This window comes from Pseudomonas sp. 2822-15 (assembly GCF_002742515.1).
GTDB lineage: Bacteria > Pseudomonadota > Gammaproteobacteria > Pseudomonadales > Pseudomonadaceae > Aquipseudomonas > Aquipseudomonas salomonii.
Genome location: NZ_LJRY01000187.1, coordinates 228,820 through 286,490, shown reverse-complemented (window position 1 = coordinate 286,490; position 57,671 = coordinate 228,820). Strand labels below are relative to the sequence as shown.

The window sequence follows — 57,671 nt, the reverse complement described above, 5'->3', positions numbered from 1 at the left end:
CTGAAATAAACATGAGATCGACCCCCTCTCGATATGATTTTTCAATGCAAGAAAAGCGAACAATAGTTTTATATTCTAAACACGCGCCTCACCGTAACAACTTGAAGTTAATATATGCAGCAACATATAACGTTGAACTGATCGCCCCTTCCGACCCACATAGCGAATGTGCCCAATCCATACCTGGAGTTTCTTATGAACGTCACTTCGCCCTTTTCATTTACGCCTTCTCCTCCACTATCTCAACAGCCCAAACCCCCGCAAGAAAATTTTGTAAAAATCGTACATGATCGAGATTCAAGCGGTCACATCGTCTCTATTAGCGTCACTGAAAACCAGGCCGACATCAGAATTAAAAAAGAACTCGACGGAAGACTGGTTGCCTTTATAAATGGAAGACCACATGCGCTGGACGTTCCAAACTCTGGCAGCAGCACCCTCAACATCACCACAGGCCACTACAAAGATCGTATAACGATCGACGACGACGTTAGGGTCACCGCTAACGTAAAATCCGGAGCCGGCGACGACTTTGTACAAACAGGTGGTGGCTTTGCCAGCGTGGACACAGCAGACGGCGATGATCACGTACAACTCAGCACCGGGGGAGGTTATGTAAAGGGCGGAAACGGCAATGATAGACTGTTTGCGGGCAGTGGCAAAAGCGAACTTCACGGTGAAGGCGGAGAAAACTTTTTTACCACCGATATACCCACGCACAACGCAGGAATCACTCACATACGCTCATCGGGACTCCGTGACACGATATTCGCTCGCGCAGGCGAAGTAGACATTGAGGTTCGGGCAGGAAACGCTAAAATCCAAGTAAACAAAGAAGCAAGTGTTAAGATCAATCTTTATTCAGATAGTATCGGTAGCGAGATTACCCTCAAGGGTCGAGATACTATAGCGCAAATTTCCAAGCGAACTAAAACAAAACTTATTCGTGAATAAAAATACTTTTCCTGGAAAACAAGCGTTCGGGGCAATCGCTGCCCTGAACACCGACAAGAACTAACGTATTGTCTTTTTACGCGGCTTCAAATACTTGGTCAGCCCCTGGAACCAAATCACCAGCGCCGGGTTGCCCTTGATCTGGATCGACTTGTCCTGAATCCCCGTCATGAACGCCAGTTGCTTGTTTTTCGCCTGCATCGTGGCGAAGCCGTAGGCGGCATCTTTAAAGGCAATGGCAAACGCGGGCGACGGGTGAACACCTGAACGGCTGGTGATGCGCTGGTCTTTGACGATGAAGTGACGGGCAACCTTGCCGTCGAGGGTCTGCAACTGGAACGCCAGGTCTTTGTCACCCAGCTGTTGCTGAAAGGCAGGATTGGTGCGGCTGGCTTTGCCCATCATCAGGCCCAGCACCCACAGCAGAAGACGAAATTTCATGCACACAGCCTCAGTGTATTTATTAAGTGGCCGCAGCAGTGTAACGATTTACCGGCAGAACGCCACCGATCTCGCGCTTTAGCAGGAGATCGGCAGGCGTTTAACGCTTATAGCAACAATATTACTTAAACGTTAGGGCACGGCACTGGCGCCCAGTCGGCCAGGTTCGGATCGCGGCAGGTGCCTTCGATCTGCGCCTTACCGGCGCTGGCGACCTGCTTGCTTTCAGCCTGCTTGGTTTGCACGGTCTGAATGCTCTTCTCGGTGGTCACCGCTTCTTTCGGCACGGTTGGCAGCACCGGTTTTTTGGCGACTTTGGCAGGGGTCTTGCCCTTCTTCGCCGGCACCACCTGCGGCGTCGTGTCGGCCTGGGCCACGGTCACCACGTCAGCACGCTGCACACCCACTTGTTTCAGGTCTTGCTCGTAAGCCTGGGTGTAGTTGTTCAAGTCTTCGCTGGCCTTGCCGTTCACGGCAACGATCAGGTCATTGGACTCTTTCAAGCCCGCCACGATTTCCGCCAGGCGTTTGCGGCCTTCAGTGTCGTTGACGGTCTTGGCCTTGCGATCATTCACCAGCTTGGTGAACGCGCTCTGGTAGCACTGCTGGGATGCCTTGGCATACGCGGTGCTGCGGTCGATGTCAGAGGCGCTCTTGTTGAAGTCGGTGGAGTACGACGCGATGCGCTGGTTGTCATCGGTGATCTGCTTCTGACGCTCGGTGTAATAACCTGCTGCGCCACCCGCCAGGGCACCGCCCGCTGCACCGATGGCGGCATTACGGCCGCGCTTTTCGGAGTCGCCGGTCAATGCCCCCAGCAATGCACCGCCGGCTGCGCCCAGGGCGGCACCCGTCACGACCGACTTGGTCATGTTCGAATCGGTTGCACGCAGGTGCTGCACCGGCTCGTAGCAGTTAGGGTAGTACTCGACCTTGGTGCTCGACGCGACCTTGGAGGCCGGCGACGTGGCGCAACCGGTCAACACGGTGCTGAAACCGGCTGCGATCAGCAGCAGGTGACGCTTGGAAACCGCCTTACGGGAAAAAAGCATAGGTATGTTCTCTGTTAAGTTTGACTTGCCCAGCACGGCCCACCGCCGACTGAGTCCCTTCCAAGCTCGCCGCACAACCAACGGTCAAGACCTCTGACCGCTCGCTGCGAGCAGTTCCTTCAAGATCGTTGCCGGGTCGGCCCGCTGTTGCTTGCGGTAGTTGCCGACATGGCGAACGAACAGTGTCGCGCGCGTCACCAGGCTCTTGCCGAGCACTGGCTTGCGATCCAACTCTTCCTTGATCCTTTGAAACTGGGCCTGGATCACCGCATCGGTGTAACGCGTGCCGGTGGCCAGGTTGTCGATGTAAATCGCCACCGCGCCGTCGAGGGCGCTGCGGCCATTGGTGATGGCCATGTCGAACAGTTGCGCGCTGGCCTCATCCTTATTGTCTTTGGCCTGTTGGCGGCTCTTCTGCAGGTTGGCCAGGCGGATGTTGTAATTGCTGATGGTCTCGGCCACCAACGCGGCCGACTGGATCAGGTTGCCCGCGGCTTCTTCGCGCTGCTGGGCGATCAACGAGACGTTGCGTTTGAGCTCTTCGTTGACCAGGCCGAGTTCGGCTTGCAGTTTTGGGTCGACACTGGCGGCGATGATGCTGTCCAGGCGCTTGGTCGGGTCTTGGGCGTCATCGATGGCGTCAGTCAGCGAAGCCAGGCGGCCTTCTTTCTGCCACTGGGCGAACAGCTCCTTGTAGCGCGAACGCGGCGCCGACAGCGCGCCGATCGCTACGCGAAAACCGGTGGTTTCGTTGCTTTGCTCGGTGCCGTCAGCGGCGAATAACGGGTACTCGCGGCGCATACCGGTAAACAGCGTGCCCTCGCCTTCCAGGTAGTTGCCGCCCTTGACCACGAAGCCACCGTAGGTGCCCTGACGACGCCCGGCGTGCACGAGTTGGAAGGATTCCTGGACCATTTCCGCCGCGTTGCCGATCACATCGAACAGGCCGATAGGGTTGGGCAATTTGGTGCCGATGGGCATCAAGCGCGCTGCCTGGCCAGTGCCGCCAGCGACCTGGTTGAACACTGCGTAGTCACCCAGCGGGCCATCGCTTTCGCTGCCTTCGACGCGGCGCGGGAACAACCGCCCTTCCAGTTCCTGACGGCTCACCGCCTGGCCACCGCGTGCGGCGTATTCCCATTCCACTTCGGTAGGCAGGCGCACAAAACCCAGGCCGCCGTCGTCGGCCGAAGAGCCGCGGCCACTCACCGGCAGCAGCTCACGGTGGTACTTCATCAGCCAGGCGCTGTACACCGCCGAAAAACGCTCCGCTTCAAAGCGCGACAACTTCACCTTGGGCAGGCGCGCAGCCATGCCAGTCGGTGCATCACACGCAGGTGCCGGCTCGCCGCTGGCCAGCGACTGTGCCTGGGACATCACCTGCGCATACTGGCGGGCGGTCACTTCGTACTTACCGATGAAATACAGCATCGGCTTGAGCGGCGTCTTGGCGTCGGTTTTCGGCATCAACGGCGCAATGACTGTGTTCCAGCCCTTGGGCAAATCCTTGAGCGTGAACTGGCCGTTGATAAAGTCGCGACGGTAGCCGGAAATAAACGACTGCTGATAACCCGCTTCGCCTTCGGCAAAGGGATAGCCGAGGCTGATTTCGCGGTCATCCAGCGTGCCTTGGGCCAACACGTAGGCGTAGCGGAACACCATGTTGCCTTCGCAGGGCAGCGGCAGGCTCACGTCATCCGGCAAAGGTTTAGGGTTATCGAGTTTGTCACTCGCTTCATCGGCCCAGGCCAACGAGGCCAGGCTCAGCGCCACACAGGCGCCCAGTAACTTATACATCTCTGATTCCTTCAGAAGCCTGGATACGCGCCACTCGCCAACCGCCGCAGGCCGCCGCCACGGCGCTGACGCCGAGGATTGCGACCAGGGCCAGGGCGTAGTGACGCGCCAACAGGTGACTGGCGTACTCGCCCGCCCCCTGCACAAATAGTTTATTCAAAGCTACCTCGGCCAGGCCATACAGCCCGGCGCTCAGCACGGCGGCATACCCTGCGCTGTACAGCGCCTGCAACACCACAAACAACAACAGTGCGCCGGTGGAAAACCCCAACAGGCGCAGCACCGACAATTCCCGCCGCTTGCGTGCAACCGCCGCCAACGCCCCGGCGAAGATCGCTGCAAACGCCCCAACCAAGGCCAGCCCGGCAATAATCCAGAATACCAACGACAGGTTGCGGCTCAACGACTGCACCTGGGCGATGGTCTGTGCCTGGGTCGACACCAACAGATTCTGCCCGGCGAAATACACCCGCAGCGGCTCCACATCAGTCAGGGTGCGCGCGTATAGACGAAACGCCGGGTACACACGCTGCTCGCTCACCCCGACCGCATTCCCGTCCCAGCCCAACGCCGGTACGGCACGGCCATCGCGGTAATCTTCCGCTGCCTCCAGCAAACCCAAATCAGCAAACAAACCGTCACGGGCGAAGGCTTCCAACGGCAACACCGCCAGCACTTGCAAGCGGGTGCGCTGGGCCTCGACACGCCCCGCCACTTGCCGCGCAAAGCGGGTTTCCAGCCAATCCCCAGGCCGCGCCGCAAGCTTTTCGGCTGCGGTGTGGCTCAGCACGATCTGGTCCAGGCCCTTGGGCATCGGCAAACCACTGAGCAACGGGTCACCCGCCGCCGTCGGCAGCATTTCCAACGCCAGTGTGCCCACCTGCGCGGTCGCCGCAATTTGCCGGGTACGCGGCACGGCAAAGGCCACATCGCTGCGCCGACCCAGCTGCCGAATAAATTCGCTGCTGAATCGCCCACCGCCCAATGGGATAATTTCACGGGTGGCCGGATCGGTCTCCAAGCGTTCGGTCAAACTGCCAACCAGTCCAAATTTCAGGCCGAATAACACCAGCAGCGGCGCGATCACCGCCACCAGCGCCAGCACCGAACAGGCCGACAGCCAGGCATCATTGCGGAAATCCCGCCAGGCCAGCGAGGCCACCACGCCGATGCGCATCAGCACACCTCCCCGAGCGTGGCCGTGACGCCGCCGTCAGGGTCGCGGCGGCAACCGATGCGCCGTACCTGCAAGCCGCTGGCGCGGGCCAGGGGTTCGTCATGGGTGGCGATCACGCAGGCGGCACGGTGTTCGCGGGCCTGGGCCAGCAGCGCCTGCATCACGCGCTCGGCATTCAGCGGGTCCAGCGACGCGGTCGGCTCATCCGCCAGCACCAGCTGCGGCGCATGGGCCAGGGCACGGGCGCAACTCACGCGCTGGCGCTGGCCTACCGACAGGTCTGCCGGTTTCTTCGCCAACTGGTCACTGATCTCCAACTGCCCCGCCAGGCGCGTCACGCTGCCGTCATCTTTCAAACCCAGCAATTGCCGCGACAAGGCGATATTGCTGCGCACATCGAGAAAACCCAGCAGGCCACCGGTTTGCAGCACATAACCCAAGTGCCGGCTGCGCAGCGCAGCCAGGGTAGATTGCTGATCGGCACGCCATAGCCCGCCGATATCGGTGTTGTCGAATTCAAACTGACCGGCCTGATCCGGCGCCAACACCAGCGCGAGCAAATCCAGCAACGTGCTTTTGCCGCAGCCACTGGGCCCGACAATCGCCAATTGCTCACCGGCACGCAGCTGCAAAGCCGGAATCACCAGGCTGTAACGCTGGCTCCCCGTGCCCCGGCTTTTGTGTACCGCGCTCAAGTTCAGCATTACGGCAGCGTCGACAACGGCACGCGGTACAACGCATCGCCCGGCTCGGCATCGCCGAAACGGACCCAGTTGGCCACATCATTGTGAAAGGTTTCATACAGGCGGATTTTCGAATCCAGTTCGTCGATAAAGTCTTCCTGCTCGGCCACACTCAGCGACAACCACAAGTCCTGGGTCATGTTCAGCGACTTGCTGCGGTACGGCAGGCCTTCCAGGTACTCACCGAGCAGGCCGCCATCGGCCAGGTTACCGCCCTTGCGCAGAGCCTGTGGGTCGCGACTCATATAGGCCGAAGCGCTGGCAATTTCCTGGAAGAAATCCTTGGGCGAGGTTTGGGTTTTGCGCGCGGCATCCACGATCAGTTTCAGCGATTGCTGCAGGTCGTTGAGCTGCAATTTGGTGAGCATCACGCACACCTGGAACGCCGGCAGCGCCGGGTTGGTCAGGTCGCGATCGGCGGTCCAGGCGCTGACCAGTTGCGGCGCCTGGCTCGCGGTTTTACGGCCAAGGAAGTCCATGTGCATGGCGTAGCCGACTGCTGCGGATTTGTCCGCCAGGCTCGGCGCGCTGCTCAGCAGCGGCACCGGTTGCGGTGTGTCGCTGCGAACCTGGTGCACCAGGTTGGCGAACACTGTACCAATCTCATCAACCCGCTCGCCCAGCTTGTGTACATCACCACCGGGTACCGGCGTGTAAAGGTCGCCGATCTGCGGGTTGGCGTCGGCGGTGAGCACGCGGTACTGGGTTTCGGCACCGGCGTGGGTTTTCTTGCCGGCATCGGTGCGCAGGTGCAGGGCGTAAATCTTGATCTGCTTGCCGAGTGCCGCCTGACGCACTTCGGCTTCGTTCATCTGGGTGGCGGCAAAGGGGTCGTTCTTGCGCAGCGCGCCGGCATCGGTGACCAGAAAAATGATGCCCCCGCCGTAACCGGACCAGTCCATGCCATCGACCGCCTGCATCACCCCGGCAAATGCATCTTCGTTGAACGAATGGCTGGACACCGTTGACGCTTTGACCTGGCGCGCCATGTCGAGGAAACGTTGCGGGTCGCGCCCCTGATCAAGGGTAATAAGCGTCTTGGCGACGTATTCCAAACCGGGGGTTTTCTTGATGCTGTTGCGAAACCCCACCAGCCCGAAGCTCACGCTATCAAGCTCGCCGCGCTCGGCAATGCGGGTTTGCAACTCATGCACCACATCGCGAACCTGGTCGATGTAAGGCTGCATCGAAACCGTCGTGTCGACCACCAACACCACCGCCGTGCGGAAAGCGTCTGCAGCGATCGCTTTGGTAGCCGGCTTGGCCGCCGCGCTGCCCGGGTCGATGGACGCCACATTGAGCAACTGCACCGGCTGGCCGTTTTCGTCGAAGCTCTCTTTGGAGTCAAAAATCGGCAGCAGGTAAAACTGGTTTTGCGGCACGGCGCTGGCCATCGGCTCAAGCGCCAGCACCTGTTGATTGTCTTCGCGGTTCTTCTGCGCCTTGGCCAACACGTTTTTGGCGGCGGCGGGATCAGCCAACAGCTTTTCCACCTCAGCCGGTTGGCGCAGGAACATCACCGGCGCGCGGCCCGAGCGCTCGGTGAACTTGAGCACCAGGCTTTGCTTCCAGTCGCTGACTTGAGCGGCGGGCAACCACCCATCGCTGCGCCCATCGGTAGCCGCGCCGACGCGAACCCACGGGCTGCCGTCGATGTCTTTGCGCTGGTAAACATAGAGCACCGAAAACGCCGGCAGAGCTTCGCCTGCTGCACCACCGGCATCATGGGAAAGCTTGGCGCCCGGCTTGCTGAGCACGCGCTGGAACAAGGTCTTTTTGCCCGCCATCAGCAACGGCCGCTGGCCGCCATCCGCCTCAGCCACTGCCGGCTTTACCTGCGGCGGTGGTGAGGTTTTGGGCACCACGGCAACAGGCGGTTTGGCAGGTTCATCGCTGCCGCTCAGCCACCAGTAACTGGCGCCACCAATTGCCAGTGCCACCGCCACGGCCACGGCGGCCAGGGCCAGCACCGGGCCACGGCGCTGTTCGGACACGGCGCGGTGTTGCGTCGGCGTCACCACCGGCTGACGCACCGGTTGCGGCTGGGGTTTGTCGGTCGGAATGTCGATGGACACCGGCGTCATTCCGGCCAAGTCAAAACTCAGCGGAATCGGTAACGGCCGTACCAACGTGGCTTCCGGCGAGTCTGCGGGCAGTTGGTCCAGCGCACGCAGCAACGCCGCCGCATCCGGAAAACGCTCGGCGGGGTCTTTGGCCAACAGCTTGCGCAGCACGTCCTGATAACGGCCATGGTGCACCGGCAGTTCCGGCAGCGGCTCGGTCAGATGTGCCAGCGCAGTGGACAGCGCATCAGTGCCGTTATACGGCAGCTTGCCGACGAGAATTTCGTAGAGCACCACGCCCAACGCATACAGGTCGGCGCGGCCATCAATTTCCTGGCCTCGCGCCTGCTCCGGGCTCATGTAGCTCGGCGTGCCCACGGCAAAGCCGGCTTGAGTGAACTGGGTGCGATCGTCCAGGGACTTGGCGATGCCGAAGTCCGACAGTACGGCGGTGCCGTCAGCGCGAAACAGAATGTTCGCCGGTTTGACGTCGCGGTGCACCAAACCCTGCGCATGCGCATAGCCCAACGCCGAAGCGATCTGGCGAATCAGCGTCACGCCCTGCTCCGGCGTCAGGCCGGCGGCGATGCGCTCTTTGAGTGTGCCGTTGGGCAGGTATTCCATGGCCATGTAGTACAGCTCACCGACGTTGCCGATGTCATGGATGGTCACCGTGTGCGGATGCGACAGGCGCGCCAGGGTCTTGCCCTCGCGCAGGAAGCGCTCGCAGAAGCTCGGGTCGGCCGCCAGCGCCGCGGCCATCACCTTCAAGGCCACCTTGCGCTCCAGCGAGCGCTGGGTCGCCAGGTACACGCTGGCCATGGCGCCTTCGCCGATCTCGCCTTCGATGTCGTAGCCCGGGATCACAATGTTCATGGCGAGACCTTCACGACAATGGCAGTGATATTGTCCGGCGCGCCGCGATTGAGCCCCAGGTGCACCAGGCTGCGCACGATTTCATCCGGCGCATCATGGCCCAGCACTTCGCGGATCTCATGGTCTTCAACGGTCTTGTTAAGGCCATCGCTGCACAGCAGGTAGCTGTCGCCGGGGGAAATCAACAGGTCAGCCACCGCCACTTCCAGCTGGGCCTCCACGCCCACCGCGCGGGTGACAATATTGGCACGGGGATGCACGCGCGCGTCGGCTTCGCTGAGCAGGCCGCTGTCTTGCAGGTCCTGCACGTAGCTGTGGTCACGGGAAATGCTCTCCAGCTGCCCCTCGCGCAGGCGGTACAGGCGACTGTCGCCGGCCCATAAACACACGCCACGCAGGCCACGTGCGGCAAGCACCACCACAGTGCTGCCCATCATGCTCACGCCACGGTTAGCGGTTTCTTCGCGCACCGTGGCGTTGATGCGAATCAGGTCATTGCGCAAGGCAGCCGAGTATTCATCCAGTGAGCGCCCCACCGACACATTGCGCAGGCTGTCGACGATCAGGCTGCTGACGTAATCACCGGCCGCATGCCCGCCCATGCCATCGGCCACGACCCACAGGCGGTTTTCCGGCAGGTCCAGGCACGCGTCTTCATTAACCTGACGCACCATGCCCACATGGCTTTTGCTCGCGGATTTAAACGTCGCCCCCATCTACACCACACCTTCTTGTCCGAGCAAAAACTGCGCAAAATCGCCGGCAGCCGGCAAACCCTGGCACCGCAATAAACCGGGTGAAATACGTTGTGAGCCACGGCCCCACCACAGGCTGGCACCTTCACAGGCCTGCTCGGCCAGTGCGGTCATGCGGCTGTGGGGCACAGTGGCGGCGACCCGTTGCAGGCCCGCGAAGCGACTGTCGACCGCGCGTTGCTCACTGGCCGGAAGGCCCAGGCTGTCGACACCATCGTTGAAACGTTCGAACGTGGCGCCAGTATCCAGGGTGCTGAGCAACAGCTCTTCAGCCTGCTCAAACCACGTATCCGGACCGCCCACCAATGACGCCGGGTTAGTGTCGTGATCAAGCAACGCCACCACGGCCAACGGGAAATAGCGCCCGACCCGATCAATGCTCGGCATCACCACGCCTGTCGCAGCGTCCGGCCCGCACACGCCCGGTGCCAGCACAAAACGCCACAACGGGCTGACCAGATAGACGTTGAGCCAATCGCCGCCCAGGCTGTTCTGGCTGGCGAGCAAACCGGCGGCCAGCCAGCTGTCCCACGGGCCGATAAAACTCTGGGGCAAGGCACGGCTGACAAAGTCGCCGCGGCTGGCCAACTTGCCGTAGAAGCCCAGCGTGGTCATAGCCGCTCCGGCAGGCTGAAGCCACTGAGTACGCGGCTTTTGAACGGGTTGAAGGCGCTGTTGGCGCGCAACTCGTAGGCGATGCTCGCGCCATCAACCCGCAAACGCAGGTTGAAACGGTCCGGTGAGTTGCCGGCACTCAGGTCCGATTGTTCCAGCAGGCGGAACCACGCCCACGGGCCGTCCAGGGTCACGCCGGAACGGCCACTGGCTGACGGAGGCATGATCGAAATACGCACCACGCCAATGCTGCCGGGGTTGGGCCATTGCATCGCCACCGGGCGGCTTGGGCCGTGGTCGTAGCTCAGTTGCTGGCCGTCGAGGTCGAGCAGGAACTGGGTGATGGTCGGGTCCATCGACACCGGCTTGAGCTCGAAACGCACGATCGGCTGGGTGCCCCCCGATCTGAAGAACGCGTCACGAATAGCCGCCGCACGCTGGAAGGTTTGCAGCACGCCCGGTGCAATCCCGAGCTTTTGCGCCGCGCCCGGCTGCCAGCGCCAGGTCTGCGTGGATGTATCCACGTAAGGCTGCAGGTATTTGCGGAAGTAGTTATCCATCACCCCGCCCACGCCGAAGAACTGGCCGAAGTCATCCAGCGTGGCGTCCCGCGCGCTGCCCGGCGACATCGGATAACGGCCCGCCAGAGACTGGCGATACACGTTGACCACTTCACTCACCCACGCCGCATTCAGCTGGTTACGCACCCCGCCCATCATGCTGTTGGTGGTGGAGTTGACCACCGACTTGACCATGCCCTGCACCAGCGGGGGCTGGCGTTCGGCATTCAAGCTGACCCGCGTGGCCGCAGCCGCCGCCTGGTTCTTGGCCTCGCCGAGCAGGGCGTCGCCACTGGCGCCGACCATGGCGCTGACTTGCACATACAGCGCATTCATGTCCGCCAGCAGGCCGTCGATGGCCGCCGGTTCGCCTTCGTTTTTGCTGACGATGCTATTGAGTTCGGCAAAGTGCGCGGTCACCGGATCGTCCGCCGCTTGCGGTGCATTAGCGCTTGGTTGCTCCTGGCCGAGCAGGCTGCCGAGGCGCTCCTTGAGCTTGTCGACGCCGCCTTCCACCGGCACGCCTTTGGCGGCCAATTGGCGCTCTTCAGCTTGCAGGTCGGTCTCTTTGGCCACGGCCACCAGCAGCTTTTTCAGCGGCGAAGTGGGGCCGGAAATCACCCGCAGCACATCGGCCGCCTGGGCCACGCTGGTGATCGGCACAAAGTCGATATCCACGAGCAAAGCGTCCCATTGGCGCTGGTAGTCCTGGAAGTACAGGCGGCGCACGTCGGCGGCCAGGCTCACCACGTTCTGTTGATCGGCCTGTTCACGGCCCAGTACCCATTGCTCTTCGGCCAGGGTGCCGGTCTGGTTCAGGCTGCTGAGCAGGAAGGCCTGACGATAGCCTTTGGCAGTAAAGAACCCACTCAACGGCTCGCCCAACGGCTTGCCGCTTTTACGGCTGAACACCAGCGCGGCATCGCGGCCGGCGGCTTCGTTGAGGCGAAAGTCGGGGATGCCCTCGGGCAGCTTCTGGCGCTTGACCCGGTCGTACACACGTTGCGCCACCGGCAGCTGTTGCAGTTGGCGACGCAGGTCATCGATCAGGCGTGGGTCCAGCCGCGCATTCGGCGGGTGGCGGTCGAATAGCGCCTGCAAGTGCCCGGTCAACGCCTGGCGCTGATCGGCCGGCAGGTCACGCGGCAGGTTGCGGTCCCAATCCAGGGCGACCCAGGCTTTGATGAAGTCCGGGTCGTAGTGCTCGTTGTCGGCGAGCATCAGGTAGGCCTTGAGGCCTTCATAAAGGAAGTCGGAATTGCCGCCGCCATGCAGTTGCTCTTCGATGCGCGTGACCAGGCGTGGCGCGAATACCGCGATCAACAGCTTGCGGTAGACGCTGGCAGATTCGGCTTCAAGCATATCGCCCTGATACAGGCCCAGGCCTTCGGACCAGCTCGGCGAATCGCCCGCGAGGTTCTTCACCGCATTGAGCAGCGGCAACACTGCCAGCACTTCACGCTGCGCCGGGCTGAGGTTCTGTACCGTCTGGCCCAGCGGCGCGACCTTCTGGTCAACCTGGGCGATATACGCCTGATTGGCGCGATAACTTACCCACCACAGGCCACTGACCACCACCACCAAGGCGACGGTAGCTGCCAGCACACCGCGTGCAATCCACTTGCGGCGGCGCTCGACTTTCGGGTTTACACCCACCAACCCACGCTCGGCAAACGCCACGGCGGTGAATAATTTTTCGATAAAATAACTGCGCCCGGTGCCGCTCTGTCGCGCCAGGTGCTGGCGGTCCAAGTTCATGCTCTGGGCCATGGCGCCGATCAGGCGATCAATCGGGCTGCCTTCCTGGGTGCCGCTGGTGAAGTACACACCGCGCAGCAACACACGCTCTTCGAAGGCGTTGGGTTTGAACACGCCTTCGAGGAAGCTTTGCAGGCAATCTTTCAACGCGCCGAACTGCTGCGGGAAACCGTAGATCAGGTCACGCCGCGCCGGGTCACGCTCCTGTTGCAGGCGCTCCACCAGCCGTTCATTCAGGCGCTGCTCAAGACCGGCAAACTCGCTTTGCAGATGGGCCAGTGGGCTGTCACTGTTTTTGCCGTCGTCCAGGGCGAAGGTCATGCCCCACACCTGGGCGCGGTCTTCCTTGCTCAGGTTGTCGAAGAACTCCATAAAGCCCGGCACCAGGTCGAGCTTGGTCAGCATCAGGTAGATCGGGAATCGCACGCCCAGTTGGGTGTAAAGCTCCTGGATCCGCAGGCGAATTGCGGCCGCATGGGCGGCGCGTTCGGCATCCGTACCGAGCAGCAGATCCGAGAGGCTGATGGCGATAAACGCACCATCAATCGGGCGACGCGAACGCTGCTTTTTCAGCAGATCGAGAAAGCCCAACCACGCAGCTTTATCCACTGTGGAGTTACTGTCCTGGGTGGTGTAGCGGCCGGCGGTATCGAGCAAAACGGCCTGGTCGGTAAACCACCAATCACAGTTACGCGTGCCGCCAACACCGCGCACCGCACCGGCGCCCAACTGTGCAGCGAGTGGAAAGTGCAGGCCCGAATTGACCAGCGCGGTGGTCTTGCCCGAACCCGGCGGGCCGATGATCACGTACCACGGCAGCTCATAGAGATTGCGGCGCTCATCACCACCGAGCTTGGCCTTTTTCAGCAATGCCAGGGCTTCGTCCATGCGCTGGCGCAAGGTCGACAACTCTTCGGCGGTGGCGACGCTGTTGGGGTCGGCCGGGGTTTCGGCGGCGAGGCTGCGCATCACTTCGGCGGCCTGGCGGCGCGCCTGAATAATGCGCACTACGCGGTAGGCGATCCACAGCGCAAACACCAGGATGATCAGCGCCCAGCGCCGCCCTTCCGGCATCAGCACATCGAGCAACGGCCCCACAAACCAGATGATCAGGCTCAAGGCGATCAGGCCCAGCACGGGGATCACCCAGCGAATCATAAAACTGAAAAACGCCTTCACTCGACGCCCTCCGCCAATACGGTGATTTCAACCCGACGATTACGGGCACGGCCTTCGGCAGTAGCGTTGGTCGCCACCGGCTCGGTGTCGCTGCGGCCTTCGGCACTGAAGCGATCCGCCTGGCCGGTTTTGGCCGCCAGAATCTCCAGCACCGATTTGGCACGTGCTTCGGACAAAGCCCAGTTGGACGGGAAGCGCAACGTGGCAATCGGGCGGTTGTCGCTGTGGCCGGTCACGCGGACCTGGCCCTTGACCTTGCGGATGGCGTCAGCGATGCGCAGCATCAGCGGCTCGAAGTCATCGCGGATGCTGGAGCTGGCAGATGCGAACAGCTCATCGCCGCGAATCGTCACCACGGAACGGTCGACCTTGTCTTCCACCGCCACGCGGCCCGCCTTGATGTCTTCCACCAGGAAGCCGGCCAGGCGCGGCCGTTCGATGACTTTAGGTTGCGCCACCGGGCGGTCGATGGCCTGCACGGGAATCTCGCCCAGGGCATGGATATTCTTGAACACCGGTTCCGCATCCGACGCCAGCTTCATGCGCAACCCAAACAGTAACGCCAGCAGCAACGCCAGGCCGATGGCCACGGCGATCCACGGCGGCATGAATTGCGCCAGGCGATCACGCGCCACGGTTACGCCGCGCCAATGCGGCGAGAGTTCGCGTTCGTGCTCGCCACGCGCACTGCGAATCGCTGCGGCGGTGCGTTCACGCAAGGCTTCCAACTGGCTGCGACCGTCATTCATCACGCGGTAGCGGCCTTCAAAACCCAGGCACATGCACAGGTACAACAGCTCCAGCAGGTACAACCGCTCGCGTGGGCTTTGCAGGCAATGGTCGAGCAACTGGAAGACCTTTTCGCCGCCCCAGGCTTCGTTGTGCACGGTGATCAACAAACTCTGCTTGCCCCAGTCACTGGTACTGCCCCAGGGCGTGCTGAGCACGGCTTCATCGAGCGCCGTACACAGCGCGTAACGCGCCAGCAGCACTTCGTTGCGCGCCACACCGGCGGCTTCGGCGCGTTCTTCGAACTGGCGCAGGTAGGCCAGCAACTGCGCACGCAGGCTGGCCGGCGCTGGGTGGGCGATGGTGTTGCGCAGGCGCGTCAACAACGCCAGCAGCGGCCCGGCCGCGCTTTCCAACGGGTTCAGGCCCTGGCTTTTACCGGTGAGGATCGGCGCGGCCGGCATCGACAAAGGCGCAGGTTCAGCACGTGCAGGTTCCGGTGCACGACCACCTGGGCGAGGCATGAACTGCGTGCGGTCATCATCATTGGGATGCATCGCCAATTATCCTCGGATCGCCCAGAAGGCCAGGTTCAAGCCCGGGAACTGCCCGGCGATATGGAAGGCAAACCCGCCGGAGTTGTTCAGTTGCTGCCAGTGCTCGCTGCCACGGTCCAACTCGTAATAGGTGGAGCCTGCGTGGTAGGGGATCTGGCGTGGCGCCACCGGCAACGGCAACAGGCCGATGCCCGGCAGTTGCAGGTTGACCATGTCGCGGATGTGCTCCACCGAGCCGACTTTGCTCTGCTGGCCGAAGCGTGCGCGCAGGGTTTCGCCGGGCACGTCGGCGCGGACCACGAGGATGAAACTGGCACTGTCGAGCAGGGTTTTGTCGGCGAGCATGGCCACGTGGATGCCGTAGGCTTTTTCCACAATAGGGATCGGCGTGGCTTTGCTGTCGATCAGCATCGACAAGGCTTCACGCAATGCTGCCATCACCGGGGCAAAGCTCAGGGCCAGGTCATCATGTTGGTATTGCGGGTATTCCTGCGGGCGCCGGCCCGTGGTGGAAAACGTGGCGAACTCACCCGCCAGGCTCACCAACTCGCTGAAAAGCCGCTCAGGGTGCAGCGGGCTCAACTGGCTCAAATGCTGGATCAGCGGCTGCGCCCGGTTGACCAATTGCAGCAGCATGAAGTCGGCAATTTCCGAAGCACCACCCGCACCCGAGGCGACCACGCGGCCCGCCAGGGCTTCGCCGCGCTGGTGCAGCAGGCCGAGCAGTTCGCTGCGAAAGGCAGTCAGTGGTTTGCTCGCGGCCACGTCCAAAACCGGTGGGATATACGTGTCGTCGAGCACCAATGCACGATCGGCGCGCTTTTCCTTGATGCGCACCAGGCCAATGGCGGCGTAGTCACTGATGCCATCCTGCGCGGTCAACAGGCGCAGCGCTCGGGAGCCCACGGCCACTGGTGCGCGGTTTTCAAACGGCGCGTTATCGTCGCGCACTTCGCGCACCTGGCTTACGTAGCGCGCCGCTTCCAGCGCTTCACCTTCATCCACCGTGTCTCGCGCACCGGCGCGCTTGAGCGGCAAGGCCAGGTACACCAGGCCGTCGCGCAGGTTGTCGTCGATATTCAGCGGGCTCGGCGCCAAGTCGTCCTGGGGAATATTGAACGGCGTGCCGTCGGGCAACAGCCCACGCGCCGACACGATCGCCAGCTTGCCCTGGGCCAGCAGGCCCTGGTCAATAAGCAACTCGGAAAAGCCCCAGGCACCGGCGGACAACGGGCGGCTGCGCGCGTCGATGAGGTTTTCCAGGTAACGGTCATGCTGCTGGAAGTGCTGCGTTCCGATGAACATGCCTTCCGACCAGACCACGCGATTGTTCCAGGACATGGGGGCTCCGAGGGTTTCTTATTGGGCAGGGCTGGATGGGGGAACCACGACGTCGGCGCGTACGGCACGCACATCGAGGCTGATCTGATATTCGGTGTATTGGCGCGCCGGTACAGTGAGCACCGTGCGCCATTGCGCGCGGTCCAGCTCGCGATAGCCCACCAACAAGCCGATCTGGCGTGTGGCGGGGTCAAGGTCGCGCTGTATGCTCAGTTGCTGGCCGGGCTGGATCATCACTTCATCCTGGTCCAGCAGGTCCAGGCCAAGGGTGGATTGCGCGCGATCGGCCAAGGCGAAGTAGTCGGAGCGACTGAAGGTGGCGGCGTTTTTCAGTTCGAAAATGCGCACCCGTACCGGAGCGGCCTGGCCGTTGGCGCCGGGGTTTAGCCCGGCAATGGCGTGAAAGTGCAGCTCGACGGCGGCAGTGCCCGCCTCGGCTTCAGTGGCAGCCTCGGGTTTGACCGCGTCCTTGGCACACGCCGTCAGCAGCAGTGCGGTGGCGGCTGCGAGTAAAAACCTGGGAATCATCCTGCGTCCTCAATGACGTACTTAGCTATCCGTTTTATCCATTATTGCGGCGCGTTTTAGCGTCGCTGTCGTGCGCTGTGTTCTTCATATGCACGGCTGAATTCGCGACCGAACAGGACCTGGAAATCTTCCTGGGCCTCACGGGAAATATTGCTGTAGAGCTCGGTGAACTGCTGCCAGTACTGCGCCTGGCGCGAACCGTTGAACAGGCTCGACAGCCCGGCGGGCTTGCCCATGCGCTCTTCCAGCTGTGCCGGTTCAAAACGCGTGAGCAGGTGTTTGATCGCCGCTTCCACACCGGCCATCACCGCCAGTTGGTGGGCGCGCAGGTCGTCGAAACTGTCGCGCACGGCAACGTCCGGCGCCATAAACGCTTGGTTGCCATGACGAAGCAGCAGCAACAAGGCTTCGTCAGCATTCGGCGCAAATTTCAACGGGTTGTTTTCAGCCGGCTGGATCATCGTCTGCTGCATGCGGAACTCGCCCTTGAGGCTGGCGCGGGCACGCAACACGTCGATCAGGCCTTCGACCATCAGGCGGTAGCTGCGGCCGATGCTTTCCATTTGTGCTTCGGCTTGAGCCTTGTCGAGACGCAATTGGTCCAGCCCGGCGCCGCGCAGGAAAGCCTGGAGCAGGTCGGGCGGCGAGGAAATGTCCGGGGCGGCCGCGGCCGGCTGCATGATTGACGCGGGGGATGGTTCAACGGGTGCAACCGGCTGGGGAGTTGCTACGACGGGCGCTGGCGTGTCGCCGAACAAGTCCCAATCTTCGGGAATCACCGAGCCTGACACTGCGGGCTTTTCGACCACAGGCACCGCGACCGGCGTTGGCGGACGAAAATCGTGCTGCTCGCTGGGTACGTGGTCCGCCACAGTTGGCGGCGGCACGGTGGTCGGGGTGAGGAAGTCGAACAGGTCCGGCAGCGTGTCCATCGACGAGGCGCCCTGGAACTGCGGCGCGATCACAGGCGCAGGTACAGGTGCAGGCTTGTTCGCCACCGCGCCCATCAGCGCTTCAAAACTGTTCGCCGAATCGCCGCTGAACGGCTGGCTATCAAGCGCCTGCACGTTGAAGTCGATACGCGCCTGGATCTCGTAATCGCCGATGCGGATCAACTCGCCATCTTGCAACGGCTCGCTGTTCCCTCTACGCATCCGGATGCCGGCGTTAACCAGCTCGACTCCGTTTGTGCTGTTATCGGTCAGATAGTAACGGCCATCTTTGTATTGAATAACGCAATGTTGCGAGGAGACTAACCGCTCTGGATCAGGCAATACCCAGTCATTGTCGGAATTGCGGCCAATAGCCATCACGCCCTGATCCATGGACTTTTCAGAGCATTGCCCAGGGGTAATCTTGTGATAACTAGTGATAGTCAAACACAGCGACATCTTGCCTCCTTGCTGATACATCGCGCGCGGTCTATTCCAAGGGAGGGCGTTTCCCGTAAACGCCCTGCCAAGTCGTGCAACCGACCGTAAAATCTGCTTTTGTCAGCATGATCGCTGATCTTAACCGGCTTCCGTGACAAAAATCCTGTCTTGGGCCGCCGTCAGACCCATCAGTCGCGCAGTGTGTTAAACACCGCACATCTGTCACAGAGGGCGAGTAGCTTACCTTGACAACGCGTAACTACTACACCAAAAATGCACAACTTCTTGAACATAAGTGATGGCACTATAGTGGCACGCTGACTATATGACCAAGAAAACATGCAAAGTTCATAGCGTAACTAATGCATGCATTGCCCGCCGTCTAACGGGCTGATAAGGAGATCGAATCAAGTGGATGTGCCGTTGCTGCTCGCCGCCGTTTCCGCGACTTCGCCCTGTGGTGAAGACCTGGAATATGACGCGCAATTCCTTCAACTGGAACGTGACGCCAAGGGCCAACCCGAGCGCAGCATGGGCGACTCGATCCTGCCCGCCGAACCACCGCAATGGCGCAGCATCCAGCAGCAAAGCCTCGATTTGTTGCAACGCAGCAAAGACCTGCGCATCACCCATTTCCTGTTGCAAAGCTCCCTCGCCCTCCAGGGTGTGGCCGGGCTTGCCGAAGTCCTTACGTTGATCAACGCGCTGCTGCGCGAATACTGGGCCGACCTGTACCCGCGCCTGGATGCCGACGACGATAACGACCCCACCGTACGCATCAACGCCCTGTCCGGCTTGACCAGCGACGCGACCATTCGCCTGCTGCGCGAGAGCATCCTCACGCGCTCGCGCACGTTCGGGCCGGTGAGCCTGCGCGCGGCGCTCAACGCCAGCGGCCTGTCGAACTTCCCGGATGAGCAACTCGGCGCGCAGCAACTCAATGCCGCGTTCCTCGACAGCGACGCCGAACACCTGCAAGCCACGCGCGACGCCTTGAGTGCCGCGCGTGCCGCCTGCGAGGCCATCGAACAACAGGTCAGCGACCAGGTCGGCTCGGCCCAGGGCGTAGACCTGAGTCTGTTGAAGCAGCCGCTCAAGCAGGCGCTGCAGATCCTCAATCAAGCCGTACCCGACCCTGCAGGCAGCAGCGAACCCGAGGCCGTCAGTGAAGACAATGCCCCCTCGGTCGATTTCGCCGCCGCCCCCGCAGCACCGCGCCCCACGGGCGACATCGCCACCCGCGATGACGTGCTGCGCAGCCTCGACAAGATCCTTGCGTACTACACCCGGCACGAGCCTTCGAGCCCGCTGCCGGTGTTGTTGAACCGGGCGAAGCATCTGGTGCACGCCGACTTTGCGGCCATCGTGCGCAATCTGATCCCCGACGGCATGTCCCAATTTGAAAACCTGCGCGGCCCGGAAAGCGAGTAAGCCGCCGGACTGTGCAGTAACAACACCGTCGCTCAAGCGACCAGGAGCAGCAACGTGGCGAAGCAAAGTTCTCAGAAATTCATCGCGCGCAACCGTGCGCCTCGAGTGCAGATCGAGTACGACGTCGAGCTTTACGGCGCCGAGAAAAAGGTCCAGCTGCCCTTCGTAATGGGCGTGATGGCCGACCTCGCCGGCAAGCCTGCCGAGCCGCTGGCGCCTGTGGCTGATCGCAAGTTCCTTGAGGTAGACGTCGACAACTTCGACTCGCGCCTCAAGGCCATGCAGCCACGCGTAGCCTTCCACGTACCGAATGAGCTGACCGGCGAAGGCAACCTGAGCCTGGACATCACCTTCGAAAGCATGGACGACTTCAGCCCGGCCGCCGTGGCCCGCAAGGTCGATTCGCTCAAGCAGTTGCTCGAAGCCCGCACCCAACTGGCCAACCTGCTGACCTACATGGACGGCAAGACTGGCGCTGAAGAAATCATCATGAAGGCGATCAAGGACCCGGCACTGCTTCAGGCACTTGCCAGCGCGCCTAAGCCAGCAGGGGATCAGTAATCATGACCGACAATACCGCCCGCGAAGGCTCCCAGATTCTGGGGGCTACCGAAGAAGCCAGCGAGTTCGCCAACCTGCTGCTGCAAGAATTCAAGCCCAAGACCGAGCGTGCCCGCGAAGCCGTGGAAACCGCCGTGCGCACCCTGGCCGAGCAGGCTCTGGCGCAGACGGACCTGGTTTCCAATGACGCGATCAAGTCGATTGAATCGATTATCGCGGCCATCGACGCCAAGCTCACCGCCCAGGTCAACCAGATCATCCACCACCCGGATTTCCAGCAGCTCGAAAGCGCCTGGCGCGGCCTGCACTACCTGGTCAACAACACCGAGAGCGATGAGCAGCTGAAGATTCGCGTGCTCAATATCGCCAAACCTGAACTGCACAAGACCCTGAAAAAATTCAAGGGCACGGCGTGGGACCAGAGCCCGCTCTTCAAGAAGATGTACGAAGAAGAATACGGCCAGTTCGGCGGCGAACCGTACGGTTGCCTGGTGGGCGACTACTACTTTGACCAGTCGCCTCCGGATGTCGAATTGCTGGGCGAGTTGTCGAAAGTCTGCGCCGCCATGCACGCGCCATTCATCGCGGCCGCTTCGCCGACCGTGATGGGCATGGGCTCGTGGCAGGAACTGTCGAACCCGCGCGACCTGACCAAGATCTTCACCACGCCGGAATACGCCGGCTGGCGCTCGCTGCGTGAATCGGAAGACTCGCGCTACATCGGCCTGACCATGCCGCGCTTCCTGGCGCGCCTGCCGTATGGTGCCAAGACCGACCCGGTGGAAGCCTTCGCCTTCGAAGAAAACACCGACGGCGCCGACAGTTCCAAGTACACCTGGGCCAACGCCGCTTACGCGATGGCGGTGAACATCAACCGTTCGTTCAAACACTACGGCTGGTGCTCGCGCATCCGTGGCGTGGAGTCCGGCGGTGAAGTGGAAAACCTCCCGGCCCACACGTTCCCTACCGATGACGGTGGCGTGGACATGAAGTGCCCGACCGAAATCGCCATCAGCGACCGCCGTGAAGCGGAGCTGGCCAAAAACGGTTTCATGCCGCTGCTGCACAAGAAAAACACCGACTTCGCCGCGTTCATCGGCGCCCAGTCGTTGCAGAAACCGGCCGAATACGACGACCCGGACGCCACCGCCAACGCCAACCTGGCTGCGCGCCTGCCGTACCTGTTCGCCACCTGCCGCTTCGCCCACTACTTGAAGTGCATCGTGCGCGACAAGATCGGTTCCTTCAAAGAGAAGGACGAGATGCAGCGTTGGTTGCAGGACTGGATCCTCAACTACGTCGACGGCGACCCTGCACACTCCACCGAAACCACCAAGGCCCAGCACCCGTTGGCCGCCGCCGAAGTGATCGTGGAAGACGTCGAAGGCAACCCGGGTTACTACAACTCCAAGTTCTACCTGCGCCCGCACTACCAGCTCGAAGGGCTGACGGTGTCGTTGCGCCTGGTATCGAAACTGCCATCGGCAAAAAGCGCGTAACTAACGGTTGAACCGGCTCTTCTGTGGGAGCCGGGCTTGCCCGCGATGCAGGCACCTCGGTTTGTCAGTCAGGCCGCGGTGATGCAATCGCAGGCAAGCCAGCTCCCACAGAACAGCATTGCCCCTTTGGGCATCACCAAATTCAGTGGCCCGTGCCACACAGGGAGAAAACATGGCTGTTGATATTTTCATCAAAATCGGCGACATCAAGGGCGAGTCCATGGACAAGGCCCACAAGGACGAAATCGACGTGCTGAACTGGAGCTGGGGCATGGCCCAGTCCGGCAACATGCATGTGGGCGGTGGCGGCGGCGCGGGCAAGGTGAATATCCAGGACCTGTCGCTGACCAAGTACGTCGACAAGGCTTCACCTAACCTGATGATGCACTGCGCCAGCGGCAAGCACATCGACAAGGTCAAGCTGACCGTGCGCAAGGCCGGTGGCGAAAGCCAGGTCGAGTACATGGTGATCAACCTGGAAGAAGTGCTGGTCACGTCCCTGAGCACCGGCGGCTCGGGCACCGATGATCGCCTGACCGAAAACGTCACCCTGAACTTCGCTCAAGTGATGGTCGACTACCAGCCGCAGAAAGCCGACGGCACCAAAGACGGCGGCGCAATCAAGTTTGGCTGGAACATCCGTTCCAACACCAAGCGCTGATAGCCCTGGCGGCCGCAGCACCTCGCTGCGGCCCCTGGCACCTTGTCCCTCTCTTAGCCCGTCCGTGGAGCTGCTTTGGTGGTAACTGAAATCGCTTCCCGCGACCGTCTGCAACCGTCCCTGCTGGACCGGCTGACCGACGACGACCCGACCAACCCCAAGGAAAGCGCCGATAAACGCGTGCTGTCCCTGACCCAATTGAAAGCCTCGGTGCTGCGCGACCTGGCGTGGCTGCTTAATACCACGTCGCTCCTCGACGCCGATGCCACGTTGCACACCCCGGCTGGCACATCGGTGGTCAATTACGGCCTGCCGGCGCTGGCGGGCAATAGTGTTTCCAGTGTGGATATCAAAGCCCTGGAAGCCCTGATCTATCAGGCGATTGCCACCTTTGAACCCCGAATTCTGCGCCACACGTTGCGCGTCAAAGCCCGCGTGGGCCATGGCGAGATGAACCACAACGCATTGAGTTTCGAGATCGAAGGCGACCTGTGGGCGCAGCCGGTGCCGTTGCGCCTGCTGCTGCAAACCGACCTGGACCTGGAATCCGGGCATGTGCGTGTCGTCAATGCCGACCAACGGAGGCGCCCATGAACCCGCGCCTGCTGGAGTTGTACAACCAGGAACTGCACCACGTGCGCGAAAGCGCCGCCGAGTTCGCCAAGGAATACCCGAAGATCGCCAGTCGGCTGACGTTGTCCGGCATGGACTGCGCCGACCCGTACGTCGAACGCTTGCTCGAAGGCTTTGCCTACCTCACGGCCCGGGTGCAGCTCAAGCTCGACGCCGAGTACCCGACCTTCACCCATAACCTGCTGGAAATCGCCTACCCGCACTACCTCGCGCCCACGCCGTCGATGACCGTGGTGCAATTGCAGACCGACCCCGACGAAGGCTCGCTGGCCAGTGGTTTCCCGCTGCCACGCGACACCGTGTTGCGCGCAGCACTGGGCCGCGAAACCCAGACTTGCTGCGAGTACCGCACCGCGCACCCGGTGACGCTGTGGCCGTTGCAGGTCAGTGGCGCCGAGTACTTCGGCAACCCCGCTGCCGTACTGGGTCGCCTGGCGGCCAGCGAACCCAAGGCCAAAGCCGGCCTGCGCCTGACTCTGCGCACCGGCGCCGAATTACCCTTCAACAGCCTCGACCTCGATAGCCTGCCGCTGTACCTCAGTGGCGCCGATGAGCAGCCGTTCCGCCTTTACGAACAACTGCTGGGCAATGCGTGCGCGGTGTTCGCCCGCAAACCCGGTGGCGATTGGGTCGAGCGCCTGCCGCCAGACGCGCTGCGCTCCCGGGGTTTTGACGACGCCGATGCGGCCATGCCGGTGGTGGCGCGGGCGTTTCAGGGCTACCGGCTATTGCAGGAATACTTCGCCCTGCCCCACCGTTTCCTGTTCGTCGAATTTGCGCAGCTGAGCCGTGCGGTCAAACGCTGCGACGGCCAGGAGCTGGAGCTGATCGTGCTGTTCGACCGTCACGAGCCGAGCCTGGAAGGCAGTGTCGGCGCCGCGCAGTTCCTGCCGTTCTGCACCCCGGCGATCAACTTGTTTCCCAAACGCGTCGACCGTATCCACCTGTCGGACCGTGTTAACGAACACCATGTGATCGCCGATCGCACGCGGCCGATGGATTTCGAGATTCACTCACTGAGTGGCATCACCGGCCATGGCACTGGGCCGGAGCAGCCGTTCCTGCCGTTCTATGCGGTGCGCGATCCGTCCCGCTACGGCCGCGATCAGGCTTACTACACGCTGCGCCGCGAGCCACGCGTGTTGTCCAGTGACCAACGCCGTAACGGCCCGCGCTCCACCTATGTGGGCAGCGAAACCTTTGTCAGCCTGGTCGACAGTCAGCAAGCGCCCTACCGCCATGACCTGCGCCAGCTCGGCGTGACCGCGCTGTGTACCAACCGCGATCTGCCGCTGTTCATGAGCGTGGGCAACGGCAAGACCGACTTCACCCTGGCCGACAGCGCGCCCGTGTTGTCTGTGCGCTGCGTCGCCGGGCCAAGTCGCCCGCGTGCCAGCCATGCCCATGACGCCAAAGCGTGGCGCCTGATCAGCCAGCTGTCGCTCAACTACCTGTCGCTGAGCGAACAAGGCCAGGGCGCCGGCGCCTTGCGTGAACTGCTGCGCCTGTACGGCGACAGCAATGACGCGGCCCTGCAATTGCAGATCGAAGGCTTGCGCGAAGTCAGCAGCAAAGCCGTGACCCGGCGCCTGCCAATGCCCGGCCCGATCGTGTTTGGGCGCGGCCTGGAAATCACCCTGGAATTCGATGAAAACGCGTTTCGCGGCACCGGCGTGTTCCTGCTCGGTGCGGTGCTGGAGCGCTTCCTGGCACGTTATGTGTCGATCAACAGCTTTACCGAGACGGTGATCCGTACCACCGAACGCGGCGAGATCATGCGATGGAAAGCCAAGCCCGGGCGACGTCCGACCCTGTGAACACACTGGATGCGATGCATCAGGAGCCCTGGGAATACGATTTCTTTCAGGCGTTGCGGCGTATCGAGTGCGAATCGCCCGAGCTGCCGCGCCTGGGCCATTCCCTGCGCCTGGCCGATGACCCACTGCGCCTCGGGCAACAAGCCGATTGCACCTTCGCACCGGCCACATTGGCCTCGGTCGACCCCGCCGGCAATGGCAAACCGGCACGGCTGGAGCAGTTCTTTTTCGGCCTCGGCGGCCCCAACGGCCCCTTGCCGCTGCATATCACCGAGTACGTGCGCGAACGCCAGCGCAACAACGCCGACAGCACCAGCAAACAGTTTTTGGATGTGTTCCACCATCGCCTGCTCAGCCTGTTTTACCGAGCCTGGGCCGAGGCACGGCCGACCGTCAGCCACGACCGCCCGGATGATGACTACTGGTCCGCACGCCTCGCGGCGCTGAGTGGTCGAGGCATGCCGAGCCTGCTGAATCAGGGGCTGATTCCGGATACCGCGAAGCTGCACTACAGCGGCCACCTGTCGGCGCAAACCCGCTACCCGGACGGTTTGAAAGCCATTCTCAGCGAGTACTTCGGCCTGCCGGTAACCATCGAAGAATACGTCGGCCAATGGCTGGAACTGCCGGAGCGCAGCCGCGTGAGTGTCAGCGCCAACCAGTTGGGCGTGGACTTTTGCCTGGGCAGCCATGTGTGGGATCTCCAGCATAAATTCCGCATCCGCTTGGGCCCGCTCAAGCTGGACGATTACATGGGCATGCTGCCCGGCAGCCAGCCGTTCAACGAGCTGGTGGCGTGGGTGGCCGAGTACCTGGGCCATGAACTGGACTGGGACTTGAACCTGGTTTTGCAACAACCTGAAGTCCCGAAGCTGCAACTCAATGGCCAATTCCGCCTGGGCTTCAACACCTGGCTCGGCCAACCCGAGCATGACGCCAACGACCTAATCCTGGCCCGGCATTACGCCGATCACGCCACCACCTCAAGGAATCCAGAGCATGGGTGAAATCAGTCGCGCCGCACTGTTCGGCAAACTCAACAGCGTGGCCTACAAGGCCATCGAAGCCGCCACCGTGTTCTGCAAATTGCGGGGCAACCCGTATGTGGAACTGGCCCACTGGTTTCACCAGATGCTGCAACTGCAGGACTCGGACCTGCACCGCATCATCCGTCAGTTCAACGTGGAGCCGGCACGCCTGGCCCGTGACCTGACCGAAGCGCTGGACCGCCTGCCGCGTGGTTCGACGTCGATCACCGACTTGTCCTCCCACGTGGAAGAAGCCGTAGAGCGCGGTTGGGTCTACGGCAGCCTGATGTTCGGCGAAAGCCAGGTGCGTACCGGCTACCTGGTGCTGGGCATTCTGAAGACACCGAGCCTGCGCCATGCGCTGCTGGGCTTGTCATCTGAGTTCGACAAGATCAAGGCCGAGGCCCTGAGCGAGCGGTTTGACGAATACGTCGGCGATTCGCCGGAGAATGCGCTGAGTGCCAGCGATGGCTTCAGTGCCGGTGCCGTACCGGGCGAAGCCAGCGGTGCCATGGCGCCAAGTGCGATGGGCAAGCAGGAAGCGCTCAAGCGCTTTACCGTCGACCTGACCGAGCAGGCGCGCAGCGGCAAACTCGACCCGATCGTGGGGCGTGATGAAGAGATCCGCCAACTGGTGGACATCCTGATGCGTCGGCGCCAGAACAACCCGATCCTCACCGGTGAAGCGGGTGTGGGCAAGACCGCCGTGGTTGAAGGGTTCGCCCTGCGCATCGTCGCCGGTGACGTGCCGCCTGCGCTCAAGGATGTGGAGCTGCGCAGCCTCGACGTCGGCCTGCTGCAAGCCGGTGCCAGCATGAAGGGCGAGTTCGAACAGCGCCTGCGCCAGGTTATCGAAGACGTGCAGGCCTCGCCCAAGCCGATCATTCTGTTTATCGACGAAGCTCACACCCTGGTAGGTGCCGGTGGCGCCGCCGGGACTGGCGATGCCGCCAACCTGCTCAAGCCTGCACTGGCCCGTGGCACCTTGCGTACCGTAGCCGCCACGACCTGGGCCGAGTACAAAAAACACATCGAGAAAGACCCGGCCCTGACTCGCCGCTTCCAAGTGGTGCAGGTAGCCGAACCGTCGGAAGACAAAGCGCTGCTGATGATGCGCGGCGTGGCCTCGACCATGGAAAAACACCATCAGGTGCAGATCCTTGATGAAGCCCTGGAAGCCTCGGTGAAACTGTCGCACCGCTACATCCCGGCACGACAGTTGCCGGACAAGTCCGTCAGTTTGCTCGATACCGCCTGTGCGCGCGTCGCCATCAGCCTGCACGCCGTGCCGGCCGAAGTGGACGACAGCCGCCGTCGCATCGAAGCGCTGGAAACCGAGCTGCAAATCATCGCCCGCGAGCATGCCATCGGCATCGCCATTGGTGCGCGTCAAACCCATAGCGAAGCCTTGCTGAGCGCCGAACGCGAACGCCTGGCGACGCTGGAAAGCCGCTGGGCCGAAGAAAAAACCCTGGTTGATGAGCTATTGGCCACTCGCGCGACCTTACGCGAAAAGGCGGGCGTGGTAGACAGCGGCAACGATGAGTTGCGCGCCCAACTGGTCGACCTGCAACAACGCCTCACTGCGCTGCAAGGCGAAACCCCGCTGATCCTGCCGACCGTGGACTACCAGGCCGTGGCCTCGGTGGTCGCCGACTGGACCGGCATCCCGGTGGGCCGCATGGCACGCAACGAGCTGGAGACGGTGCTCAACCTCGACCAGCATCTGAAAAAACGCATCATCGGCCAGGACCATGCCTTGCAGATGATCGCCAAGCGCATCCAGACCTCCCGCGCCGGGCTCGATAACCCAAGCAAACCGATAGGCGTGTTCATGCTCGCCGGCACCTCGGGTGTGGGCAAGACCGAAACCGCCCTGGCCCTGGCCGAAGCCATGTACGGCGGTGAGCAGAACGTCATCACCATCAACATGAGCGAGTTCCAGGAAGCCCACACCGTGTCCACACTCAAGGGTGCGCCGCCGGGTTATATCGGCTACGGCGAAGGCGGCGTGCTGACCGAAGCGGTACGGCGCAAACCCTACAGCGTGGTGCTGCTGGACGAGGTGGAAAAAGCCCACCCGGACGTGCACGAAATCTTCTTCCAGGTGTTCGACAAGGGCGTGATGGAGGACGGCGAAGGCCGGGTAATCGACTTCAAGAACACCCTGATCCTGCTGACCACCAACGCCGGCACTGAACTGATTTCCCAGGTGTGCAAAGACCCGGCGAACATCCCCGAGCCGGAAGAAATCGCCAAGGCCCTGCGCCAACCGCTGCTGGAGATTTTCCCGCCGGCTCTGCTGGGCCGTTTGGTGACGATTCCGTATTACCCGTTGAGCGATGAGATGCTCAAGGCGATCACCCGCCTGCAGCTCAATCGCATCAAAAAGCGCGTGGAGAACACCCACAAAGTCGCCTTCGATTACGACGACGCGGTGGTCGATTTGATCGTCTCGCGCTGCACCGAAACCGAAAGCGGCGGGCGCATGATCGACACCATCCTGACCAACAGCCTGCTGCCGGACATGAGCCGTGAATTCCTCACGCGCATGCTCCAAGGCAAGGCGCTGGCGGGTGTGCGTATCAGCAGCCGGGATAATGAATTGCACTACGACTTCAGCGATTGACCTGACGGAACGCAATTCAAATGTGGGAGTGGGCTTGTGTGGGAGCTGGCTTGCCTGCGATAGCATCACCTCAGTGCGCCTGCCACACCGAGGTGCCTGCATCGCGGGCAAGCCCGGCTCCCACACAAGCCAGCTCTCACAGTTGGATTCGGTTTCTTCAGTTTTATTTAGGTATTTACGGGACTACCGATGCTATTCAACCAAGCCTCACGCCTGGCCAAGATCACCAGCCCTCTGGGGCCGGATGTGCTGCTGCTCAATGAAATGGGCGGCGGCGAAGAGCTGGGCAGGTTGTTCAACTATGAGCTGCGACTGACCTCGCTGGACGCCAACATCGACCTTAACCAGTTGCTGGGCAAGCCGATGAGTGTCGGCGTGCAGTTGGCGGACGGTGGCGAGCGGCACTTCCACGGCATCGTCGCGCGTTGCAGCCAGAATATCGACCAGGGCCAGTTCGCCAGTTATCAGGTGACCCTGCGCCCTTGGTTCTGGCTGCTCAGCCGCACCTCGGACTGCCGGATTTTTCAGAACCTGAGCATCCCGCAGATCATCAAGCAGGTGTTCCGCGACCTGGGTTTTTCCGACTTCGAGGACGCGCTGAGCCGCCCGTATCGCGAGTGGGAATATTGCGTGCAGTATCGCGAGACCAGCTTCGATTTCGTCAGCCGCCTGATGGAGCAGGAAGGTATTTACTACTTCTTCCGCCATGAGCAGGACCGTCATGTGCTGGTGCTGGCCGATGCTTATGGCGCCCACACCACGGTGCCGGGCTACGCATCGATCCCGTACTACCCCAAGGACGAGCAGCAGCGCGAACGCGACCATATGCACAACTGGCACCTGGCGCAGGAAGTGCAGCCTGGGTCGCTTGAGCTTAACGACTACGACTTCCAGCGCCCGAGCGCCAGCATCGACGTACGCTCGGCCATGCCGCGCCCGCACACCGCCGGCGACTACCCGCTGTACGACTACCCCGGCACCTACGTGCAAAGCGCCGACGGCGAACACTACGCGCGCACCCGCATTGAAGCCCTGCAAACCCTGCATGAGCAGATCGAGTTCAGCGGTAATGCGCGGGGCTTGGGCTCGGGCCATTTGTTCAGCCTCACCGGCTTCAGCCGCCAGGACCAGAACCGCGAATACCTGATCGTCGGCTGCCGCTATGCCATCGTCCAGGAAAGCCTGGAAACCGGCGGCGGCTCAGGGTCGGCGCAGTTCGAAAGCAGCCTCACCTGTATTGACGCCCAGCAAAGCTTCCGACCGTTGGCCAGCACCTATCGGCCCATCGTCAAAGGCCCGCAGACTGCGCTGGTGGTCGGCCCCAAAGGCGAAGAAATCTGGACCGACCAGTACGGCCGCGTGAAGGTGCACTTCTACTGGGACCGTCACGACCAGTCCAACGAAAACAGCTCGTGCTGGATTCGTGTGTCGCAGTCCTGGGCCGGTAAAAACTGGGGTTCGATGCAAATCCCACGGATCGGCCAGGAAGTGATTGTGAGCTTTCTGGAAGGCGACCCGGACCGGCCGATCATCACCGGCCGCGTCTACAACGCCGAGCAGACCGTGCCTTACGACCTGCCGGAAAACGCCACCCAGAGCGGCATGAAAAGCCGTTCCAGCAAAGGCGGCACGCCGGCCAACTTCAATGAAATCCGCATGGAGGACAAGAAGGGGCTGGAGCAGTTGTATATCCACGCCGAGCGCAATCAGGACATCGTGGTGGAAGTGGATGAAAGCCACTCGGTGGGGCATGACCGTAACAAGAGCATTGGGCATAACGAGACGGTGACGATTGGTAATAACCGCCTGCGAGTTGTGCGAAACAACGACACCGTTCTAGTGGGTGGGGCCAAGTCTGACAGCGCTGCTACGAATTACACCATTGAGGCAGGTGAGAGTATTCGCCTGGTGTGCGGTGACAGTGTTATCGAGCTTAAGGCAGGCGGAGACATCAACCTCACCTGTGGCTCGTTCAATCTGTTTTCCACCGGCAGTAGCAAGATCCAGACAAAGGGCAAGCTGGATATCAACCTGGGCAGTGACAAGGGCACCTTGCCTGGCGCACAGGGCAAGCAAGGCACGATCAAATCCGCCGTCGAATCAAAATTTCCCGGCAAGCCCGGCGCTGGTCAATAACGAGATTTCTTCACCATGAATTACCTGATCAACGAAGCCCAGTTCACCCTGCCCGATGCTGAGGTACAGGACACTTCGATCAACATTCTCAAGTTCGCCAAGTTAGGCACCACGCTGGTGGTCAGCCGCAGCCCGCTGGCCGACGGCGAGAGCCTGCAAAGCAATTTCGAAGGCCAATTGAAGAAGCTCGAACAGCAAGTCAAAGACCTTCGTTATTCGCCGGCGCAAGCTGTCAAGGTCGGGCCGGCGCAGGATATCGATGCCTTTGAGGTACAAAACCGCTTTAACAAAGGCAGCGACAATATTTACCAATATCAGCTGGCGATGCAGATACCCGGCACACGCCAACTGATCGCCCTGAGTTACGTCAAGACCCAGCCTCTGGGCCCTGCCGAAGCGGCGCACTGGGCAACGCTGAAAAACACACTCAACTTTCTCGCCACACCCTGAGTTGAGCCTGAGCCATGAGTGAAGACCTCTGGGCCGCACGGCAAGGTGACGCGCTGCTGCACACCTCGGTGATGGCCGATATTCTCGGCGGTGTTCTGGAAGTAGCCGCCTATGCGGCGATCACTACCGTGGGCTGCCTGGCCGTTGCGGGGGCGGTGTTCCTGGCGACCGGTGCAACCATCGCCACAGGTGGCGTGGCCTTGGTGCTGGTGGTGGGGGCGGTCGTCGGGATCACCGCAGGGCTCACGGGGGCTGATCTGAAGATATCCAGTTGGTGCGAGTCCGCCGCCAACTGGGTGTTTCCGCCGGTGATCGATGCCTTCATCACCAGCGGCTCGGACGACGTCTTCATCAATGGCAAAAAGGCCGCCCGGGCCGCTGGCAAGATGCTGGCTGTGCCGGTCGCGCCCAGCGAACCGCCGCAGCCCAGTTTCCTGGACATGGCCGGCGAGTTTTTCTCGCAGATGTGGCGCCCGACCGTGGCCTCCCCCGCGGCCGGCACAGTGCCTTGCCTGCTGGATACCGTCGGGTGTACCAAACACCCACCCATGCCCCTGCAATTTATTGCCGAAGGCTCCAGTTCGGTGTTCATCAATGGGCAGCCTGCGGCGCGCAGCGGTGATCGCAGTACCTGTGATGCCAAGATCGGCACGGCCAAGGGACTGATCTCGCCAGATGTGCGCATCGGTGGCGAGACCATCGTGGTGCAGGAAATTCGCAGCGGGAAAACACCAGGCGTAGGCCTGGCGATTGCCGTGGTGATGGCGTTGCGGGGCAATGTGAAGTGCTTTTGGACCAAGCTGCCATGCCTGGCCGGCAGTTTGCTGGTGGGGGGTGCTGTCTCTTACGCAACCAGCAAGGTCACCTCTGCGCTCAAGAGCGCCATAAATGGCTCGCCCAATCCGGTGCACAGTGCGACTGGCGCCAAGATCCTGGGTGATGAGCAGGAGCTGGATTTTGTGCTGCCAGGCTTGCTCCCCATCGATTGGCAACGCTTCTACAGCAGCCTCGACACTCGCCAGGATGGCCTCTTTGGCGCTGGCTGGAATGTTGCGTATGAGGTGTCGGTCGAGACAGACCCAGACGAAAACCTGTTCTACATCGATGAACAAGGCCGTCGCCTGGAGATCGGTTATATCCCCTTGTCCGGCGGAGCATTCGACCCGGGCGAAGGCCTTGCGGTCAGACGCAGTGGCGACGGCGCGGTATTGATCGAGAGCATCGACGGCCTGTATCGGCTGTTCGAGCCCGACCCGCTGAACAGCTCGCGGATGCGCTTGCAGCTGCTGGGTGATCGTAATGAAGGGCGGATCTTCCTCGATTACGATGCCCAGGGACGGCTGTATCGCCTGCGCGACACACATGATTTGATGCATGTGGACCTTAGTTATTCGACAGAACATCCACGGCGTGTGAGCCACATCGAACGGCGCTACCTGCGCCAGGATCATTTCGATGCGCGCAGCGACGTGCTCGTCAGTTATCGCTATGACAGCAACGGCGATCTTGCCGAGGTCCTGGACGCACAAGGCACGACCCAACGGCGCTTTGCCTACGACAGTGGCAGGCGCATGGCCGAGCACCAATTGCCGAGTGGCCTGCGCTGCTTCTACCAATGGGCTGAACTCGCAGGACCAGACGGCGCGGAGTGGCGCGTCAATCGGCACTGGACAGATGCAGGCGATGAATACACCTTCGACTACGACCTGGACGCCGGCATTACCCGTGTAACCGATGGCCTGATGCGCGTCAGCACCCGGCATTGGAACCCGCAGTATCAGATCACTCGCTACGTCGATCACCTGGGCCATACGTGGCAGTTTGAGTGGAGCGAAGATCGCCAGTTGCTCGGCGCGATTGATCCGAAAAATGGCCAGTGGCGCTTCAGTTACGATGAATCCGGCAATTTGAGTGCAGTGACCGATCCACTGGCCAGAAGCAGCGGCACACAGTGGCTGGCCCATTGGGCTTTGCCCGTGGTGGAAACCGACACCGCCGGCCACAGTTGGCATTATCGCTACGACCAGCGCGGCAACTGCATCGAAGAAATCGACCCTCTGGGCAACCGGACGCGTTACGTCTATGACGGTTTCGGTCAGCCGGTGCAGATCATCGACGCCGCAGAAAAGACCAGGAAACTGCATTGGAACGAGTGGAGCCAACTTGTCGAAGATGTGGATTGTTCCGGTTATCCCACCCGCTATGAGTACGACGCGTTCGGCAATCAAGTGAGGCAAATTAATGCCGAAGGGGAATCGCTGCACTATCGATACAGTCCTGAGGGCTTGCTTCTGGAGTGCCAACTCCCCGATGGTCGGCTCGAACAGTTTCAGCGCAGTACCGGTGGTTACCTGACCGCCTACATTGATCCCGCCGGCAACATTTCGCGATATGCCTATGACCTTCGCGGCCAAGTCATACAACGCTGGGATGCGCATAACCGTACCGTGATATTCGATCATGATGCCTACGGGCGGCTGTCGACGCTGACCAATGAAAACGGTGAAAGCTATCGTTTCGAGTGGGATGCAGCCGACCGACTGGTGCAAGAGCAAGGGATTGACAAGAGCCTGCGGCGTTATACCTACGACCCTTTGGATGACGTTATAGCCGTGGACCATCTACCCGGTATAGATGGAGAGCCGGTAGCTCCGCTTAGGCACCAATTCCAGCGGGATCCGCTCGGGCGCCTGATCAGCAAAGTCACTGCAGACGGCACCACATGTTATTGGCATGATCTGAACGATCGACTGACCGGTGCCTCCTTCACCGCCCCCGATGGTCGCCAGCAAGTACTTGGCTTGCGCTATGACGCATTGGGGCAACTGCTTGAAGAACAAACTTCCACCGGGTCTGTGCAGCATCGCTACGACGAACTTGGAAACCTGATCCAAACCGGCCTGCCCGATGGTCGGTGGCTGAATCGCTTGTATTACGGCAGCGGCCACCTGCATCAGTTGAATATCGACGGACAGGTTATCAGTGACTTTGAACGTGACCGTCTGCATCGCGAACTGCAGCGCACTCAAGGCAAACTCAAGACAAATACTGCATACGACCGTAGTGGAAGGGTGCGCTCACGACAGCGTCGCAGCATTGACCAACCGTGGCAGTTGCCTCCATCCGCTGAGAACAACTATAGCTACGACCATGGCAACAACCTGATCGGACGTCGTCGTACCGAACGCCAGCACGACCGTCAAGAGCACCTGGGATACGACAGTACCGGTCGTATCCTTGTCAGCCACCAAGGGGGACGGAGCGAAACCTATGCATACGATGCTGCAGCCAACCTACTCGACAGCCCACTCCAAGGTGGCCTGGTAAGGCATAACCGACTGCTCACTTATCAAGATAAGCGTTATCGATACGATGCGCTGGGCCGAATGATTGAAAAGCGCAGCACCGCACATGGTGTGCAGCGTTTTGTCTACGATGCCGAAAGCCGACTGGTTGAAGTGCACAATGAAAACCGCAGCGTCGTCAGGATGGCCTACGACCCGTTAGGCCGCCGTATCGAAAAAACCGAACATGCCAGCAATGGTTATTCGCTGGTCGTGACGCGCTTCACCTGGGATGGCCTGCGTCTGCTGCAGGAGCATAGACATAACCAAACCAGCCTTTACGTCTACGAGGGCGAAGACGACGGCTATCAACCGTTAGCCCGTGTCGATGGCACAGGACAACTGCAAAAAATTCGCTACTACCACAACGATCTTAATGGACTTCCGGAACAACTGACCGAGGCCGATGGGCGCAACATCTGGCAGGCGACCTATCGAGTATGGGGCAACACGCTTGAGGAGGTGCGTGAGCCCTATTACATTGAGGAGCAGAACCTGCGGTTTCAGGGGCAGTACCTGGACCGGGAGACAGGACTGCATTTCAATACATTCCGATTTTATGACCCGGATGTAGGACGATTTACAACACCGGATCCGATTGGTCTAGCGGGCGGATTTAATCTGTATGTCTACGCTCCTAACCCCTTTACCTGGATAGACCCACTCGGGCTGGCTTGTGGCCTGGCAACCCGACAGAATTCAAAAGGAAGATGGATCGATGCCAGGGGCAGATTTGCCAATAAACCCAGTGTCGCCAAGTTGCCGTCGTTTAAAGGAAAATCCGTGCGCCAAGTGGAGAAAATCCTACGCAAAAACGGCTACACCCGAACGAATCCTGCGAATACCAAAAATCAGCGCTGGGTACACCCCGATGGTTCAGAAGTCCAAATCCATGCCTACGGGAATGGCAACCCGACACCATTCAAAGGCTCGAATAACGCTCACAGCCACAAATCGGTAGGAAGACATGGAAACTCCAACACCACGGAATTAGCTAACGACGGAAAAACAGTCGTCAGTACCCACTCTGCGGAAGCGCACATCGGAATGAAAAATCCGCCAGACTACCCTACGGTATCGGGCCGACCTCACGGCAGTTAAAAGGTAATGATGATGTCAGCAGAATTCATTCTGTCCTTTGAGGACAATAATTGGTACGCGGCTCATCTCGACGAGATAACGCAGAACATCACCCGCCTTGAGACTTTTTCCGAGCTTTTTGAAGGCCGAGAGTTTCGGTTGGCAGGCACTGAACCCAGAAGCCCAAGTGATTGGAGCTACGACGTGCGTATTTTTTTAGAACAAGAGCGTATTTTCCTGGAAATCAGCGCCCATCCGAAAAGCATCGAGCATGATCTGTCTGTACTTTTTGAATGGATCAGGTCCTGTACTCGTATTTCAATAAATGATGAAGATGGCGAACCATCAAATTGGTAGGCCTGTTTACGTCGAACAAGAATAATAAAAAATAGAAAACATGGGGATGAAAAAATGGCGACGCGGAAGATGCATTGAAAGCTGTGATTACACAGCCCAACAAAAAATGGGCACCCAACCCAGTCGGCGTGCCCATTTTCTTACCCACCCGCCTCCCTTCAGACGGTCCTGCTATTACGGGTTGACGCTGTCTTTGAGCGACTTGCCCGGCTTGAATGCAACGGTGTTGCTCGCCTTGATTTTCACTGGCTCGCCGGTTTGCGGGTTTTTGCCGGTGCGGGCGCCGCGGTGGCGTTGCAGGAAGGTGCCGAAGCCCACTAGGGTGACGCTGTCTTTGCGGTGCAGGGCGCCGGTGATTTCTTCGAGAACGGCGTTGAGGACGCGGTTGGCCTGCTCTTTGGTCAGGTCTGCTTTTTCTGCAATAGCGGCTGCGAGTTCTGGTTTACGCATAAGTGAAGCCTCTTTGACGGTTTTTTGTTGTTATGTCCGTGCTGCTCTCTGGTGGAGCAGCGCCCAAGGCGCCGCAGGCTCTACTCTGCGGCAGACGGGAGTGAGGATGGCATGCCCTCGCACGCTCCGCCAGTCTCGCGGCGACCTTTCTGGGGCTAAGAAGGTGCTGATTCCGACAGAACGACCGGTATTTACGCCAGCAATGGCGGAAGTTCTTTGTTAAGGGCGAGTTTTTCCATGACGGCGCTGCCGGTCAGCGCATAACCCAGCAAGCGGCCGCTGGCATCGCGGCACAAGGCCTTGATGTCGGCGCCCTGCCCTTCGACGCTCCACACGCCTTCGGTGCCGCGTGGCGGTGGCGATACCACCAGCGGGCAGATCGGAGTTTTCACGGTGATCGGCATCGGCCCATAGCTGACGGCCGTGGCGTTGCCGGCCAAGGTTTGGGCCAGGGCGCGGGCGCAGCTCATCAATGGCATCACGTAGAGCAGGTTGAGGCCATCGACCTCGGCGCAGTCGCCCAGGGCGTAGATGTTGGCGTGGGAGGTCTTGAGGTGGCGGTCCACCATGATTCCACGGTTGATCTGCAGGCCGGCGGCAGCGGCGAGGTCTACGCGCGGGCGCAGGCCGATGGCCGAGACCACCAGGTCGCAGTGGATCACTTCACCATCGGACAGGTGCGCTTCCAGGCCATCCGCGCTGCGCTGCAAGCGATTGAGTACCGGGCCCAGGTGGAAGCGCGCGCCCAGGCCTTCCAGACCGGCCTGTACAGCGGCAGCTGCTGCCGGGTGCAGCAGGGTCGGCATGACTTGCTCGCACGGTGCAACCAAGTCGATTTCGTAGCCGCCAAGAATAAGGTCGTTGGCGAACTCGCAGCCGATCAGGCCCGCGCCGAGCAGCAGCACACGGCGCTTCCCGGCCGCGGCGGCACGAAAGCGTGCGTAATCTTCAAGATCGTTGATGGGGAAAATCAGCTCTGCCGCATCGCCCTCGACCGGCACGCGCACGGTTTCTGCGCCCCAGGCCAGGATCAGATCGCGGTAAGCCACCGCTTCCTCGCCGATCCACAGGCGTTTGTGGCCCGGATCGATGCCGCTGATGCGCGTATGGGTACGCACTTCGGCCTTGAGCTGCTCGGCCATGGCGCCCGGCTCAGCCATGCTCAGGCCATCGGCTTCCTTGTTCTTGCCAAAGCCGGTGGAGAGCATGGGCTTGGAGTAGGAGCGCCCGTCATCCGCGGTGATCAGCAGCAACGGGGTCTCGCTGTCGAGCTTGCGAAACTCCCGAGCCACGTTGTATCCGGCCAATCCTGTGCCGATGATCACGACAGGTGCGTTCATTCCTTTCTCCTTGTAGTACGTTTCTTAAACCGATGATTAGCCGATTTCGATCATTTCGAAATCCATTTTGCCTACGCCGCAGTCCGGGCACAGCCAGTCTTCCGGGACGTCCTGCCACAGGGTGCCCGGTGCGATACCGTCATCCGGCCAGCCGTCTTTTTCGTCATAGATCAAGCCACAGACTACACATTGCCACTTCTTCATTACTTGCTTCCTCAGGGTCCAGGCATCTTGGCCAACGGTCGATAGACCAACGTTGCCGTACGGCTCAGGGCGTTTTGTACTGATCGGGGCCGGCAGATGCAAGCATGTTCGGCGCAAACGGCCGGTTCAGCCCGGCAAAAGCTCAGGACGCCATGGTAAGCTCGCCGCCTCTTTTGCTGCCAAAACAGACTCACCGTGCCGCACTCAATCGCCCGTCCCGATGCTTGCCAATGGCTGACCCAGAGCCTTCTAAACCCAATGCCTGGGCCTTTGACCCTCAACTGGTTATTCGACGAAGGCTCGCTGACGCGCAGGCTCACGTGGCTGTCCAACGACGGCTTCAGCGTGACGCCACTGTTCGAAGGCTGGCAGCCACTGCGCGAGGATGAATGCGTGGCGCTGGGTATGGCCCCGGCCACGGTCGGCTGGGTACGCGAAGTGTATTTGCGCGGGCATGGCCAACCGTGGGTGTTTGCCCGCAGCGTGGCGGCCCGCAGTGCCTTGCAGGGCGATGGCTTACACATGGACGAACTGGGCAGCCGCTCGCTGGGCGAATTGCTGTTCTGCGACCATGCGTTCACCCGCCAGGCAATCGAGGTATGCCATTACCCACGGCAATGGCTGCCGACCGCAGACCAGGCCGATGGCCTGTGGGCGCGCCGCTCACGCTTTGATCGCGGGCCGCTGAGCGTGCTGGTCGCGGAGATTTTCCTGCCCAGCTTCTGGCATGCGCTGCATGACCATCCGGAGAACTGCTGATGTATCAACGTCTGCTCAAGTCCTTGAACCGCCTGAACCCCAGGGCGTGGGATTTCATTCAGTTGACTCGCATGGACAAACCCATCGGCATTTACCTGCTGTTGTGGCCGACGCTGTGGGCGCTATGGATTGCGGGCAAGGGCTCGCCGTCGTTGCTCAATATCGTGATTTTCGTGCTCGGTGTGGTGCTGACCCGTGCCGGCGGCTGTGTGATCAATGACTGGGCCGACCGCAAGGTCGACGGCCATGTGAAGCGTACCGAGCAACGGCCGCTGGTGAGCGGCAAGATCAGCGCCAAAGAGGCCTTGGTATTTTTTGCGGTGTTGATGGGTATCAGTTTTCTGCTGGTGCTGCTGACCAACGCGACCACCATCCTGCTGTCCCTGGGCGGCCTGGCGCTGGCGGCGAGCTACCCGTTCATGAAGCGCTACACCTACTACCCGCAGGTGGTGCTGGGCGCGGCGTTTTCATGGGGCATGCCGATGGCGTTCACTGCCGAGACCGGGCATTTGCCGGCCACGGCGTGGCTGCTGTACATCGCCAATTTGCTGTGGACAGTGGGTTACGACACGTATTACGCGATGACCGACCGCGATGACGACTTGAAGATCGGGGTGAAATCCACCGCTATTCTGTTCGGCGATGCGGACCGCGTGATCATTCTGACCCTGCAAGGTTTGTCACTGGTGTGCCTGCTATTGGCGGGGCAGCGGTTTGAGCTGGGTGGCTGGTTCCACTTGGGGTTGCTGGCGGCGGCGGGCTGTTTTGCCTGGGAGTTCTGGTACACCCGGGACAAGGATCGGATGAAATGCTTCAAGGCGTTTTTGCACAACCACTGGGCGGGGTTGGCGATATTTGTGGGGATTGTGGCGGATTACGGGTTTCGGTAAGTCAGTGCTGACGCCATCGCGGGCAAGCCCGCTCCCACATTTGGAACGCATTCCCCTGTGGGAGCGGGCTTGCCCGCGATGGTTTCAGCCGCACCGTGTGGTCAGGGCTTGATTACATGCCATGCCCCACCCTTACCATCACCGGTTTTGTCACCAGCCTTGTGGTCATCCTTGTAGGTGTAGACCGGCTTGCCTTTGTAAGCCCACTGACTGGTCTGGTCGTCGCGGGTAATGACTGTCCAATCACCCATCGACTTGTCAGTAGACTCAGCCTTCAGCGGCGGCCAGTTGGTCGCACACTGGTCTTTGCACACCGACTTGCCGTCGGCATCCTTGTCAAAGGTGTAGAGGGTCAGCCCCTTGTGATCCACCAACATTCCGTCGTGAGTCATCGCCGGCTCCGCCGCAAACGCCAGGCCCGGCAGGGTCAACGCCGCCATTGCCAACAGGGCTTTCCAGGAAAAAGTACTTTGAGTCATCGGAACCTTCCTTTTGTGGTTGTCAGGATTCGGACCCAAAGGGTAGTCCAGAGTGCCGTGAATTGCCCGATCGACTAAATTACTGTCACACGACTGCAATAATTCCGTTATCTAATGCGGCGCAAGACAGTTAAATGACAAGAGGATTTTGAGCATGGTTGGCAGGAGCATTCTGATCGTTGACGACGAAGCGCCCATTCGCGAGATGATCGCCGTTGCGTTGGAAATGGCCGGCTATGACTGCCTGGAGGCGGAGAACTCCCAGCAGGCCCATGCCATTATCGTCGACCGCAAGCCGGACCTGATCCTGCTGGACTGGATGCTGCCCGGCACCTCCGGCATCGAACTGGCCCGCCGCCTCAAGCGGGATGAGCTGACCGGGGATATCCCGATCATCATGCTCACCGCCAAGGGTGAAGAGGACAACAAGATCCAGGGCCTGGAGGTCGGCGCTGATGACTACATCACCAAGCCGTTTTCCCCACGTGAGCTGGTAGCGCGCCTGAAGGCCGTACTGCGCCGTGCCGGCCCGACTGATGGCGAAGCACCGATCGAAGTCGACGGGCTGATCCTGGACCCGATCAGCCACCGCGTGACCATCGACGGCAAGCCGGCCGAGATGGGCCCGACCGAATACCGCCTGCTGCAATTTTTCATGACCCACCAGGAGCGCGCCTACACCCGTGGCCAATTGCTCGACCAGGTGTGGGGCGGCAACGTGTATGTGGAGGAGCGCACGGTTGATGTGCATATCCGCCGCCTGCGCAAAGCCTTGGGCGATGCCTACGAGAATCTGGTACAAACCGTGCGCGGCACCGGCTATCGCTTTTCCACCAAAGGCTGAGCCGGCCCCTCCCTTCCTTAACCGCTGACAAGGACGCATGTTTAAGTGAACCAGAACTGGCATGGCACCCTGATCCGCCACATGCTGCTGTTGATCACGGGTTGTTTGGTGGTGGGCTTGATCAGCGGTTATTACGGTTGGAGCCTGGCCGTCGGTATCGGCCTGTATCTGGGCTGGACCCTCAAACAATTGCTGCGCCTGCATGAATGGCTGCGCCAGCACAAACCCGACGAAGCACCACCCGACGGCTATGGCCTGTGGGGCGAGGTGTTCGACAGCATCTACCACCTGCAACGCCGCGACCAACGGGTTCGCGGGCGCCTGCAGGCGGTGATCGACCGGGTACAGGAATCCACCGCCGCGCTCAAAGACGCGGTGATCATGCTCGACAGCGACGGCAACCTGGAATGGTGGAACCGCGCCGCCGAGACCCTGCTGGGCCTAAAGACGCCCCAGGACAGCGGCCAGCCGGTGACCAACCTGGTGCGCCACCCGCGCTTCAAGGAGTACTTCGAGCAGGACAACTACGAAGAAGCGCTGGAAATCCCTTCGCCCACCAATGACCGCGTGCGCATCCAGCTGTACCTGACGCGTTACGGCAACAACGAACACCTGATGCTGGTGCGCGACGTAACCCGCATTCATCAGCTGGAACAGATGCGCAAAGACTTCGTCGCCAACGTCTCCCACGAGCTGCGCACGCCGCTGACGGTGATCTGCGGCTACCTGGAGACGCTGCTGGACAACGTCGACGAGATCAACCCGCGCTGGAGCCGTGCCCTGCAGCAGATGCAGCAGCAGGGTTCACGCATGCAAACCCTGCTCAACGACCTGCTGTTGCTGGCCAAGCTGGAAGCCACTGATTACCCCTCGGACAACCACCCGGTGGCGGTGCAAAGCCTGCTGCAGACCATCAAGAATGACGCCCAGGCGCTGTCCGGCGAGCGCGGGCAACAGATCACCCTGGAAGCTGACCCGCAGGTATTGCTCAAAGGCAGCGAAGGTGAGTTGCGCAGCGCGTTTTCCAACCTGGTGTTCAACGCTGTTAAGTACACCCAGGACAAGGGCAATATCCGCATCCGCTGGTGGAGCGACGAGCACGGCGCGCACTTGAGCGTGCAAGACTCCGGCATCGGTATCGACGCCAAGCACCTGCCGCGCCTGACCGAACGCTTCTACCGCGTCGATTCCAGCCGCAACTCCAACACCGGCGGCACCGGGCTGGGCCTGGCGATCGTCAAACACGTGCTGTTGCGCCACCGCGCCCGGTTGGAGATCAGCAGCGTGCTGGGGCATGGCAGTACCTTTACCTGCCATTTTCCACCGGCGCAGGTGACCCGTTCGCGGGTAATCGGGAATGATGAATAATCTGAAAACAACCTAAATCCAAGTGTGGGAGCTGGCTTGCCTGCGATAGCGGTGGGTCAGCTGAAAATACGTCAACTGACAGTCCGCTATCGCAGGCAAGCCAGCTCCCACATGGGATTTGTGTGGTTTGGTAGAAGGCATTAGAGGCCCCGCCCGGCAGCGGGCACTAGGCAAGCGCCCCGTCAGCCGCTACATTGGCCGACTTGCGCCTGCCTTTCAGGCCTGTCTGTCACCCCTTATTGAACACACGGAACCTGCAAAACCCCATCATGGACCCTTCCCCTGGTATCACCCTCGCTACGCTCTTCGCCGATTTCGGCATGATTCTTTTTGCACTGATCCTGGTACTGCTCAACGGTTTCTTCGTTGCGGCGGAATTTGCCATGGTCAAACTGCGTGCCACTCGGGTCGAGGCCATCGCCCACAAGAACGGCTGGCGCGGGCAGATCCTGCGCACCGTCCACAGCCAGCTCGACGCCTACCTGTCGGCCTGCCAATTGGGTATCACCCTCGCTTCCCTGGGCCTGGGCTGGGTCGGTGAACCGGCCTTCGCGCATATCCTTGAGCCATTGCTGGGCGCCATCGGCGTGCAATCGCCTGAAGTGATCAAGGGCGTGTCGTTCTTTGCCGCCTTCTTCGTGATTTCCTACCTGCACATCGTGGTCGGTGAGTTGGCCCCCAAATCGTGGGCAATTCGCAAACCCGAGCTGCTGTCGCTGTGGACGGCGGTGCCGCTGTACCTGTTCTACTGGGCCATGTACCCGGCGATCTACCTGCTCAACGCCAGCGCCAACGCCATCTTGCGTATCGCCGGCCAAGGCGAGCCTGGCCCGCATCACGAACACCATTACAGCCGCGAAGAACTCAAGCTGATCCTGCACTCCAGCCGTGGCCAGGACCCAAGCGACCAAGGCATGCGCGTACTGGCTTCGGCCGTGGAAATGGGCGAGCTGGAAGTGGTGGACTGGGCCAACTCCCGCGAAGACCTGGTCACCCTGGACTTCAACGCCCCGCTCAAGGAAATCCTCGCGCTGTTCCGCCGCCACAAATTCAGCCGTTACCCGGTGTATGACGCCGATCGCAATGAGTTTGTCGGCCTGCTGCACATCAAGGACCTGCTGCTGGAACTGGCAGCCCTGGACCACATTCCCGAGTCGTTCAACCTGGCCGAGCTGACCCGCCCGCTTGAGCGCGTCTCGCGGCACATGCCGTTGTCGCAGCTGCTGGAGCAGTTCCGCAAAGGCGGTGCGCACTTCGCCCTGGTGGAAGAAGCCGACGGCAAAGTCATCGGCTACCTGACCATGGAGGACGTGCTGGAAGTGCTGGTCGGTGATATTCAGGACGAACACCGCAAGGCCGAGCGCGGCATCCTCGCCTACCAGCCAGGCAAACTGCTGGTGCGTGGCGACACGCCGCTGTTCAAGGTGGAGCGCCTGCTGGGCGTGGACCTGGACCACATCGAAGCCGAAACCCTGGCGGGCTTGATCTACGACACGCTCAAACGCGTGCCGGAAGAGGAAGAAGTACTGGAAGTTGAAGGCTTGCGCATCATCATCAAGAAGATGAAAGGGCCGAAGATTGTACTGGCCAAGGTGTTGTTGCTGGATTGACGCCTCAATTGCCCAACGCAAAGTTGGGCAATTTGCCAAGCGGCTGGTTGAACTCATAGGGAATCGAAACCAGCCCGACCTCGGAAGCCTCCACCACCGTACCGCTGCGTGCCGCAATGATCGGCGTGCCCTCGGGCATGGCGATGTCCATGGCGTACCTGCCGGGATGGCTGAGCGGCAGGCTCGCCAGGGTTGATGACAACACTGCGTGAAGCACAGAAGATCAACTGTGGGAGCGGGCTTGCCCGCGATGACGGTGTGTCAGGCGCAGATCAAGTGGCTGATGTATCGCTATCGCGGGCAAGCCCGCTCCCACATGGGTTAAGTGTTTCTCCGTAGATCACGCACCCGGCACGAAGTGCTTCTGCGCCGTACCGCGCGCGATCAGGCGGGAGATATAGTCGAGCTTCTGCGCATCCTGATCGATAAACCGGAAGGTCAGTTGCAGCCAGTCGCTGTCAGGCCGTGGCTCATAGGCGACGATGGCGTGCAGGTAGCCGTTGAGGCGCGCGACTTCGGCGTTCTCGCCTTGCTCAAGGTCGAGCACGGCGCTTTCCAGCACCTGGGGCAGCACTTCACCGCGACGGACCACCAGCAGCGCTTCCTTGATGCTCAGCGCCTTGATCACGCATTGCTGGTTGCCGCTGGACAGCCGCAGTTGGCCCTGGCCGCGACCGCCGGCAGGCGAGGCTGCAGGCGCTTGCACCGGTTGGCTGTTGAGCAGGCCTTTGCTCGGCGCAGCTACCGGCGCCGGTTTGGCCGCCTCGGGTTTGCCGCCGGTCAGGGCATTGAGGGAGTCGTTGCCGAAGGCCGAGTTCATCTTGGTCGGCGCGCTGGCGATCAGGGCATCGAGGCGGCCGATCTTGTGCAAAGCCTGTTTGACCTTGTTCAGCAACTGCTCGTTGGTGAATGGCTTGCTGACATAACCGGAAACCCCGGCCTGAATCGCCTGCACCACGTTTTCCTTGTCGCCACGGCTGGTCACCATCACGAACGGCATGGCCTTCAGGTGCGCCTGCTCACGGCACCAGGTCAACAGCTCAAGGCCGGACATTTCGGGCATTTCCCAGTCGCACAGCACCAGGTCGAAGGTCTCGCGCATCAGGATGGATTGCGCCTTTTTGCCGTTCACCGCGTCTTCAATCTTGATGCCTGGGAAGTAGTTGCGCAGGCACTTTTTCACCAAATCACGGATAAACGAGGCGTCGTCCACCACCAATACACTGACTTTACTCATCGACCCTTCATCCTATTAACACTTCGGCATGCAAAACGCCTGACTGATGGCATTTTGCCAAAACTCACGGGTCACAGAAGGACTTTATTGCTCCTGCTGCGCAAAAAATTCAGATGCCGCAAACGAAAACGCCCGACCAAAGGCCGGGCGTTAATGTCTCGGGCAACCTTACTTATCGTCAGATTCGCCCGGAACATTAGGGATTTGATCAGCCGTGCCTTCAACTTCGGCTTTCATGCGCTTGAGGCCCATGTGCCGCACGTCGGTGCCGCGCACCAGATAAATCACCAGTTCCGAGATATTACGGGCGTGGTCGCCGATGCGTTCCAGGGAACGCAACACCCAGATGATGTTCAAGACCCGCGAGATAGAGCGCGGGTCTTCCATCATGTAGGTGGCCAGCTCGCGCAGTGCGGTCTTGTATTCGCGGTCGATGGTCTTGTCGTATTGCGCCACCGACAACGCCAATTCGGCGTCGAAGCGGGCGAACGCATCCAGCGCATCGCGCACCATGTTGCGCACCTGGTCGCCGATGTGGCGCACTTCCACGTAACCCCGTGGCGCTTCACCTTCTTCGCACAGCTGGATAGCGCGGCGGGCGATTTTGGTGGCTTCGTCGCCGATGCGCTCCAGGTCGATCACCGACTTGGAGATGCTGATGATCAAACGCAGGTCGGAGGCCGCAGGTTGGCGTCGGGCCAGAATGCGCAGGCATTCTTCGTCGATGTTGCGTTCCATCTGGTTGATCTGGTCATCGATCTCGCGCACTTGCTGGGCCAGGCCCGAGTCGGCCTCGATCAGCGCGGTGACCGCATCGTTGACTTGCTTCTCCACCAGCCCGCCCATCGCCAGGAGGTGGCTGCGCACTTCCTCAAGCTCGGCGTTGAACTGCGCGGAGATGTGGTGGGTAAGGCCTTCTTTGCTAATCATGTTGGCGTCCTTGGAACGTCCGGTAAGGTGCGGAGAACCGCAGCATTCAGTGCAATCAGAACCACCGCGTACTAGCCGTAACGACCGGTGATGTAGTCTTCGGTCTGCTTCTTCGCCGGGTTGGTGAACAAGGTGTCGGTGTCGCCGAACTCCACCAGCTTGCCCATGTACATGAACGCGGTGTAGTCCGAAACCCGCGCCGCCTGTTGCATGTTGTGGGTCACGATGACGATGGTGAACTTGGATTTCAGCTCGTAGATCAGCTCTTCAACCTTAAGAGTCGAGATCGGGTCGAGTGCCGAGCAGGGTTCGTCGAGCAGCAACACTTCCGGCTCCACGGCGATGGTGCGGGCGATCACCAGACGCTGCTGCTGGCCGCCGGACAGGCCGAGTGCCGATTCATGCAGGCGGTCTTTGACCTCGTCCCACAGCGCCGCGCCTTTCAAGGCCCACTCAACGGCTTCGTCGAGAATGCGTTTTTTGTTGATGCCCTGGATGCGCAGGCCGTAGACCACGTTTTCGTAGATGGTCTTGGGAAACGGGTTGGGCTTCTGGAACACCATGCCCACGCGGCGACGCAGCTCGGCCACGTCCTCGCCTTTGCGATAGATGTTGCTGCCGTACAGGTTGATCGCGCCTTCTACGCGGCAACCGTCAACCAGGTCGTTCATGCGGTTGAAGGTGCGCAGCAGTGTGGACTTGCCGCAGCCGGACGGGCCGATAAAGGCGGTCACGCGCTGCTTGGGGATGTTCATGCTGACATCGAACAACGCCTGCTTTTCACCGTAGTACAGGCTCAGGCCGGGCACTTCGATGGCCACGGTTTCCTGGGCCAGGCTCAGGCTCTGCTTGTCGCGACCCAGGGCCGACATGTTGATGCCGTGGGTGTGGGTTTCATGTTGCATGGGATGCTCCCTGTGCTACCAATTCGTTTGGTTGAACCGCCGGGGCGGTTTACTCAAAAATCTGTGTGTTACGCGGTCCAGTGTGGGAGCGGGCTTGCTCGCGAAAGCGGTGGTTCAGCCAGCAAATATGTTTCTGATACACCGCATTCGCGAGCAAGCCCGCTCCCACATTTAGTCCGCGTTCACTTCAATTAGCTGTCCAGCGCCTTGTATTTTTCGCGCAGGTGGTTACGGATCCACACGGCCGACAAGTTCAGCGTGGCGATCACCAGCACCAGCAGCAGTGCGGTGGCGTACACCAGCGGGCGTGCCGCTTCGACGTTGGGGCTCTGGAAACCGACGTCATAAATATGGAAGCCCAAGTGCATAATCTTCTGGTCCAGGTGCAAGTACGGGTAGTTGCCGTCCAGCGGCAGCGACGGTGCCAGCTTGACCACACCCACCAGCATCAGCGGCGCCACTTCACCGGCGGCGCGGGCCACGGCGAGGATCATGCCGGTCATCATCGCCGGGCTGGCCATCGGCAGCACGATCTTCCACAGCGTTTCCGCCTTGGTTGCGCCGAGTGCCAGGGAACCTTCACGCACGGTACGAGGAATCCGCGCCAAGCCTTCTTCGGTGGCCACGATCACCACCGGCACCGCCAGCAGCGCCAGGGTCAGCGAGGCCCACAACAGGCCCGGTGTACCGAAGGTCGGCGCCGGCAGGGCTTCGGCGAAGAACAGGCGGTCAACCGAGCCACCCAGTACATACACAAAGAAGCCCAGGCCGAACACGCCGTAAACGATAGCCGGCACACCGGCCAGGTTGTTCACCGCGATCCGGATAATGCGGGTCAGGGTGTTCTGCTTGGCGTATTCACGCAGGTACACCGCCGCCAGCACGCCGAACGGGGTCACGATCATCGCCATGATCAGGGTCATCATCACGGTGCCGAAAATAGCCGGGAAAATCCCGCCTTCAGTGTTGGCTTCCCGTGGGTCGTCGCTCAAGAACTCCCAGACCTTGCTGAAGTAGAAACCCACCTTGGTCAGGGTGCCCATGGCGTTCGGCTGGTAGGCGTGCACCACTTTGCCGATACCGATTTCGATTTCTTTGCCGTTGCCGTCGCGGGCCGTGAGGCTATCGCGGTTGAACTGGGTGTGCAGGTCGGCCAGGCGTGCTTCGATGTCCTGGTAACGGGCATTCAATTCGGCGCGGCCGGAGTCCATGTCGGCCTGGGCGGCAGCGTCGAGCTTGCCTTCCAGCTCCAGCTTGCGGCCGTGCAGGCGGATGCGTTCCAGGCCTGCGTTGATCGCGCCGATGTCGGTTTTCTCAAGGCTCTTGAGCTGGGCCGCCAACTTATTCACACGGTCGACGCGGGCTTGCAGCTCCGGCCATGCGGCTTCGCCTTCGGCGATCACCTTGCCGTCCTGCTTGACGTTGACCAGGGTGCCGTAGAAGTTGCCCCACTCACGACGTTCGATCGCCATCAGGTTCTTCGGTGTGGTCTGGTCTTTCAACCACTCGCCGACGATCCAGGTGAAGTCGTTGCCATTCAAGTCGCGGTTACCGACCTTGATCAGCTCGCGGGTCATGAATTCCGGGCCTTGGTCCGGCACCGGCAGGCCCGCGCTTTTGAGGCGCTCGCGCGGCACTTCTTCCTTCTGCACCACTTCGCCGATGACAATATGGTTTTCCTGGCCAGGCACGCTGTAGTTGGCCTGGATCAGGTCGGCCGGCCAGAAGTGGCCCAGACCACGCACGGCAATCACGGCCAGCAAACCAATGGTCATGATGACCGCGATGGACACCGCGCCACCGCTGATCCAGACGCCAGGGGCGCCGCTCTTGAACCATCCATTCAGGGAGTTCTGTTTCACAGACTTCTACCTTTCTTAAAGCGACGAGTATTTCTTGCGCAGACGCTGACGGATCAGCTCGGCGAGGGTGTTCATGATGAAGGTGAACAGCAGCAGCACCAGCGCCGAGAGGAACAGCACGCGGTAGTGACTGCCACCGACTTCCGACTCAGGCATCTCCACCGCAACGTTGGCCGCCAAGGTGCGCAGGCCTTCGAACAGGTTCATCTCCATCACCGGCGTGTTACCGGTGGCCATCAGCACGATCATGGTTTCACCCACTGCGCGGCCCATGCCGATCATCAGTGCGGAGAAGATGCCTGGGCTGGCGGTCAGGATCACCACGCGGGTCATGGTCTGCCACGGCGTGGCACCCAGGGCCAACGAGCCCAGGGTGAGGCCGCGCGGCACGCTGAACACGGCGTCTTCGGCGATGGAGTAGATGTTCGGGATTACCGCAAAACCCATGGCCAGACCGACTACCAGTGCGTTGCGCTGGTCGTAAGTGATGCCCAGATCGTGGGAGATCCACATGCGCATGTCGCCGCCGAAGAACCAGGTTTCCAGGTACGGGCTCATGTACAGCGAGAGCCAGCCCACAAACAGGATCACCGGAATCAGGATCGCGCTTTCCCAGCCATCCGGTACACGCAGGCGGATCGACTCAGGCAAACGGCTGAAGACAAAACCGGCGACCAGGATGCCAATCGGCAGCAACATCAGTAGGCTGAAAATCCCCGGTAGGTGCCCTTCTACATACGGCGCCAGGAACAGGCCGGCGAAGAAGCCGAGGATCACCGTCGGCATCGCTTCCATCAGTTCGATCACCGGCTTGACCTTGCGGCGCAGGCTCGGGGCCATGAAGTAAGCGGTGTAGATGGCCGCAGCCACCGCCAGTGGCGCCGCCAGCAACATGGCGTAGAACGCAGCCTTCAGGGTACCGAAGGTCAGCGGGGCCAAACTCATTTTGGGTTCGAAGTCGGTGTTGGCGGCGGTCGATTGCCAGACGTACTTAGGCTCGTCGTAGTTTTCGTACCAGACCTTGCTCCACAGCGCGCTCCAGGAAACTTCCGGGTGGGGGTTGTCGAGCAGCAGCGGTTGCAGCTTGCCGCCGGCTTCGACGATCACGCGGTTGGCGCGTGGCGACATGCCGAACAGACCTTGGCCATCCACCACAGGGTCGACCAGCAGGGTGCGATGCGCGGTACTGTGGAACACGCCGAACTTGCCGGACGCGTCCAGGGCGGTGAAGCCTTTGCGACGTTCCTCGGCGGTGATTTCCACGATAGGCGCAGTGCCCATCTGGAAGGTGCGGATTTGCTTCAGGCGTTGCTCGCCGTCCGGGTCACGGGCCATGAACCACTGGGCCAGGCCGCCCTTGGAGTTACCGACGATCAGCGAGATACCGCCCACCAACTGAGTGCTGGCAGTGATTTCGGCGTTGCCGTCTTCCAGCAGTTTGTAGCGACCGTTGAGGCTGTTATCGCGCAAGTTGAAGACGTCGGCGAGGGCGCGGCCGTTGACCACATACAGCCACTGCTGGCGTGGGTCGACGAAAATCGCCTTCACCGGTTCGGTCATTTGCGGCAGCTCGATACGCTTCTGCTCGCTGGTGACTTCACCGGTCATCATGTTTTCTTCGCGGCTCAGGCTCAGTACGTTCAAGAACGAACCCGCGGAGCCTGCAACCACCAGCGATGAATCGGTGGCGTTGAGCGCGACGTGCTCCAGCGGGCGGCCCTGCTCGTCAAGGACGATGGGCGTTTCGCCGTAAGGGTATTCAATGGCCGGCGTAATGGTCTTTTTGCCGTCCGGGTACGACACTTTATAAGTGTGGCGGAACACCAGGGACTGGCCATTCGACAAACCGAGGATCACCAACGGGCTGCCGGGCTGGTCTTTGCCGATCGAGGCCACAGTGGCGCCCGCAGGCAATGGCAGGTCGACGCGCTTGAGCTCGGCACCGGTGCTCACATCAAAGAACAGCGCCTGGCCCTTGTCGGAAACCCGCATGGCGACTTGGTTCTGTTCTTCGAGGGAGATCATCAACGGTTTGCCGGCGTCCTGCATCCAGGCGGGTGTCAGCGCGTCTTCCTTGGTCAGCGAGGCACCCTGGAACAAAGGCGCAACTACGTAAGCCAGGAAGAAGAAGATCAGGGTGATAGCGCCGAGCACGGCGAGGCCGCCGATCAACACGTACCAGCGGGTCAGGCGATCCTTGAGCGCGCGAATGCGGCGCTTGCGTTGCAGCTCAGGCGTATTGAAATCAATACGCTTGGGGGGAGAAGTCGTCGTCATGGTGGAATTGGCCAGATCATTCATGCGCACACCCTAGCGATCCTGTATGACAGAAAGATGACAATGCAGTGACGCAAGAAATCCGCCGCGTAGCAGGGCTGGCAGCGGATTAAAAAATTAGGGGTGTAGACGGGCTGTGTGGGAGCGGGCTTGCCCGCGATGGCATCAATACGGTTGCAACTCTAAACCGCGTCGCCAGCATCGCGGGCAAGCCCGCTCCCACAGAAAAGCATGTGTCTACACCAGGTATTGCAGGCTTAGTTGCCTTCTTTCAAACCCAGGTCAGCCAGGGCCTTGGCGGCCACTTTAGCCGGCAGCGGGATGTAGCCGTCTTTGACGACCACTTCCTGGCCCTGTTTGGACAGAACCAGCTTCACGAACTCAGCTTCCAGCGGGGCCAGAGGCTTGTTCGGGGCTTTGTTGACGTACACGTAGAGGAAACGCGACAGCGGGTATTTGCCGTTCAGGGCGTTTTCTTCGCTGTCTTCGATGAAGTCAGTGCTGCCTTTTTTGGCCAGAGCCACGGTCTTCACGCTAGCGGTTTTGTAGCCGATGCCCGAGTAACCGATGCCGTTCAGCGAGGAGCTGATCGACTGCACGACCGAAGCCGAGCCGGGTTGTTCGTTGACGTTTGGCTTGTAGTCGCCTTTGCACAGGGCTTCTTCTTTGAAGTAGCCGTAGGTGCCGGACACCGAGTTACGACCAAACAGCTGAACCGGCTTGTTGGCCAGGTCGCCGGTCACGCCCAGGTCGCCCCAGGTTTTAACGTCGGCTTTAGCACCGCACAGACGCGTCGAGGAGAAGATCGCGTCGACTTGTTCCATGGTCAGGTGCTGGATCGGGTTGTCCTTGTGCACGAACACGGCCAGGGCATCCACGGCAACCGGGATAGCGGTTGGCTTGTAACCGTACTTCTGCTCGAAGGCCGCCAGTTCGGTGTCCTTCATCTTGCGGCTCATCGGGCCCAGGTTGGAGGTGCCTTCAGTCAGCGCAGGAGGTGCAGTGGCGGAGCCGGCAGCCTGAATCTGGATGTTGACGTTCGGGTATTCCTTTTTGTAACCCTCAGCCCACAGGGTCATCAGGTTAGCCAGGGTATCGGAACCGACGCTGGACAAGTTGCCCGACACACCAGTGGTCTTAACGTAAGCCGGGATTGCCGGATCAACACCAGCGGCCACCGCGTTGGCGGTCGCAACGCCAGCAGCGACAAAAGTCATTGCCGCCATCAAACGTTTCAGTTTCATGCCTTGCTCCTAGCAGATAGGGATAGTTGGATCGGGGCCAAGTATCGGTAGGCCGTGTGAACACTCTATGTCTGGAATATGACAATTAGATGAAAGGCCAGTATTTATGAAAAACCTGACAGGAAGGGGAAAGTGCAATAAATCCGGGGCTTGCGAGGACGTTTGACGGCTGAAGCGATGTTTTGGAAACACTCTGTAATCGTTGCTGGCATTGATCGTTCCCACGCTCTGCGTGGGAACGCATCCAGTGACGCTCTGCGTCACGACCTTAAAAAGCGGACGCAGAGCGTCCAGGCCGGGGCGTTCCCACGCAGAGCGTGGGAACGATCAATCAGCGCCCGCGCTTCCACAGGTAGCCACCGACCGCTATCCCCATCACGCACAGGACAGCCACGTAGTAAGCAGGCCCCATCGGGCTCTCCTTCATGAGAAGCGACACCGCCAGCGGCGTCAGACCACCAAATACGGCGTAGGCAACGTTGTAGGAAAACGACAAACCACTGAAGCGCACCACCGGCGGGAACGCTTTCACCATTACGTAAGGCACTACACCGATGGTGCCCACAAACAGGCCGGTCAACGCGTACAACGGGAACAGCCAGTCCGGGTGGGCCATCAGGCTGTGATACAGCGTCCAGGAGGTGGCCAGCAACAACGCGCAACCGGTGACCAAAACGCGACCGGCACCAAAACGGTCAGCCAGCGCGCCGGAAGCGATACAGCCCAGGCTCAGCGTAACGATCGCCAGGCTGTTGGCTTGCAGCGCTACCGTCGGGCTGAAGTGGTAAACGGTTTGCAGCACGGTCGGGGTCATCAGGATGACCACAACCACACCCGCCGACAGCAACCACGTCAGCAGCATCGACAGCACAATGGCACTGCGGTGGTCACGCAATACCGCGCGCAACGGCAGCTCGGCAGCCAGGGTTTTGCGCAGCTGCATCTCAGCGAAGATCGGTGTTTCATGCAGCCAACGGCGCAAGTACACCGACAGCAGGCCGAACACACCGCCCAGCAGGAACGGGATACGCCACGCGTAATCCGAGACCTGCTCCGGGGTATAAAGGGAGTTGATGGCGGTCGCCACCAGAGAACCCAGCAAAATACCGGCGGTGAGGCCGCTGGTCAGAGTGCCGCAGGCATAGCCGATGTGGCGCGGCGGCACGTGTTCGGAAACAAACACCCAGGCGCCCGGTACTTCGCCGCCAATGGCGGCGCCCTGGATGACGCGCATCAGCAGCAACAATAGCGGCGCCCACAGGCCGATCTGTGCGTAGGTCGGCAACAGGCCCATGATCAGGGTCGGCACGGCCATCATGAAGATGCTCAGGGTGAACATTTTTTTGCGGCCCAGCAGGTCACCGAAGTGCGCCATGATGATACCGCCCAGCGGGCGTGCCAGGTAGCCGGCGGCGAAGATACCGAAGGTCTGCATCATGCGCAGCCATTCGGGCATGTCGACGGGGAAAAACAGCTTCCCGACCACGGTGGCGAAAAATACAAAGATAATGAAATCGTAGAATTCCAGCGCCCCGCCCAAGGCAGACAGCGACAGGGTTTTGTAGTCGTTGCGGGTCAGCGGGCGCGAAGGTTGCGCGCTGCTTGCAGGCACGGAGGACATGGCAAGGCTTCTCTTATTGTCAGGACGGCGAACGCGAGACCCCGGCAGGCGCCGGGGTCGGTTCGGCACGATAACAAATCGCCCGCAAAAGCACAGCGTTGCTTGACGCCCGCGTTTCCAAAGGCAGTCCCCGATAGCAGGCCGTGCCAGCGTGCACGGCGCTCGCGGGAACGGTGGGCATGTCGGGCTTCTCTACCAAAGGTGCTGACCCGACTAACAGCCCGGACGCTGTAAATAATCCCGGCGATAGGCACAGTTTCTGCAAAAAGCCGCGATACAGCGCAGATTTGCCGACCAAATGAGCTTGCGGAGGTCGTCGTCGCCACAGGGTCTCGATATACTCGGCCCGTGCGAGCGCCAAACCCTCTGTCTTGAGGGGCTGCTGTGCCAAAACGTTGTTGGATGACCCTCAGGTTAGGTTCCAGCCGCTTTGGCAGAGTTTCCCTTTAGTGCGCCTTACGAGAAACGTATCGAGCGGTGTAGGTTGGTGCTGAAACGTTTTTCCAGAAGACGGCTATCCACTTGAAACACCCATGAAGCGTTACGGGTCAGAGGCACCCTCGGCATGATTGAACTCGAACAAGAAGATCCTATCCCGCAAGGCGATCTCGCCTTGCAAATCACCGCGCTGCCGCGTGAAACAAACGGTTTTGGCGATATCTTCGGCGGCTGGCTGGTCGCGCAGATGGACCTGGCCGGCACGGCCATGGCCAGCAAGGTCGCCGGCGGCCGCGTGGCCACCGTAGCGATTGATCGCATGGCGTTCCTGGTGCCGGTGGCCGTCGGCGCGCAGTTGTCTTTCTACACGCAGGCCCTGGAAATCGGCCGCAGCTCGATCCAGATGATGGTCGAAGTGTGGAGCGACGACCCGCTGTCGAGCGAATGGCGCAAAGTCACCGAGGCGGTGTTTGTGTTCGTCGCCATCGATGGCAGCGGCCGCACACGTTCGGTACCGTCGCGCGCGCGTTAAACCTCACCGGGTTTTGACGGTCAATTGCCCCATTGCCTGCCATAAAGAGTGCTTTGTATGCCTGTGCCCCACGTTGAAACTGTGAAAATCGACGAGCTGGACTGCTGGCGCATTCGCCACAATGGCGCTGAATTGATGGTGGCCCAACAGGGCGCGCACATCTTCAGTTACCAGCGCCAGGGCGAACAGCCGCTGATCTGGCCGAACCCTGCGGCGGTGTACAAGCAAGGCAAGGGCATCCGTACCGGCGTGCCGGTGTGCTGGCCATGGTTTGGTGTGTTTGACCGCAACCCGCAGAGCGTCAAGGCGATGCGCCAGAGCGAGCAACCGGCCGGCGCCCATGGTTTTGTGCGCACGGCGCAGTGGGAGCTGGCTGCGAGCGAACTCGAAGGCCAAGCGCTGCGGGTGGATTTGGTGCTGCCGGTACCCGAGAGCGGCTTCCCAGGCTGGCCGCATCAGGTCGACCTGACACTGAGCCTGCTGTTGGACGATCAACTGCACATCCACCTGACCAGTCACAACCGTGGCACCGACACCGTGACACTCAGCCAGGCGCTGCACACGTACTTCGCCGTGAGTGACGTGCGCAAGGTGCAGGTCGAAGGGCTGGATGGGCTGGCGTATATCGACACTGCCGATGGCTGGGCCGAGAAGAAGCAGTCCGGCCTGCTGCACTTCAGTGCCGAGACTGACCGTATCTACCTGGATACTCCGGCGCAGGTGGATATCGTCGATACAGATTGGCAGCGTCGCATCCAACTGACCGCCGAGGGTTCGAACTCCACCGTGATCTGGAACCCATGGACCGAACGCGCCAAGGCGTTTGACGACATGGCCGATGATGGCTGGCAGGGCATGCTGTGCATCGAGACGGCCAATGTGCTGGATGATGTGGTGAGCTTGACGCCGGGTCAAAGCCATACTTTGGGCGTAAGCATCACCAGTATCGGCCTGTAAACCCAATCAAAAATGTGGGGCTTGTGTGGGAGCTGGCTTGCCTGCGATAGCATCACCTCGGTTTCACTGATACACCGAGGTGCCTGAATCGCAGGCAAGCCAGCTCCCACACAAGCCCGCTCCCACATTGGGTTCTGCGTCATGATCTAGAGATCGGATTCTTTTACGACTCTGACCTTCCCCGCATCCAGCGCATACGCCGCATCTGCCAGGTCATTGTTGACCTTCTCCACCTTCAACGTGCCCGTCACCCACAGCGGCGTGTAGATATCATCCAGCTTCAGCCCCTTGGGATAACGCACCAGCACCAACTGGTTAGGCGGCGGTGGCGGCACGTGGATGCAGGCGCCTGGGTACGGCACCAGGAAAAACAGGGTGCTGCGGCCCTTCGCGTCGGTTTCCAACGGTACCGGGTAACCGCCGATGCGGATGTTCTTGCCGTTCATGGCGGCCACGGTCTTGGTCGAGTACATCACCGCCGGCAGGCCTTTGCTCTGCTTCAAGCCACCTTTGTCGGTGAACGTGCCTTGGGCTTCGGGGGAGTTGTGGTCGATCTCGGGCATGGCTTCGAGGGCTTTCTGGTCTGAAAGCGGCATCAGGTCGAGCCAGTCGGTTTCCGGCAGTTCACCGGCGTGCGCCAGGCCTGAGCCCAGCAGGAGGAGTGTGAATAAAAGACGGCGCATGAATAAGCTCGGCAAGTTCAGATGCCGAGCATTCTAGCCCTCTGCGCCTGCGCAGCGCAGAGGGCTTTGTCGCTTAGATCATTTCTTTCTCAGCAGGCCGTAGATCACCAGCAACACGATGGCGCCGATCAGCGCGCCGAGGAAGCCCGCGCCTTGACCCGCCTGGTAGATGCCCAGGGCCTGACCACCGTAGGTGGCGACCAGGGAACCTGCAATACCCAGCAGGATGGTCATGATCCAGCCCATGCTGTCGTCGCCAGGCTTGAGGAAACGCGCCAGCAGGCCGACGATCAAGCCGATAAAGATGGTTCCAATGATACCCATGGCATTTCCCTCTGAATGAAGTGAACTACACGAAAGCCTAGTCAGACTTTAGCGTCCTGCAATCAGAGAGGCGGCGATAACCAATGGTTCCCGCCGCCCTCAAGGTTATTGCTCGGCGATCAGCGCTTCGACCTTGAGAATCTGCGCCTCAAGGGTCGCACGGTCCTTGCAGCGCAGGTTGGCGTGGCCAACTTTACGCCCGACTTTGAAAGCCTTGCCGTAGTGGTGCAGGTGGCAGTCATCAATGGCGATGACTTTTTCTACCGGTGGCACTGCACCGATAAAGTTGAGCATGGCGCTCTCGCCGACCTTGGCCGTGGAACCCAACGGCAAGCCCGCCACCGCCCGCAAGTGGTTTTCGAACTGGCTGCACTCGGCGCCTTCGGTGGTCCAGTGCCCGGAGTTGTGCACGCGCGGGGCGATTTCGTTGGCCTTGAGGCCGCCGTCGACTTCAAAGAACTCGAACGCCATCACGCCGACGTAATCCAGCTGCTTGAGTACGCGGCTGGAATAGTCTTCGGCCAAGGCCTGCAACGGGTGGTCGGTGCTGGCCACGGACAGCTTGAGGATGCCGCTGTCGTGGGTGTTGTGCA

The 57,671-nt window shown here is 60.8% G+C and carries 47 protein-coding genes and 1 pseudogene (1 of these 48 running past the window's edge); 20 read left to right on the top strand and 28 right to left on the bottom strand.

Annotation, left to right across the window (positions count from 1 at the left end):
* Positions 1-195 precede the first annotated feature (195 nt).
* Entirely contained in the window at positions 196-954 is a 759-nt protein-coding gene (locus AOA59_RS32015) for a hypothetical protein (RefSeq protein WP_143522787.1), read from the top strand.
* Positions 955-1,014: 60 nt separating this feature from the next.
* Here the strand turns inward: AOA59_RS32015 and AOA59_RS16045 are convergent, their stop codons facing one another.
* The 13 genes from AOA59_RS16045 to tagH form a co-directional block, all read right to left on the bottom strand.
* Positions 1,015-1,395: a helicase gene (locus AOA59_RS16045; protein ID WP_065931911.1), complete on the bottom strand. Its 381-nt coding sequence runs from the start codon at positions 1,393-1,395 to the stop codon at positions 1,015-1,017.
* 125 nt (positions 1,396-1,520) lie between these two features.
* On the bottom strand, positions 1,521-2,447 hold the full coding sequence (gene tagQ / locus AOA59_RS16040) for a type VI secretion system-associated lipoprotein TagQ (RefSeq protein WP_065931912.1): 927 nt from the start codon (positions 2,445-2,447) through the stop codon (positions 1,521-1,523).
* A gap of 84 nt (positions 2,448-2,531) precedes the next feature.
* The gene (locus tag AOA59_RS16035) at positions 2,532-4,244 is read right to left on the bottom strand and encodes an SUMF1/EgtB/PvdO family nonheme iron enzyme (RefSeq protein WP_099488280.1); all 1,713 of its coding nucleotides are present in this window, start codon (positions 4,242-4,244) and stop codon (positions 2,532-2,534) included.
* The gene (locus AOA59_RS16030) at positions 4,237-5,421 is read right to left on the bottom strand and encodes an ABC transporter permease (protein WP_099488278.1); all 1,185 of its coding nucleotides are present in this window, start codon (positions 5,419-5,421) and stop codon (positions 4,237-4,239) included. The genes AOA59_RS16035 and AOA59_RS16030 overlap by 8 nt, the downstream gene beginning before the upstream one ends.
* On the bottom strand, positions 5,421-6,125 hold the full coding sequence (locus tag AOA59_RS16025) for an ABC transporter ATP-binding protein (protein WP_056860851.1): 705 nt from the start codon (positions 6,123-6,125) through the stop codon (positions 5,421-5,423). Before AOA59_RS16025 ends, AOA59_RS16030 begins: the two co-directional genes overlap by 1 nt.
* The gene (locus AOA59_RS16020) at positions 6,125-9,103 is read right to left on the bottom strand and encodes a serine/threonine-protein kinase (protein ID WP_099488276.1); all 2,979 of its coding nucleotides are present in this window, start codon (positions 9,101-9,103) and stop codon (positions 6,125-6,127) included. The genes AOA59_RS16025 and AOA59_RS16020 overlap by 1 nt, the downstream gene beginning before the upstream one ends.
* Positions 9,100-9,819, bottom strand: a complete 720-nt coding sequence (locus tag AOA59_RS16015; RefSeq protein ID WP_056860853.1) for a PP2C family serine/threonine-protein phosphatase — start codon at positions 9,817-9,819, stop codon at positions 9,100-9,102. The genes AOA59_RS16020 and AOA59_RS16015 overlap by 4 nt, the downstream gene beginning before the upstream one ends.
* Complete coding sequence (gene tagF / locus AOA59_RS16010; protein WP_099488274.1) at positions 9,820-10,473, bottom strand: type VI secretion system-associated protein TagF; 654 nt, start codon at positions 10,471-10,473, stop codon at positions 9,820-9,822.
* On the bottom strand, positions 10,470-13,970 hold the full coding sequence (gene tssM, locus AOA59_RS16005; protein ID WP_099488272.1) for a type VI secretion system membrane subunit TssM: 3,501 nt from the start codon (positions 13,968-13,970) through the stop codon (positions 10,470-10,472). Before tssM ends, tagF begins: the two co-directional genes overlap by 4 nt.
* Positions 13,967-15,256: a DotU family type VI secretion system protein gene (locus tag AOA59_RS16000; protein WP_099488270.1), complete on the bottom strand. Its 1,290-nt coding sequence runs from the start codon at positions 15,254-15,256 to the stop codon at positions 13,967-13,969. Before AOA59_RS16000 ends, tssM begins: the two co-directional genes overlap by 4 nt.
* Positions 15,257-15,262: 6 nt before the next feature.
* Entirely contained in the window at positions 15,263-16,597 is a 1,335-nt protein-coding gene (gene tssK / locus AOA59_RS15995) for a type VI secretion system baseplate subunit TssK (protein WP_065931920.1), read from the bottom strand.
* A gap of 18 nt (positions 16,598-16,615) precedes the next feature.
* A complete protein-coding gene (tssJ, locus tag AOA59_RS15990; protein ID WP_099488269.1) occupies positions 16,616-17,125 on the bottom strand; it encodes a type VI secretion system lipoprotein TssJ in 510 nt (169 codons plus the stop codon).
* A gap of 56 nt (positions 17,126-17,181) precedes the next feature.
* Positions 17,182-18,516, bottom strand: a complete 1,335-nt coding sequence (tagH, locus tag AOA59_RS15985; RefSeq protein WP_099488267.1) for a type VI secretion system-associated FHA domain protein TagH — start codon at positions 18,514-18,516, stop codon at positions 17,182-17,184.
* 393 nt (positions 18,517-18,909) lie between these two features.
* On the opposite strand from tagH, the gene tssA reads away from it, so the two are divergent.
* The 12 genes from tssA (at position 18,910) to AOA59_RS15915 (ending at position 36,124) form a co-directional block, all read left to right on the top strand.
* Entirely contained in the window at positions 18,910-19,929 is a 1,020-nt protein-coding gene (tssA, locus tag AOA59_RS15980; RefSeq protein WP_069787143.1) for a type VI secretion system protein TssA, read from the top strand.
* 54 nt (positions 19,930-19,983) lie between these two features.
* Positions 19,984-20,490, top strand: coding sequence for a type VI secretion system contractile sheath small subunit (tssB, locus tag AOA59_RS15975; protein ID WP_017135823.1), 507 nt, complete (start codon positions 19,984-19,986; stop codon positions 20,488-20,490).
* Positions 20,491-20,492: 2 nt separating this feature from the next.
* Entirely contained in the window at positions 20,493-21,989 is a 1,497-nt protein-coding gene (gene tssC / locus AOA59_RS15970; protein WP_056860861.1) for a type VI secretion system contractile sheath large subunit, read from the top strand.
* 172 nt (positions 21,990-22,161) lie between these two features.
* A complete protein-coding gene (locus AOA59_RS15960; RefSeq protein WP_005792512.1) occupies positions 22,162-22,650 on the top strand; it encodes a type VI secretion system tube protein Hcp in 489 nt (162 codons plus the stop codon).
* 78 nt (positions 22,651-22,728) lie between these two features.
* Complete coding sequence (tssE, locus tag AOA59_RS15955; protein ID WP_005792513.1) at positions 22,729-23,244, top strand: type VI secretion system baseplate subunit TssE; 516 nt, start codon at positions 22,729-22,731, stop codon at positions 23,242-23,244.
* Positions 23,241-25,100 carry a type VI secretion system baseplate subunit TssF gene (gene tssF / locus AOA59_RS15950; RefSeq protein ID WP_099488262.1) on the top strand — a complete coding sequence of 620 codons (1,860 nt, stop codon included), beginning with the start codon at positions 23,241-23,243 and terminating at the stop codon, positions 25,098-25,100. The genes tssE and tssF overlap by 4 nt, the downstream gene beginning before the upstream one ends.
* Positions 25,064-26,107: a type VI secretion system baseplate subunit TssG gene (gene tssG, locus AOA59_RS15945; protein WP_099488261.1), complete on the top strand. Its 1,044-nt coding sequence runs from the start codon at positions 25,064-25,066 to the stop codon at positions 26,105-26,107. The genes tssF and tssG overlap by 37 nt, the downstream gene beginning before the upstream one ends.
* Positions 26,100-28,757 carry a type VI secretion system ATPase TssH gene (gene tssH, locus AOA59_RS15940; protein WP_099488259.1) on the top strand — a complete coding sequence of 886 codons (2,658 nt, stop codon included), beginning with the start codon at positions 26,100-26,102 and terminating at the stop codon, positions 28,755-28,757. Before tssG ends, tssH begins: the two co-directional genes overlap by 8 nt.
* A 189-nt stretch (positions 28,758-28,946) precedes the next feature.
* The gene (locus AOA59_RS15930) at positions 28,947-30,893 is read left to right on the top strand and encodes a type VI secretion system Vgr family protein (RefSeq protein WP_099488255.1); all 1,947 of its coding nucleotides are present in this window, start codon (positions 28,947-28,949) and stop codon (positions 30,891-30,893) included.
* A 15-nt stretch (positions 30,894-30,908) separates the two neighbouring features.
* Positions 30,909-31,343 (top strand): DcrB-related protein, encoded by a 435-nt coding sequence (locus tag AOA59_RS15925; RefSeq protein WP_056860866.1) that lies wholly within the window; start codon positions 30,909-30,911, stop codon positions 31,341-31,343.
* 14 nt (positions 31,344-31,357) lie between these two features.
* Entirely contained in the window at positions 31,358-35,788 is a 4,431-nt protein-coding gene (locus AOA59_RS15920) for an RHS repeat-associated core domain-containing protein (RefSeq protein ID WP_256593059.1), read from the top strand.
* Between the two features lie 12 nt (positions 35,789-35,800).
* Positions 35,801-36,124, top strand: coding sequence for a 3-hydroxydecyl-ACP dehydratase (locus AOA59_RS15915; protein ID WP_164488407.1), 324 nt, complete (start codon positions 35,801-35,803; stop codon positions 36,122-36,124).
* 174 nt (positions 36,125-36,298) lie between these two features.
* On the opposite strand, the gene AOA59_RS15910 is transcribed toward AOA59_RS15915, so the two are convergent.
* The 3 genes from AOA59_RS15910 to AOA59_RS15900 all read right to left on the bottom strand — a co-directional run bounded on the left by AOA59_RS15910 (position 36,299) and on the right by AOA59_RS15900 (position 38,118).
* Positions 36,299-36,574, bottom strand: a complete 276-nt coding sequence (locus AOA59_RS15910; protein WP_003213368.1) for an HU family DNA-binding protein — start codon at positions 36,572-36,574, stop codon at positions 36,299-36,301.
* Positions 36,575-36,765: 191 nt separating this feature from the next.
* Positions 36,766-37,914, bottom strand: coding sequence for an NAD(P)/FAD-dependent oxidoreductase (locus AOA59_RS15905; RefSeq protein WP_099488253.1), 1,149 nt, complete (start codon positions 37,912-37,914; stop codon positions 36,766-36,768).
* Between the two features lie 36 nt (positions 37,915-37,950).
* Entirely contained in the window at positions 37,951-38,118 is a 168-nt protein-coding gene (locus tag AOA59_RS15900; protein ID WP_003213373.1) for a rubredoxin, read from the bottom strand.
* A 195-nt stretch (positions 38,119-38,313) separates the two neighbouring features.
* Here AOA59_RS15900 and AOA59_RS15895 point away from each other — a divergent pair, with 195 nt between their 5' ends.
* Both AOA59_RS15895 and ubiA read left to right on the top strand, forming a co-directional pair.
* Entirely contained in the window at positions 38,314-38,877 is a 564-nt protein-coding gene (locus tag AOA59_RS15895) for a chorismate lyase (protein ID WP_056860873.1), read from the top strand.
* Positions 38,877-39,767 carry a 4-hydroxybenzoate octaprenyltransferase gene (gene ubiA, locus AOA59_RS15890; RefSeq protein WP_099488251.1) on the top strand — a complete coding sequence of 297 codons (891 nt, stop codon included), beginning with the start codon at positions 38,877-38,879 and terminating at the stop codon, positions 39,765-39,767. Before AOA59_RS15895 ends, ubiA begins: the two co-directional genes overlap by 1 nt.
* Before the next feature lie 101 nt (positions 39,768-39,868).
* On the opposite strand, the gene AOA59_RS15885 is transcribed toward ubiA, so the two are convergent.
* Positions 39,869-40,246 carry a hypothetical protein gene (locus AOA59_RS15885; protein WP_069785744.1) on the bottom strand — a complete coding sequence of 126 codons (378 nt, stop codon included), beginning with the start codon at positions 40,244-40,246 and terminating at the stop codon, positions 39,869-39,871.
* A 154-nt stretch (positions 40,247-40,400) separates the two neighbouring features.
* On the opposite strand from AOA59_RS15885, the gene phoB reads away from it, so the two are divergent.
* From phoB to AOA59_RS15870, 3 genes are all read left to right on the top strand, one after another.
* Entirely contained in the window at positions 40,401-41,090 is a 690-nt protein-coding gene (gene phoB, locus AOA59_RS15880; RefSeq protein WP_003195617.1) for a phosphate regulon transcriptional regulator PhoB, read from the top strand.
* A gap of 81 nt (positions 41,091-41,171) precedes the next feature.
* Entirely contained in the window at positions 41,172-42,458 is a 1,287-nt protein-coding gene (gene phoR / locus AOA59_RS15875; RefSeq protein ID WP_256593062.1) for a phosphate regulon sensor histidine kinase PhoR, read from the top strand.
* Positions 42,459-42,727: 269 nt separating this feature from the next.
* Positions 42,728-44,068 carry a hemolysin family protein gene (locus AOA59_RS15870; protein ID WP_017135804.1) on the top strand — a complete coding sequence of 447 codons (1,341 nt, stop codon included), beginning with the start codon at positions 42,728-42,730 and terminating at the stop codon, positions 44,066-44,068.
* A 4-nt stretch (positions 44,069-44,072) separates the two neighbouring features.
* Here the strand turns inward: AOA59_RS15870 and AOA59_RS15865 are convergent.
* From AOA59_RS15865 to AOA59_RS15825, 8 genes and pseudogenes are all read right to left on the bottom strand, one after another.
* Positions 44,073-44,231: pseudogene (locus AOA59_RS15865) on the bottom strand (hypothetical protein); the annotation flags it as partial.
* A 177-nt stretch (positions 44,232-44,408) separates the two neighbouring features.
* Complete coding sequence (locus AOA59_RS15860) at positions 44,409-45,305, bottom strand: response regulator (RefSeq protein WP_056860878.1); 897 nt, start codon at positions 45,303-45,305, stop codon at positions 44,409-44,411.
* 168 nt (positions 45,306-45,473) lie between these two features.
* The gene (phoU, locus tag AOA59_RS15855) at positions 45,474-46,235 is read right to left on the bottom strand and encodes a phosphate signaling complex protein PhoU (RefSeq protein WP_053258703.1); all 762 of its coding nucleotides are present in this window, start codon (positions 46,233-46,235) and stop codon (positions 45,474-45,476) included.
* 71 nt (positions 46,236-46,306) lie between these two features.
* Positions 46,307-47,140 carry a phosphate ABC transporter ATP-binding protein PstB gene (gene pstB, locus AOA59_RS15850; RefSeq protein WP_058421111.1) on the bottom strand — a complete coding sequence of 278 codons (834 nt, stop codon included), beginning with the start codon at positions 47,138-47,140 and terminating at the stop codon, positions 46,307-46,309.
* A 191-nt stretch (positions 47,141-47,331) separates the two neighbouring features.
* Positions 47,332-49,002, bottom strand: coding sequence for a phosphate ABC transporter permease PstA (gene pstA / locus AOA59_RS15845; protein ID WP_017135800.1), 1,671 nt, complete (start codon positions 49,000-49,002; stop codon positions 47,332-47,334).
* 15 nt (positions 49,003-49,017) lie between these two features.
* On the bottom strand, positions 49,018-51,051 hold the full coding sequence (locus AOA59_RS15840; RefSeq protein WP_170875882.1) for an ABC transporter permease subunit: 2,034 nt from the start codon (positions 51,049-51,051) through the stop codon (positions 49,018-49,020).
* 485 nt (positions 51,052-51,536) lie between these two features.
* A complete protein-coding gene (locus AOA59_RS15835; protein WP_017135798.1) occupies positions 51,537-52,523 on the bottom strand; it encodes a phosphate ABC transporter substrate-binding protein PstS in 987 nt (328 codons plus the stop codon).
* A gap of 331 nt (positions 52,524-52,854) precedes the next feature.
* Positions 52,855-54,144 carry an MFS transporter gene (locus AOA59_RS15825; protein ID WP_099488243.1) on the bottom strand — a complete coding sequence of 430 codons (1,290 nt, stop codon included), beginning with the start codon at positions 54,142-54,144 and terminating at the stop codon, positions 52,855-52,857.
* Positions 54,145-54,709: 565 nt separating this feature from the next.
* Between AOA59_RS15825 and AOA59_RS15820 the strand changes: the two genes are divergently transcribed.
* Both AOA59_RS15820 and AOA59_RS15815 read left to right on the top strand, forming a co-directional pair.
* The gene (locus tag AOA59_RS15820; RefSeq protein ID WP_003176975.1) at positions 54,710-55,114 is read left to right on the top strand and encodes an acyl-CoA thioesterase; all 405 of its coding nucleotides are present in this window, start codon (positions 54,710-54,712) and stop codon (positions 55,112-55,114) included.
* 57 nt (positions 55,115-55,171) lie between these two features.
* Entirely contained in the window at positions 55,172-56,071 is a 900-nt protein-coding gene (locus AOA59_RS15815; protein ID WP_099488241.1) for a D-hexose-6-phosphate mutarotase, read from the top strand.
* A gap of 146 nt (positions 56,072-56,217) precedes the next feature.
* On the opposite strand, the gene AOA59_RS15805 is transcribed toward AOA59_RS15815, so the two are convergent.
* The 3 genes from AOA59_RS15805 to AOA59_RS15795 all read right to left on the bottom strand — a co-directional run.
* Positions 56,218-56,754, bottom strand: coding sequence for a DUF3299 domain-containing protein (locus tag AOA59_RS15805; RefSeq protein ID WP_017135795.1), 537 nt, complete (start codon positions 56,752-56,754; stop codon positions 56,218-56,220).
* Positions 56,755-56,832: 78 nt separating this feature from the next.
* Positions 56,833-57,078 carry a GlsB/YeaQ/YmgE family stress response membrane protein gene (locus tag AOA59_RS15800; RefSeq protein WP_015886585.1) on the bottom strand — a complete coding sequence of 82 codons (246 nt, stop codon included), beginning with the start codon at positions 57,076-57,078 and terminating at the stop codon, positions 56,833-56,835.
* Between the two features lie 105 nt (positions 57,079-57,183).
* Positions 57,184-57,671, bottom strand: the 3' end of a protein-coding gene (locus AOA59_RS15795; RefSeq protein ID WP_065932075.1) for a 5-(carboxyamino)imidazole ribonucleotide synthase. Its footprint extends 598 nt past the window's final position; only the last 488 of its 1,086 coding nucleotides appear in the window; the start codon falls outside the window, past its right edge — the gene reads right to left on this strand; its stop codon occupies positions 57,184-57,186.

Excerpts from the sequence above, each read along its gene's own strand:
- AOA59_RS15815 (WP_099488241.1), top strand. The coding sequence starts at position 55,172 with ATGCCTGTGCCCCACGTTGAAACTGTGAAAATCGACGAGCTGGACTGC.
- AOA59_RS15885 (WP_069785744.1), bottom strand. The coding sequence starts at position 40,246 with ATGACTCAAAGTACTTTTTCCTGGAAAGCCCTGTTGGCAATGGCGGCG.
- AOA59_RS15960 (WP_005792512.1), top strand. The coding sequence starts at position 22,162 with ATGGCTGTTGATATTTTCATCAAAATCGGCGACATCAAGGGCGAGTCC.
- AOA59_RS16020 (WP_099488276.1), bottom strand. The coding sequence starts at position 9,103 with ATGAACATTGTGATCCCGGGCTACGACATCGAAGGCGAGATCGGCGAA.
- tagF (WP_099488274.1), bottom strand. The coding sequence starts at position 10,473 with ATGACCACGCTGGGCTTCTACGGCAAGTTGGCCAGCCGCGGCGACTTT.
- AOA59_RS16045 (WP_065931911.1), bottom strand. The coding sequence starts at position 1,395 with ATGAAATTTCGTCTTCTGCTGTGGGTGCTGGGCCTGATGATGGGCAAA.
- AOA59_RS16015 (WP_056860853.1), bottom strand. The coding sequence starts at position 9,819 with ATGGGGGCGACGTTTAAATCCGCGAGCAAAAGCCATGTGGGCATGGTG.
- AOA59_RS15915 (WP_164488407.1), top strand. The coding sequence starts at position 35,801 with ATGTCAGCAGAATTCATTCTGTCCTTTGAGGACAATAATTGGTACGCG.
- tssF (WP_099488262.1), top strand. The coding sequence starts at position 23,241 with ATGAACCCGCGCCTGCTGGAGTTGTACAACCAGGAACTGCACCACGTG.
- pstB (WP_058421111.1), bottom strand. The coding sequence starts at position 47,140 with ATGCAACATGAAACCCACACCCACGGCATCAACATGTCGGCCCTGGGT.
- AOA59_RS15920 (WP_256593059.1), top strand. The coding sequence starts at position 31,358 with ATGAGTGAAGACCTCTGGGCCGCACGGCAAGGTGACGCGCTGCTGCAC.
- tssK (WP_065931920.1), bottom strand. The coding sequence starts at position 16,597 with ATGTCCTGGAACAATCGCGTGGTCTGGTCGGAAGGCATGTTCATCGGA.
- AOA59_RS15800 (WP_015886585.1), bottom strand. The coding sequence starts at position 57,078 with ATGGGTATCATTGGAACCATCTTTATCGGCTTGATCGTCGGCCTGCTG.
- AOA59_RS15925 (WP_056860866.1), top strand. The coding sequence starts at position 30,909 with ATGAATTACCTGATCAACGAAGCCCAGTTCACCCTGCCCGATGCTGAG.
- AOA59_RS16035 (WP_099488280.1), bottom strand. The coding sequence starts at position 4,244 with ATGTATAAGTTACTGGGCGCCTGTGTGGCGCTGAGCCTGGCCTCGTTG.
- AOA59_RS15870 (WP_017135804.1), top strand. The coding sequence starts at position 42,728 with ATGGACCCTTCCCCTGGTATCACCCTCGCTACGCTCTTCGCCGATTTC.
- tssG (WP_099488261.1), top strand. The coding sequence starts at position 25,064 with ATGGAAAGCCAAGCCCGGGCGACGTCCGACCCTGTGAACACACTGGAT.
- phoU (WP_053258703.1), bottom strand. The coding sequence starts at position 46,235 with ATGATTAGCAAAGAAGGCCTTACCCACCACATCTCCGCGCAGTTCAAC.
- AOA59_RS15805 (WP_017135795.1), bottom strand. The coding sequence starts at position 56,754 with ATGCGCCGTCTTTTATTCACACTCCTCCTGCTGGGCTCAGGCCTGGCG.
- tssC (WP_056860861.1), top strand. The coding sequence starts at position 20,493 with ATGACCGACAATACCGCCCGCGAAGGCTCCCAGATTCTGGGGGCTACC.
- ubiA (WP_099488251.1), top strand. The coding sequence starts at position 38,877 with ATGTATCAACGTCTGCTCAAGTCCTTGAACCGCCTGAACCCCAGGGCG.
- AOA59_RS15860 (WP_056860878.1), bottom strand. The coding sequence starts at position 45,305 with ATGAGTAAAGTCAGTGTATTGGTGGTGGACGACGCCTCGTTTATCCGT.
- tagH (WP_099488267.1), bottom strand. The coding sequence starts at position 18,516 with ATGTCGCTGTGTTTGACTATCACTAGTTATCACAAGATTACCCCTGGG.
- tagQ (WP_065931912.1), bottom strand. The coding sequence starts at position 2,447 with ATGCTTTTTTCCCGTAAGGCGGTTTCCAAGCGTCACCTGCTGCTGATC.
- AOA59_RS16025 (WP_056860851.1), bottom strand. The coding sequence starts at position 6,125 with ATGCTGAACTTGAGCGCGGTACACAAAAGCCGGGGCACGGGGAGCCAG.
- AOA59_RS15910 (WP_003213368.1), bottom strand. The coding sequence starts at position 36,574 with ATGCGTAAACCAGAACTCGCAGCCGCTATTGCAGAAAAAGCAGACCTG.
- AOA59_RS15835 (WP_017135798.1), bottom strand. The coding sequence starts at position 52,523 with ATGAAACTGAAACGTTTGATGGCGGCAATGACTTTTGTCGCTGCTGGC.
- phoR (WP_256593062.1), top strand. The coding sequence starts at position 41,172 with ATGCTGCTGTTGATCACGGGTTGTTTGGTGGTGGGCTTGATCAGCGGT.
- tssH (WP_099488259.1), top strand. The coding sequence starts at position 26,100 with ATGGGTGAAATCAGTCGCGCCGCACTGTTCGGCAAACTCAACAGCGTG.
- tssJ (WP_099488269.1), bottom strand. The coding sequence starts at position 17,125 with ATGATTCCCAGGTTTTTACTCGCAGCCGCCACCGCACTGCTGCTGACG.
- AOA59_RS15905 (WP_099488253.1), bottom strand. The coding sequence starts at position 37,914 with ATGAACGCACCTGTCGTGATCATCGGCACAGGATTGGCCGGATACAAC.
- AOA59_RS16000 (WP_099488270.1), bottom strand. The coding sequence starts at position 15,256 with ATGCATCCCAATGATGATGACCGCACGCAGTTCATGCCTCGCCCAGGT.
- AOA59_RS15840 (WP_170875882.1), bottom strand. The coding sequence starts at position 51,051 with ATGCAGGACGCCGGCAAACCGTTGATGATCTCCCTCGAAGAACAGAAC.
- phoB (WP_003195617.1), top strand. The coding sequence starts at position 40,401 with ATGGTTGGCAGGAGCATTCTGATCGTTGACGACGAAGCGCCCATTCGC.
- AOA59_RS16030 (WP_099488278.1), bottom strand. The coding sequence starts at position 5,421 with ATGCGCATCGGCGTGGTGGCCTCGCTGGCCTGGCGGGATTTCCGCAAT.
- AOA59_RS32015 (WP_143522787.1), top strand. The coding sequence starts at position 196 with ATGAACGTCACTTCGCCCTTTTCATTTACGCCTTCTCCTCCACTATCT.
- AOA59_RS15825 (WP_099488243.1), bottom strand. The coding sequence starts at position 54,144 with ATGTCCTCCGTGCCTGCAAGCAGCGCGCAACCTTCGCGCCCGCTGACC.
- AOA59_RS15820 (WP_003176975.1), top strand. The coding sequence starts at position 54,710 with ATGATTGAACTCGAACAAGAAGATCCTATCCCGCAAGGCGATCTCGCC.
- AOA59_RS15900 (WP_003213373.1), bottom strand. The coding sequence starts at position 38,118 with ATGAAGAAGTGGCAATGTGTAGTCTGTGGCTTGATCTATGACGAAAAA.
- AOA59_RS15930 (WP_099488255.1), top strand. The coding sequence starts at position 28,947 with ATGCTATTCAACCAAGCCTCACGCCTGGCCAAGATCACCAGCCCTCTG.